We start from the raw sequence: 56,707 nt of genomic DNA, 5'->3' as shown, positions 1-56,707 counted from the left end.
GGCGGATCTTCCGCAGATCGCGATGTAGCCCCAACCGGATGACGTCAATCACCAAAGCCGTCCTCACCCTGGAGCGGCAACGCTGAAGAAGCTCAGTGATTCAACAGGGGGAGATCTTGCAGATCACCAGAATGACCACGCTGACCGCCGCCGTCGTCACGGCGGCCGTCCTCGGCACGGGACTTTCGCACGCCGCCACCGCGACCGAGCGCGACGGCGGTGCCCGCCCGGCGGCGGTGGTCGCGGCCGCCACCGCCGACGAGGCGTCCAAGACGGCCGCCGAGGAACTGGCGACCGCCGGCGGCCGCCAGATGATCGAGGTGTTCGGCGTGCTCGACGCCATGCCCGAGAGCGTGGTGGCGAAGGGCGACGCCGCGGTTCAGGCTTACCTCGACGAGCACCTGCCCCGAACGGGCGGAAAGGCGTCCGCCTTCGGCTGGTGGCAGACCGCGAAGTGCGTGGGGGCCATCACGGCGGCCGTCGCGGGCGGAGCGGTCCCCGTGGCGAAACTCCTCAAGCTCAGGGCGTTCATCAAGAAGGTCGGGTCGGTCAAGGAGTCCGCCTACCTGCTGATCCGCGTCGCCAAGGGCGAGGAGAAGCTCAGCGAACTCGGCGCGACCCTGGGCGGCCTGGCGTCCGTCGTGCTCGGCATCGACCAGATCAAGAAGCACTGCCGCTGACCGGGAGGCCGCACCCATGACGAGCACCAAAGCGCGCCTCACGGCCCGGATCACACCGGTCGGGCAGGCGGACCAGGACGAAGCCAGGTCGCTGGCGGAGGAGGGCAGGACGAGCAAGGCGATCCGCCGGCTGCGCAAGGACTCCGGTCTCGCCCTGCACACGGCACCGGCCGCCCTGGACCTGCTCACCGAGGGAACGGCGCTGCCCACCACCTACGGCCAGGCGCTGGAGGCGCTGCGTCGACTCGACGCTCCTCTGGTCGGGGAAATGACGGAGCTTCTCCGCAACGGCGATCGGGACTCCGCCATCAAGTTGCTCAGGGAGCGGACGGACATCGACCTGGCCGGTGGATATCACCTCGTCGTGAAATTGGGCGAAGAAATCGGAGCCCACTGAATCATGTGAGAGCGCCGGCCCGCTCTTTGACCGTTCAAAGAGTGGGCTGTGCTCATTGCGCACGGCCCGTCGGACGGGCGCTCGGATTTCCCGGCACGTCACGGCGCCCGCCGCGCGGCCGGATTTCCGCCCTTCGGTGTCGCCACGCCCATGAGCGCGGACTCGGCCGCGTCGGATCGTCACCGGTTCCCCCCGTCACCGCGGCGGACGTCCCCGCGGCTGCCCTCGCGGCCGTGGCCGCGGTGGCCGTGGACACCGGCCGGCCGTCAGCCGCTCCCTCGCCGTCACCAACAGCACGAACGCCACGTCCGCGGACCGGACGCCACAGCCGGTCGGCGCGTTCTCCCGAGCTCGGACTCGTCGCGCTGGAGGGGGACCCGGTCTCAGGGGACGCGAAAGGGCCCCGCACCCGCCTCGGCGGATGCGGGGCCCCGGTGGAACCTCGCGGGCTACTGCCCGAGTACCCCCAACTGCTGCATCAGACCCGCCCGGTCGTACTGCCACCACGCCTCGCAGATCAGCCCTCCCCGGAAGCGGTGCCAGGTCATGCCGGTCATGGTGACCTCCTGGCCGCGGGCCGGGATCCCCAGGAAGTCGCCCTTGTGGCGGCCCTGCCACGTCCAGCGCGTGCACACCATGTCGTCCTGGGCGAGCTGGTGGTCGACCCGGAACGAGAAGTCGAACGCCCGCCGCCAGCCCACGACCTCGTCGCGCGCCGCCCGCAGCCCGGTGTCCTGCGGATTGGCGGGGTCGTGGTCGACGTAGTCGTCGGAGACCCGCTCGAACAGCCGGTCGATGTCGGTCCGCCCGAGGTCCTCGAAGAACTCACGGGCCATCACGCGGTTGAGCTGCTCGTCCCGCAGGACGTCCAGATCGGTGAACGTGGGCGTCTCGTCGCACAGGGCCACCATCTCCCGGAAGATCCTGCCGGTCTCCGGGAGGTTCGAGTTCCGCATCGCCTCCTCGTACGACGGGAACTCCACGATCTCGATGAGGTGCGACGCGTCGGACCGGTCCTTGCCGACCCGGGCGTGCGTCGCGGTCCGCCTTCCCTTGGTCTGTTCGACCCATGAGTCCAGCAGCCGGTTCATCTCGTCGATCCGGCTCGTCCTGCAGTCGATGAGCTGTACGAAGGTCATGACGCCGCCTCCGGCCCCTGGGTGCGCGTGAGTCACGCCCATTTTCCCACCGGAGCGCCGACGTCACCCGCCCGAGCGCGGTGGCTACTGCGGCCCGTACTTCCGCCCCGTCCGGGAACTGAGGCCGCCGAGCAGCCCCCTCGGCACGACCTTCACCACGCCCATCAGCGCCTTGTACCGCGGATCCGGGATCGACACCGACTTGCCGCGCGCCAGGTCGTGCAGCGCCGCCGTCACCAGCTTGTCCGCGTCCAGCCACATCCACTTCGGGATGTTGTCCGTTCCCATCCCGGCCCGCTCGTGGAACTCCGTCCGCACGAACCCGGGGCACAGGGCCATCAGGCGCACCCCGCTGCCCGCCAGGTCCCGCGCGGCTCCCTGGGTGAACTGCACGACCCACGCCTTGGACGCCCCGTACGTCCCGCGCGGCACGAAGGCGGCCACCGAGGCGACGTTGACGACACCGCCGCGCTGCCGCTCGCGCATCGCCGCGGTCGCCGCCGACGTCAGCCGCAGCACCGCCTCGCAGTGCACCTTGATCATCCGCAGCTCGTCGGCCATCGACACGTCGAGGTAGCGGCCCTTGTTGCCGAAGCCCGCGTTGTTGACGAGCAGGTCGACGGGGTTCTTGCGGTCGCCGAGCCGGGCGGCCACCGCCTCGATGCCCCTGTCCTCGGCGAGGTCGGCCGTCAGCACCTCCGCCTCGATGCCGTGCCGGTCGTGCAACTCGGTCGCCTGCTCGCGCAGACGGCTGGTGTCCCGTGCCACGAGGACGAGGTCGTGCCCGTCCGCCGCGAGCCGCCGCGCGAACGCGGCGCCGATGCCCGCGGTCGAACCCGTAATCAGAGCCGTTGTCATGGCAGAAGATTAGTGACCCGGACCGACGGAGTCCGTTCCCGCACGGCGCCTTCGGGAAGGCGGGGACCTCGTGGCCCCCGGCTCCCGCGACCGCCGTTCAGCCGCCGTGCTCCGCCACGTACTTCCGGGCCTGCGCGAGCGTCTCCGCGTGCAGCGCCTCGCCCGCCGCGAGCAGCCGCGGCAGCAGCTCCCGGTGCGTGGTGACGGCCTGGAACTGCATGCGTGCCGTCACCTCGTGCGCCGGCAGGTGGACGATCTCCACCGGATCACCCGCGCGGATCTCGCCCGGGACGATCACCCGCAGGTACGCCCCCGTCGCGGCCTTCCGGGTGAACCGCCCGACCCAGCCCCTCTCTCCCATGTGGCCCTGGAAGGTGGCGCAGGGGATCCGCCCGGCGGTCACCTCCAGCACCAGCTCGGAGCCGATCCGCCAGCGCTCGCCGATCCGCGCGCCGGAGACGTCCAGGCCGGTGGTGGTGAGGTTCTCCCCGAACACGCCGTTGGCCAGGGTGCGCCCCAGCTCGCGCTCCCAGTCGTCGAGGTCCTCGCGGGCGACGGCGTACACCGCCTGGTCGTTCCCGCCGTGGTGGCGCAGGTTGCACACCGCGTCCCCGGCGAGGCCGCTGCCCGCCGTGCCCTTCGGTCCCGGCGCCGCGACCCGCACGGGCCCCTCGACCGGCCGCTTGTCGATGCCGGTCACGGCGCCGGGGCGCTTCGTGCCCGGCACGTTCTTCGGGCGGCCCACGTTCACAGACAGAAGCCTCATGGCCGCACCATAGGCGCGCGGTCGTCAAAGTGTCGACGCGTTATTCGCCGCCGCTCCCAAGGAACACTTATGCTCGGAGCGTGATCGAGGCCCGTCATCTCCGTGTCCTGCGCGCCGTGGCCACCGCGGGCTCCTTCTCCGCCGCCGGGCGCGAGCTGGGCTGCACCCAGCCGGCCGTCAGCCAGCAGATGAAGGCCCTGGAGGCCTCCGTCGGCACGCCCCTGCTGGTGCGCAGCGGCCGTGAGATGCGGCTGACCCAGGCGGGCGAGGCGCTCGTACGGCACGCGGCCGGGATCCTCGCCGGGCTGACCGCCGCCGAGGAGGAGGTCGCCGCCATCGCCGGACTGCGCGCCGGCCGGGTCCGCCTCGTCTCCTTCCCCAGCGGCAGCTCCACCCTCGTCCCGACCGCCCTGGCCGCCCTGCGCGCCGCCCACCCCGGCACCCGGGTCTCCCTGGAGGAGGCCGAGCCGCCCGAGTCGGTCGACAGGCTGCGGGCGGGCGACTGCGACGTCGCCCTCGCCTTCCGCTACGAGGGCGCGACGGGCGCGGAGGAGTGGGGCGACCTCGTCGTCCGCCCCCTGCTGGCGGACCGGCTGGTCGCCCTCGTGCCCGAGCGGCACCGCCTCGCGCGCGCGGAGTCCCTCGCCCTCGGCGACCTCGCCCAGGAGTCCTGGATCGCGGGCTGCCCGCGCTGCCGCGGCCATCTGGTGGAGGTGTGCGAGGGCGCGGGCTTCACGCCCCGCATCGACTTCGCGACCGACGACTACCCGGCGGTCGCCGGCCTGGTGGGCGCCGGCCTCGGCGTCGCCGTCCTGCCCCGGCTCGCGATCGAGTCCGTACGGCCCCGCGGGACGCGCGCGGTGACGCTGGAGCCCGCGGTGCGGCGGGAGGTCGTCGCGCTCACCCTGCCCGACCTGGCCCAGGTGCCGGCGGTCGCGGCGACGCTGGAGCAACTGGGACGGGCCGCCGCCCGGCAGGGACGATAGGGGGCGCGGGGGGCGTCCGACGGGTCGGTGCCTCGGCGGGCCGGTGCGTCGGTGCGTCGCGGAAGTGCCGCGCGGGTGGCTCCCCACATGCGGCAAGGGCACGCGCCTGCGTGCCCCGGGTCTGTGGAGAAACGTTACTTCAACTGTTCGGGGCGCTCTCTCCCCTGGTCGACGCCGACACCAGGCGGTGGCGTGCTCGGCCCATGAGCTCCTCGCGCTCGTCCTCGGTCAGTCCGCCCCACACGCCGTACGGCTCTCTCACCGTCAGGGCGTGCGCCGCGCACTGGGCGCGGACCGGACACCTCATGCAGACCTCTTTGGCCGAGTTCTCGCGAGCGCTCCGTGCCGCTCCGCGCTCACCCTCCGGGTGGAAGAAGAGGGAACTGTCCACCCCGCGGCAGGCAGCCAGCAGCTGCCAGTCCCACAGGTCCGCGTTCGGTCCGGGAAGGCGAGAGAAATCTGCCATTGCGTGACCCCTTGTAGCCGTGTTGAGCGGATACGGTGCCCACGACCGTACAACTACGATCTAAGGAGATGAAAATATGACTCATTGAGAATCTAGCCTCAGACACCAGTGAATGGGAAGAAATGGGGCTAAACGGGGCACAGGTTGTGATGAAAGCTTGAGAGTCCGTGTGGCTGGCTCTGCCGTGTCCGCCCCCTCACGTAGAGTGCCGAAGAGTGCACGCAGCCCCGTAACTCTTTCGAGTGACCATCGTTGAGAGTGCGGAGGCGGTTGAAAACACAAACGCTCGGGCAGGCGTCCGAGACGGTCGACCGCACAGGTGACGATTCGTACCAGCCTGGAGGCACAAGGTGACGCGCATCAGCTGCGGAGGGCGGCCATGACTTCCGTCCTCGTCTGCGACGACTCCCCGCTTGCCCGAGAGGCGCTCCGCCGCGCGGTCGCGACCGTGCCCGGCGTCGAGCGCGTGACGACGGCGGCCAACGGCGAGGAAGTCCTCCGCCGCTGGGGCGCCGACCGCTCGGACCTGATTCTCATGGACGTGCGCATGCCCGGGCTCGGGGGTGTCGAGACCGTCCGGCGGCTGCTGTCCGCCGACCCTGGCGCGCGCATCATCATGCTGACCGTCGCCGAGGACCTCGACGGCGTCGCCCTCGCGGTCGCCGCCGGCGCCCGCGGCTACCTGCACAAGGACGCCTCGCGCGCCGAGCTGCGCGCGACCGTCACCCAGGCGCTCGCCGACCCGACCTGGCGCCTCGCCCCGCGTCGGCTGCGCTCCGCCGAGATGGGCGCCGCGCCCACGCTCACCGCGCGTGAGATCCAGGTGCTGGAAGGCATGAGCCACGGCCGCTCCAACGCCGAGATCGGCCGCGAGCTGTTCCTCTCCGAGGACACCGTCAAGACCCACGCGCGCCGGCTGTTCAAGAAGCTCGGCGCCTCGGACCGCGCGCACGCGGTGGCGCTCGGCTTCCGCTGGGGACTGGTCCGCTAGGAGATCCGCTAGGACGTGTCTTTCGGATCAGCCCGACTCCTCCGGGTCGGTCCGACTGCTTCAGGCCGGCCCGACTGCTTCGGATCGGTCCGCCTGCTTCGGATCGGTCCGGTGTCGTCGGAACAGGCCGGCACCTCGGTTCGGTCCGGCGTTCCCGGACCGGTTCGATTCCCTCGGCTCGGCCCGGCTGCCCCGGCTCGGCCCGGCTTCCTCAGGCCGGCCGGAGCGGAGCCGTGCCGCCTCGTCGGCGTCGGCGGGCGGCAGGGTCCGGTCACGCGGATGCGCGTGCCCGGTCCCGGGCTTGCGGGGTGATGCGGAAGACACGCCCTGGGGCGCTCCCGGCGGCCCGGCCCCGGGCCGGACGAAGGGCACAACGGCATCCCGTCGGCACGGGTGCGGGCGAGGGCCGGCCCCCACCCCTCCGGCCCCCTCCCCGCCCCGGCCCGGTCCGCCGCACGGACCCCGGCACGGGCCTCCCCGGAGCACGCCGACGTCACTGAAGGGGGCGCATGGGTGAGGCTCCCTGTTCGTGCGGGGTCCGGAGGGCGCCGCACGCTCCCGTCCGCCGGACCGCGGACGGGAGCGGCACGAGGCCTCACCGGACGCCCGCTGCTCGTTTCGCCGCGGATGCCGCATGCTTGAGGTGTGGAGTTCCTCGGGGACGAGTCGGTCGAGCGGAAGGGGAGGGCGCAGGGGATGAGTTCCGGCGCACCTGCTCATAACGCTTCGGTGCACAACGACGGGCGCGGTGCCGCGGACCGGACGGCCGCAGGGCACGATGGACCGATGCGCGAAGACGAGGCGGGCCGTCCGCAGGGGGCGATCGGCCCACTCGTGCACCGTGCCGTCGACGGCGACGAGCAGGCCACCCACGACCTGCTGGCGCACGTCCATCCGCTCGCCCTGCGCTACTGCCGCACGCGGCTGTCCCGGCTTCCCGGCGACGCGCGCCACTTCGTGGAGGACCTGGCCCAGGAGGTCTGCGTGGCCGTCCTCCTCGCCCTCCCGCGCTACCGGGACACCGGCCGGCCCTTCGAGGCCTTCGTCTTCGCCATCGCCTCCCACAAGGTCGCCGACCTCCAGCGCGCGGCGATGCGCCACCCGGGCTCGACGGCCGTCCCGTCCGACGAGATGCCCGAGCGGCCGGACGACTCGCTCGGCCCGGAGGAGCGGGCGCTGCTGAGCAGCGACGCCGAATGGGCGAAGAAACTGCTGGCCAACCTCCCGGAGAACCAGCGGGAACTGCTCCTGCTGCGCATCGCGGTGGGCCTCACGGCAGAGGAGACCGGTCAGATGTTGGGAATGTCACCCGGGGCCGTCCGGGTCGCCCAGCACCGCGCCCTGAGCAGACTGCGGGCGCTCGCCGAGCAGTAACCTCCTGGGCCGGGGCGCCCCTTTTGAACAAGGGGCGCGATCGTGTCGTACGAACATACGAAGCCGTGCGGGGTCCAGGGCCGTGGAATCGTGGAATGTGGGAGGCGCGCTTCCCGTTAGCATGGACATCCGCACCGATCAAGGCCATTTGGGGAAGGTGTCATGACTGCCAACGTCGACGGAGTGCCCGACAAATTCGCGACCCTCGGGCTGACCTACGACGACGTGCTGCTGCTGCCGGGCCCGTCGGACATGGCTCCCGACGAGATCGACACCGCCTCGTACGTCTCCAAGAACGTGCGGGTCAACATCCCGCTCCTGTCCGCCGCCATGGACAAGGTCACCGAGTCGCGCATGGCGATCGCGATGGCCCGTCAGGGCGGCGTCGGCGTGCTGCACCGCAACCTGTCCATCGAGGACCAGGCCAACCAGGTCGACCTGGTCAAGCGCTCCGAGTCCGGCATGGTGACCGACCCGATCACCATCCACCCGGACGCCACGCTCGCCGAGGCCGACGCGATCTGCGCCAGGTTCCGCATCAGCGGCGTCCCGGTCACCGACGGCGAGAAGAAGCTGCTCGGCATCGTCACCAACCGCGACATGGCGTTCGAGACCGACCGCACCCGTCGGGTGCGCGAGGTCATGACGCCGATGCCGCTGGTCACCGGCAAGGTCGGCATCTCCGGCACCGACGCCATGGAGCTGCTGCGCAAGCACAAGATCGAGAAGCTTCCGCTGGTCGACGACGCGGGTGTCCTCAAGGGTCTGATCACGGTCAAGGACTTCGTCAAGGCGGAGCAGTACCCCCGCGCCGCGAAGGACGCCGAGGGCCGTCTGCTGGTCGGCGCCGCGGTCGGTGTGGCCGGTGACGCCTTCGAGCGCGCCCAGGCCCTGATCGAGGCGGGCGTCGACTTCATCGTCGTCGACACCGCGCACGGTCACTCCCGCCTCGTCGGCGACATGATCGCCAAGATCAAGTCGAACCACACGCGCGTGGACGTCATCGGCGGCAACGTCGCCACCCGCGACGGCGCCCAGGCCCTCGTCGACGCGGGCGCCGACGCCATCAAGGTCGGCGTCGGTCCCGGCTCCATCTGCACGACCCGTGTGGTCGCCGGCATCGGCGTCCCGCAGGTCACCGCCATCTACGAGGCCGCGCTGGCCGCCAAGGCGGCGGGCGTCCCGGTCATCGGCGACGGCGGCCTGCAGTACTCCGGCGACATCGCCAAGGCCCTCGTCGCGGGCGCCGACACCGTGATGCTGGGCTCGCTGCTCGCGGGCTGCGAGGAGTCCCCGGGCGAGCTGCTGTTCATCAACGGCAAGCAGTTCAAGTCGTACCGCGGCATGGGCTCCCTGGGCGCCATGCAGACCCGCGGCGACCGCAAGTCGTTCTCCAAGGACCGCTACTTCCAGGAGGGCGTCGCCTCCGACGAGCAGCTGATCCCCGAGGGCATCGAGGGCCAGGTGCCCTACCGCGGTCCGCTGTCCTCCGTGGTCCACCAGCTGGTCGGCGGTCTGCGCCAGTCGATGTTCTACGTGGGCGGCCGCACCGTGCCGGAGCTCCAGGACAACGGCAAGTTCGTCCGGATCACCTCGGCGGGCCTGAAGGAGAGCCACCCGCACGACATCCAGATGACGGTCGAGGCGCCGAACTACAGCACCAAGAAGTGACCCTCACGCGCGCGTGAGGACCGACGAAGGCGGCACCGGAACCTCCGGCGCCGCCTTCGTCGTACCGGTCGGCGATACTGGAAGACGCTGAACGCATCAGGGAAAGGCCACAGACGTGACTGAGATCGAGATCGGGCGCGGCAAGCGCGGCCGCCGGGCGTACGCCTTCGACGACATCGCCGTCGTCCCCAGCCGCCGTACGCGGGACCCGAAGGAGGTCTCGATCGCCTGGCAGATCGACGCCTACCGTTTCGAGCTGCCGTTCCTGGCCGCCCCCATGGACTCGGTCGTCTCCCCGGCCACCGCGATCCGCATCGGCGAGCTCGGCGGCCTGGGCGTGCTCAACCTCGAGGGTCTGTGGACGCGGTACGAGGACCCGCAGCCGCTGCTCGACGAGATCGCCAAGCTGCCCGCGGAGAAGGCGACCCGCCGCCTCCAGGAGATCTACTCCGCCCCGATCAAGGAGGAGCTGATCGGCCGGCGCATCAAGGAGGTGCGCGACGCCGGCGTGGTCACCGCGGCCGCGCTCTCCCCGCAGCGCACGGCCCAGTTCTCCAAGGCCGTCGTGGACGCGGGTGTGGACATCTTCGTCATCCGCGGTACGACGGTCTCGGCGGAGCACGTCTCCGGCGCGCACGAGCCGCTGAACCTGAAGCAGTTCATCTACGAGCTCGACGTCCCCGTGATCGTCGGCGGCTGCGCCACCTACACCGCGGCCCTGCACCTGATGCGCACCGGCGCGGCCGGCGTCCTGGTCGGCTTCGGCGGCGGCGCGGCGCACACCACGCGCAACGTGCTGGGCATCCAGGTGCCCATGGCGACGGCGGTCGCCGACGTGGCCGCGGCCCGCCGCGACTACATGGACGAGTCCGGCGGCCGGTACGTGCACGTGATCGCGGACGGCGGCGTCGGCTGGTCCGGCGACCTGCCCAAGGCGATCGCCTGCGGCGCCGACTCCGTGATGATGGGCTCCCCGCTCGCCCGCGCGACCGACGCGCCGGGCCGCGGTCACCACTGGGGCATGGAGGCGGTCAACGAGGAGCTGCCGCGCGGCAAGAAGGTCGACCTCGGCACGGTCGGCACCATCGAGGAGGTCCTCACCGGCCCGTCCCACAACCCGGACGGCTCGATGAACTTCTTCGGCGCCCTCCGCCGCGCGATGGCCACCACCGGCTACAGCGAGCTGAAGGAGTTCCAGCGCGTCGAGGTGACGGTGGCGGACTCGGTGCACCGGCGGTAGGCCGGCCACGGTCCCCCGGACCTGGACCTCGGAAGGGGCCGGTCACTCACCCGAGTGAGTGACCGGCCCCTTCCGCATGCGTCCAGAGGGTGGGGCGTGCGGGGTGGAGCGGGGGCGCGCGGTTGCGTTCGAGGCGCATGCGGGCCGGTCAGCGGGGTCGCAGGCGACAGCGCCCGGATCGGCGCCCCAGAGGTGTGGGGTGCCCCCTTCCCAGGACACGGTCCGGACCCCGCCCTCGGGGCCCGGCCCGACTCCGACGGGTCGTCCACCGGGCCACTGGGCGGCGTCGTGGAGGGGGCGCCCAGGGGACGCCACCGCAAGCCCACCCGCTGGGACCGACTCCGTCTTCGGATGGTGCAGTGCCGGAGGAGGTGGATCTTGCGGCTTTTCGGATGGTGAGCGGCCGCCCCCATGCACACTAGGGGCGGACACTCCGTGATCCATCCAGGAGCCTGCCGCAGTGGCCGCTGCGGTGGACTCCACCTGTTTCGTACGGCACCGGCGTGCCCCGGCCCGTGCCGCCGGCCCCGGGTTCCGTCGGCGCCCCGCACGCCCCCTTCACAACCGATGCGCCGCCCCCGTGGGCGTGGCCCCGCGCGTGTCCAGCAGCAGCTGGGCCTTCACCGACAGTCCCTGCAGGTCGTACGTCCGGTGCTGCTGGAGGAGGATCGTCAGGTCGGCGTCGGAGGCGGCCTCGTAGAGGGAGTCGGCGCGGGGGACCGGGCGGTCCAGGACGCTCCAGGACGGCACGTGGGGGTCGTGGTAACTGACGGCGGCGCCGAGTTCCATCAGGCGGACCGCGATCTCGTGGGCGGGGGTGTCCTGCTGGTCGGCGAGGTCGGCCTTGTAGGTGACGCCGAGGAGCAGGACGCGGGCGCCGCGGGCGGACTTGCCGTGCTCGTTGAGGAGGGCGGCGGCGCGCTGGACGACGTAGCGGGGCATGCGGTTGTTGACCTGCTGGGCCAGTTCCACCATGCGCAGGGGGCTGCCGGGCCGGCCCGTGCTGTCGAGGGGCACGGAGTGGCCGCCGACGCCGGGGCCGGGGCGGAAGGCCTGGAAGCCGAAGGGCTTGGTCTCGGCGCAGCGGATGACGTCCCACAGGTCGACGCCCAGGTCGTGGCAGAGGACGGCCATCTCGTTGACGAGGGCCATGTTGACGTGCCGGAAGTTGGTCTCCAGGAGCTGCACGGTCTCGGCTTCCCTGAGGCCACGCGCGCGTACCACCTTGTCGGTGAGGCGGCCGTAGAAGGCGGCGGCCGACTCGGTGCAGGCGGGGGTGAGGCCGCCGATGACCTTGGGAGTGTTGACGGGGGTGAAGTCGCGGCGGCCCGGATCGACGCGGCTGGGGGAGTAGGCGAGGTGGAAGTCGCGGCCCGCGCGCAGACCGGACGCCTCCTCCAGGAGGGGGCGCAGGAACTCCTCGGTCGTCCCGGGGTACACCGGCGACTCCAGGATCACGGTGGTGTGGGGACGCAGGTGTCCGGCGAGCGTGCGGGCGGCCGTCTCCACCTGGCTCAGGTCGAGCCCGCCGTCCGCGTCGCGCGGTGTGGGAGCGCAGATGACGGCGGTGCGCACCCGCCCCAGTTCCGCCGGGTTGGTGGCCGGCCGGAAGCCCCCCGAGAGCATCCGGCGTCGTTCGGCGGGACTGAGGGAGCCCGCTTCGGGGCCCGTGCGGTAGCCGAGCGTGGGGATGCCGGCGGCCACGGCGGCCTGGGCCAGAGGTACGCCGAGCGGGCCGAGTCCGATGACGGCGAGGTCTGCGGGCATGGCGTGTGGGCCGTCCTTCCCAGTAACCGAAGCGGGACAGGCGCGCAAGCCCAGTGGACAGGACGGGCGAGCGCAATGTCAGACTAGGAGTAAATATGACCGTTATGTGGGATTGATCGGCTGTGTTGGGCGGCTTGTTGATCGGCGTCGTCCCCCGGCATGCCCGCTCCGGTTCCGCGAGAGTTGTCCACAGGCTGGGGGTGAGTGGTGGCTGAAGTCGGGCAACCCGGTCAGAATCTGGGCATGGGGGGTACGGACCGGGCCTCGCCCCGAGCGGTGCGGCCGATGCGACCGACAGCGGGAGGCAGCAGTGAGGACAGCGACACTGGGCCCGGAACAGCGAGCCGAGTCACTGGCGGCGATGGCCGGGCGCGAACTGGACGTGCTGGTGGTCGGAGCCGGCGTGGTCGGCGCGGGCACCGCCCTCGACGCCGTCACCCGCGGCTTGTCGACGGGCCTCGTCGAGGCACGCGACTGGGCCTCGGGCACCTCGAGCCGGTCCAGCAAACTGATCCACGGCGGCCTGCGCTATCTGGAGATGCTCGACTTCGCCCTCGTCCGCGAGGCGCTCAAGGAGCGCGGACTGCTGCTGGAGCGGCTCGCACCGCACCTGGTCAAGCCGGTTCCGTTCCTGTACCCGCTCCAGCACAGGGGCTGGGAGCGGCTGTACGCCGGCTCGGGCGTCGCGCTCTACGACGCGATGTCCATGGCCCGCGGGCACGGACGCGGCCTGCCCCTGCACCGGCACCTGACCCGCCGTCACGCCCTGCGTGTCGCCCCCGCGCTGAGGAAGGACGCCCTGGTCGGCGCCCTCCAGTACTACGACGCCCAGATGGACGACGCGCGCTTCGTCACCACGCTGGTGCGCACCGCGGTGGCGTACGGGGCGAAGGCGGCCAACCGCGCGCGCGTGACGGGCTTCCTGCGCGAGGGCGAGCGGGTCGTGGGCGCCCGCGTGCAGGACGTCGAGGGCGGCCGGGAGTACGAGGTCCGCGCCAAGCAGGTCGTCAACGCCACCGGCGTGTGGACCGACGACACCCAGGGGATGGTGGGGGAGCGGGGACGGTTCCACGTCCGCGCCTCCAAGGGCATCCACCTCGTCGTGCCGAAGGACCGGATCCACTCCACGACCGGGCTGATCCTGCGCACCGAGAAGTCGGTGCTGTTCGTCATACCCTGGGGCCGGCACTGGATCGTCGGCACCACCGACACGGACTGGGACCTCGACAAGGCCCACCCGGCAGCCTCCAGCGCGGACATCGACTACCTGCTGGAACACGTGAACTCGGTCCTCGCGGTGCCGCTCACCCGGGACGACGTCGAGGGCGTCTACGCCGGCCTGCGGCCACTGCTCGCGGGCGAGTCCGACGCCACCAGCCAGCTGTCCCGCGAGCACACCGTCGCCCACCCCGTGCCCGGGCTCGTCGTCGTGGCGGGGGGCAAGTACACGACGTACCGGGTGATGGCCAAGGACGCCGTCGACGCGGCCGTGCACGGCCTCGACCTGCGCGTCGCCGAATGCGTCACGGAGGACGTGCCGCTGCTGGGCGCGGAGGGCTACCCGGCGCTGTGGAACGCGCGGGCGCGCATCGCCGCGCGGACGGGCCTGCACGTGGTGCGGGTCGAACACCTGCTGAACCGGTACGGCACGATGGCGGAGGAGATCCTCGACCTCATCGCCGGGGACGCGTCGCTGGGCGAGCCGCTCCAGGCGGCCGACGACTACCTGCGCGCCGAGATCGTCTACGCCGCTTCGCACGAGGGCGCGCGACACCTGGACGACGCGCTGACGCGGCGCACCCGCATCTCCATCGAGACCTTCGACCGGGGCACGCGCAGCGCCCGTGAGGCGGCCGGGCTGATGGCGCCGGTCCTCGGCTGGGACAAGGACCAGATCGAGCGCGAGGTGCAGCACTACGAGAAGCGGGTGGAGGCCGAGCGGGAGTCGCAGCGGCAGCCCGACGACCTGACGGCGGACGCGGCGCGGTTGGGGGCGCCGGACATCGCGCCGTTGTGACGGGCGGGTGTCGCGCGGGGCGGGGCGCGACCGGAGAGGGTGACCGGGCGGGGCGAGCTGCCGGGCCTCTTCCCTCCTGGGCGCCCTTCCCCCGGGCGTGTTCGCCCCGGTCTCGGTTCCCCCGGCAAGGGGTGACGAGATGACGGGGTGACGGGTTCACTCGAACGAGTGTCATGAAGCGGGATCTTCGCTCGGAACCGGCTCGTTTCAGGAAGTGCGAGGGCAGAACCCGGCGGCGAGCAGGGCCGGTTCGAGGCCGGGGTCCGCCATCGCCGTCGTGTTCACGCGGAAGGTGAGGACGCGACGGCCGTCGACGGTGGCCGCGCTGCGCACGTAGCTGCCGGAGATGCGGCCGTTGTGGCCCCACACGGTCACCCCGCAGGGAAGCGTCGCGGGAAACAGGCCCATGCCGTACGAGCCGTGTGCGGTACGGGTGTCGCGCATCTCCCGCAGCCAGCGGGGGGTGAGCAACTCGCCGCCCAGGAGGGCCGCGTAGAAGCGGTCCAGGTCGGCGAGGGTGGTCACCAGCTCGCCCGCGGCTCCGGCCGCCCGCGGGTCGAGTTCGGTGACGTCGGTCCCGTCCGTGTCGTAGGCGCGGCCGTGCGGGGAGGGCAGCGAGGTTCGGGAGCCGGGGAAGGAGGTGCCGGTCAGTCCCAGCGGGGAGATGACGCGCCGCTCGGCCTCCTGGGCGTACGAGCGGCCGGTGGCCTGTTCGACGACCAGACCGAGCAGGACGTAGTTGGTGTTCGAGTAGGCGAAGCGGCCGAGGCCGGCCGGAGGGTGGGTGAGGGCGATACGGACGGCTGCGGGAGCGGTGACGGGGAGGGTGCCCCCGGTGTCCCGGGTGTAGTCGTACAGGCCACTGGTGTGGGTGAGCAGGGAACGCAGGGTCAGCGCGCGCCCGTCGTTGCCGGCTCCGCGCACCAGGCCGGGCAGGTACCGCTCCACCGGGTCGGACAGGGACAGGCGGTGCTCGGCGGCCAGTTGGAGCACGACGGTGGCGAGGAAGGTCTTGGTGACGCTGCCGGCCCGGAAGTGATCGGAGCGGGCGATGCCCGGACCGGCCTCGGCGTAGCGGATGCCGGTCTCCTCACGGGCCAGCAGGGCCGCCGCGGGAGCCTTGCCCCGGGTGAGGAGCAGGGGGAGGAGGTCGTCCGTGGGCGGAGTCGGGGCCGTCCGGGTCCCGGCCGCGGTCAGGACGAGGACCGCCAGGACCGCACCGGCGGCCGGCAGCCTGCGCAGCGGTCGTGCCACGGCCCCTTCCCTCCCTGGGTCCCTTTCGCCCGCGCTCATCATGCAGGGCGGGGGAGGGGCACGGCACCGGGGACCACCCGTCGGACCAATGGGCTCACCCGTCCAGGCCGGGCGTCCGTCCGTCGGGAAGGCGCGCCCGCCCGTCGGGGGCGGGGTGTCCGCCCGCTGGGTCGAGGGCGTGCGCCGGTGGGGACGACCCGGTGGTGCCGGGTTCCGGCCGGCGGCGGTTCTCCGGGGCCGGCCGGGGGCGGCGGTTGTCGTCAGGGCCGACAGCGGTCGCGGTGATGGGCCGGCGGCGCTTCCCGGGGACGGGTGACGGCGGTTCCGCGGACTGGCCGAAGACTGTTCCGGGAGCCGTCCGGAGGCCGTTTCGCGTGCCGGGCGGAGGCGGTTCCGGGGCCTGGTAGGAGGCTATTTCGGGTTCTGGCCGGAGCGTGCTGCACCTTCTGGCCGGAATGCGACGGTCCTGTGGTGCGGCGAAGGGCACCCTGGGCGTCGGGCACTTGTCGGGTGAGGGACAATGGAGGCTCTGTCAGGGCGGGTTGCATGAGGGGACGCATGTCGGAGGCGGAGCGGGCGGGGGCATCCCGTCAGGACAAGAGCGCACGTCTCCTCGCCGGGCGGTACCGGCTGGGAGACGTACTCGGCCGCGGCGGCATGGGTACGGTGTGGCGCGCCGAGGACGAGACCCTCGGGCGGACGGTCGCCGTCAAGGAGCTGCGGTTCCCGTCGAACATCGACGAGGAGGAGAAGCGCCGGCTGATCACGCGGACGCTGCGCGAGGCCAAGGCCATCGCGCGGATCCGCAACAACAGCGCGGTGACGGTCTTCGACGTGGTCGACGAGGACGACCGGCCGTGGATCGTGATGGAGCTCGTCGAGGGCAAGTCGCTCGCCGAGGTCATCCGCGAGGACGGCGTGCTGGAGCCGAAGCGGGCGGCCGAGGTCGGGCTCGCGATCCTCGACGTGCTGCGGTCGGCCCACCGGGAGGGGATCCTGCACCGCGACGTGAAGCCGTCGAACGTGCTGATCGCCGAGGACGGCCGGGTCGTGCTCACCGACTTCGGCATCGCCCAGGTCGAGGGCGATCCGTCCATCACCTCCACCGGCATGCTCGTCGGCGCGCCCTCCTACATCTCCCCGGAGCGGGCCCGCGGTCACAAGCCGGGACCGGCGGCCGACCTGTGGTCGCTCGGCGGCCTGCTGTACGCGGCGGTCGAGGGCTCGCCCCCGTACGACAAGGGCTCCGCGATCGCGACGCTCACGGCGGTGATGACGGAGCCGTTGGAGGAGCCGAAGAACGCCGGTCCGCTCAGGGACGTCATCTACGGCCTGCTCACCAAGGACCCCGCGCTCCGGCTCGACGACGCCGGTGCGCGGAAGAAGCTCAACGCGGTGATCCACGCCCCCGGTCCCGGGGAGGCCGAGCCGGCCGACGCGACGAAGCTCGTGCCGCTGCCGGTCCCGCCGGAGGGCTCCGGGAGCTCCGTGGGCGGCGAGGCGGCCGAGAAGCTGCGCGGGGCCCTGCGGTCCGTGCGCAAGGCGGCCGTCGCGGCGGGGACGGCCACCTCGGCCGCGGCCCGCGCCAAGTCGGCCGACGGTGCCGCCCCCTCCGGGTCCCGGAAGTCGAACGACGCGGCGAAGCGCGGCCCGGCGGCCGCTGCCGCCGCGTCCCCCGCGCCCGCGGCACCGGCCAGGCCGAAGACGGCGGCCACGGCGGCCTCGGCGTCCGTCCCCGTGTCCGGCCCCGCGGCCGGGGCCGGCGGCAGCCGGACGACCGACCGTGGCGCGCGGGGCGCCCACGGCGTCCAGGGTTCCGGTACGGGCCGTGGCGGCGCGAGCGGCCGGAGCTCCGGGTGGCCCGTGATGACGCCGCCGGACCTGCCGCCGCGGCCCGTGCCCAGGGCGCCGATCACCGACGTGGTGCCGAAGCGGACTCTGGTGATCATCGCCGTGGTGGTGGTGCTCGCCGTCCTCGGCACGGTGCTGGCGCTCACGCTCGGCGGGGACGACGACAAGGCGAGCGGCTCGCCGGGCGGCTCGAAGGCCGTCGCCAGCGGGAGCGCGAGCACCGACACCAAGCAGGACGAGACGGGCGGGACCCGTACGGACGGGTCGGCGTCGCAGTCCGGGTCGGCCGACGACGACTCCGGCGGCAGCACGCCCGGCACCACTCCCTCCACGGCCCGGAGCACCGGGTCCGGCGTCTCCGCCACCGAGAACAGCACGGCGTCGACGACGTACTCGGGGAAGCAGGGGTACTCGATCGGGCTGCCCGCCGGGTGGAAGTACAGCTCCTCGGACGCGGCGGGCGACCGGTTCACCGGGCCCGACGGGCAGAAGCTGCTCGTCGCCTGGACGACCACGCCCAAGGACGATCCCGTCGCGGACTGGGAGAACCAGGAGCGCGGCATGAGGCGCTCGCAGTACCAGAAGATCCGGATAGAGAAGGTGGACTATCGCGGCTGGAACACGGCCGACTGGGAGTTCACCTACGCGGACGGCGGCACCGCCTACCGCACGATCGACCGCGGGTTCGTGGTGAACGACCACCAGGGGTACGCGCTGATGTACACGGCGAAGTCCGCCGCGTGGGACGGCGACCTGCGGCAGAGCACCTGGAAGACGCTGACGGAGACGTTCGCGCCGAAGAAGTAGGCGGGGTCGGTCCCCGACGGCGGACGGGGGCGCGGTGCGCGGACACCGCGTGTTCGAGGCGTCAGATCCGGCATCCCCTCTTTGCGAGTTGCCTCCGGCACGTATCGTGAGTGCCTGCGGACCGTACGCATCCGGCTGGGCGGCGGGATCCGGCCGGACACGGCTGGAACGGCTCGCTGAGCGAACGGAATTGACCGACCGGGTGGGCCCGGGGGAGGCAGACGTGGACGACTACGCGGGGCGCGTGCTCGCCGACCGCTACCGCCTGCCCCTGCCGCCCTCCGACGAGTACGAACTCACCGAGACCCGGGCCTTCGACACCTACAGCGGGCAGGAAGTCCTGGTCCGGCAGGTGCCGTTGCCGGAGGTCGTCGAGGCGGAGGTGCTCGACGCGGAGGGGCTGCCCGAGGGGTTCACGGCGCGGGAGCGCGGTGGCGGGCGTCCGGCCGGACGCCCGGGCACGCGTGCGCGCGGGCCCGCCGACCCCGCCGTGCGGCGGGCGGTGGAGGCGGCACAGGCCGCGGCGAGCATTCCCGACCACCCGCGACTGGACCAGGTGTTCGACGTGTTCGCCGAGGGCGGCTCGCTGTGGATCGTGAGCGAGTGGGTGGCCGCCCGGCCGCTGGCGGCGCTGCTCGCCGAGAAGCCGCTGACGCCGTACCGGGCGGCGGAGGTCGCCTCCGACGTGCTCATGGCCCTGCGGGTGCTGCACGCGCACGGCTGGGTGCACCGGAACATCACCGCGCGTACGGTCCTCGTCTGCGACGACGGCCGGGTCATGCTGACCGGGCTGGCCGTCGGGGCGGCGGAGGAAGCGCTGTGCGGGTACGACCCGGTGCCGGCCGACGAGAGCGAGGAGCGGCACGAGGGCGCGGCGGGCGGCCCGGCACAGGAGGCCGCGGGGCTGCGCGGACCGGTGGGCCCGGGCGCCGGGAGCACCGGGTTCGGCGGCGCCCCGGGACCCGGCGCCGGGGGCCGGCCGGGGCCGGGCGGGTTCACCGCCGGCGGCGGGGCCGCGGCGGATCCCGAGGCCGCGCGGCGGGCGGCGATCGAGGCACGGGCGGCCGGCGGGCTGCCGGCGGCGGCCGAGCCGGCGAACGGGGCCTCCGGCGCGGTGGCCCGCAGGACCCCGGAACCCGGCGGCGAGACCGGTGAGGACATCCGTGCGGCGCGGGCCGGCGCGATCGCCGCGTACCGCGCGGGGGCGCTGGCGGCGGCCCGGGTGCAGGAGGCCCAGCGCAGCGGGCGGGCGGCGCTGCCGGGCGCCCGCACCCCGGCCGAGGGCGACACCGGGGCGGGCCCCGCACCGGCGCCGTATGCGCTCGGGACGGGGCGGGAGACGGGACCCGGTGGTCCGTGGGGCACGCCTCCGGGGCAGATCGCCGACCCCTACGGGGTGCGCGGCGCGCCCGGCCCGAGTGGCGCGGCGCCCGGGACCACGGGTCCGGCCGGACAGGTCCCCGTCCCGCCGCACGGCGTGCAGACGGGGCGTGCCGTACCGGCGCAGGGCGTCGGTCCGGACGCTCCCGTGCCCGCGCGCGGCGCCGGGGCGGGCGCCGGGTGGGACGAGCCGGCGGCCGGGACCGGGGCACGGCGCGGACCCGCCACCGCGCTGGCCGCCGAGCGGGCGCGGCAGGCCCGGATGGCCGTCGTCGGACCCGTCACCGAGCGATGGGCGCCGGAGCAGGCCGGACCCGTGCACGAGAACTGGCAGCTGGCCGCGCCCATCGGCCCCGCGACCGACCTCTGGGCGCTCGGCGCGCTGCTCTTCCGCGCCGTGCAGGGACACGCGCCGTACCCGGAGGAGTCGACGGCGGACCTGGTGCAGATGGTGTGCGCCGAACCGCCGGCCTTCGCCGAGGAGTGCGGGCCGCTGAGGCCCGTCGTGGAGTCGCTGCTGCGCCAGGACCCCACCGAGCGTCTCGGCTTCGAGGAACTGCGCGGCTGGCTGCGCTCGTTGGTGCGTTCGGCGCCGGAACCGGAGGCGGGCACGCACGTCGTCGCCGCGCCGCCCGCCGACCCGCGCCGGCTGCCGATCGTGCGCCGCAAGGGCGAGTTGGTGCGCCGGCGGCGTGCCGGGCTGCCCGCGACCAGCGGGCGGCACAAACGGGACCGGCGCGAGACGACCCGTTCGCCCCGCAGCCTGGGCCGCACGCTGCTCCTGCTGGTCCTGCTCGCGCTGGCCGCGGTCATCGCGTACGCCGTGCTCTTCATGTCCAAGGCCGACGAGCAGGGCGCGGGCGGCACGACGGGAGCCGAGCGGACCGGGGCCGCCGGCCAGGCCGGACAGGCGCCCGAGGCGAGCAGTGAGCCCCGGCCCGACGACCAGGGCTCGCCGGCGCCGGACGGCAGCGCCTCCGCGTCCTCCGGCTCCTCGGGATCCGGCGCCACCGGGACGCAGTCCGGGGGCGACCTCCCCGACGGCTTCACCCTGCGCAAGGACGCCGAGGGCTTCCGGATCGCCGTCGCCAACGGCTGGGAGCGCTCCCCGAAGAACGGGCGCGGACAGGTGGTCTACGCGCACAGCGGCTTCGAGCTGATCATCGTGCCCGGGCGGGACGCCGCCTCCCGGTACGGCAGCGACCCGATGGCCTACCAGCGGGAGAAGGAGAGCGAGCTCCAGCCCTACCGCGACTCCAGTTGGGCCACCGCCTCCGGGCTGCGGACGATCCAGGTGGGCGGGCGGACGATGGCCGAGGGGCAGTTCACCTGGACCGCGGACGACGGGCGCGAACTGTTCGTGCGCAACCTCGCGATCCTCCTGGACGGGCGCTACCACGTCGTCCAGCTGCGCGGCCCGGAGGCCGAACGGGACGAGGTGACGCGGCTGTTCGAGCAGGCGACGGCCAGTTACCAGTACACCGGCTAGGCGCGGTCGCGCCGGGACGGGCCGGCGGACGTCCCGCCGGTGACCCGCCGGTAGCCCCAGCCGGCCTGCGGGGCAGCCCAGTTGGTTCCGCGTTCGCCGCGGAAGCGACAACCGTCACAGTGCGGTTTCCGTGGGGCCCCGCCGGTTCCCCGGACGCGGGCCGGTCTTTACGCTGATCCTGTCAAGAGCATTGCGGGGCAACGTGAATCAGATGCAGGGCTCGCTCGTCGCGGGCCGCTACCGGCTCGCCGACAGCATCGGCAACGGCGGCATGGGCCGGGTGTGGCGCGCACACGACGAGCTGCTGCACCGGGGCGTCGCCATCAAGGAGTTGACCGCTGCCCTCTACGTCTCCGAGAGCGACCAGGAGCGACTGCTCGCGCGCACCCGGGCGGAGGCCCGCGCGGCCGCGCGGATCAACCACTCCGCCGTCGTCACCGTGCACGACGTCCTCGAACACGACGGCCGCCCCTGGATCGTGATGGAGCTGGTCGAGGGCCGCTCGCTCGCCGACGCGGTCAAGGAGGACGGGCGCGTCGAGCCCACCGAGGCCGCCCGGATCGGACTGTGGGTGCTGCGCGCCCTGCGCGCCGCGCACGCGGCCGGCGTCCTGCACCGTGACGTGAAGCCCGGCAACGTGCTCCTCGCCCACGACGGCCGGGTCCTGCTCACCGACTTCGGCATCGCCCAGATCGAGGGCGACACCACGATCACCCGCACCGGTGAGGTCGTCGGCTCCGTCGACTACCTCGCCCCCGAGCGCGTGCGCGGTCAGGACCCCGGCCCGTCCTGCGACCTGTGGGCGCTCGGCGCGACGCTGTACACGGCGGTGGAGGGACGCTCGCCGTTCCGCCGCACCTCGCCGCTGAGCACCATGCAGGCGGTCGTCGAGGAGGAGGCCGCCGAACCCCGGTACGCCGGCCCCCTCGGGCCCGTGATCACCGCCCTGCTGCGCAAGGACCCGGCGGCCCGCCCCGACACGGCTCAGGCCGAGCACCTGCTGGCCGAGGCGGCGGAGGGCCGCCGGCCGGACGCGGCGCAGGAGTTCGTGCCTACCCGGTACACGGGAACCGGCCGGCCCGGCCGGGACGCGCACGGCAGCGGTGCGCACCACCCGTCCGCCGGGCGGTACGGCCGTGCGCCGGAGACGTCCGGCCCCCTCCCGCCGGGCGCCACCGCGCCCCAGCACCCCATGACCGTCCCGACCGCCGTCGGCGCCCCCGACCTCGGCCCGGCGCGGCCCCCGGCCCCGGCGCGGCCGTCGGCCCGCCGCCGTCACCTGCGCACGCTCGCGCTGGTGATCGCCGTCGCCGCGCTGGTCGGAGGCGGCACGGCGGTGGTGATGCAGCAGCGGGACGGGGACCGGGAGCCCGGCTCCCGGGCTTCCTCGTCGGCGTCGGAGCCCACACCCGGCGGCACCGGCCGGGCGACGCGGGAGATCACCGATCCCCTCGGCTTCGCCCTCTCCCTGCCCGAGGGCTGGGAGCGGCAGGTGTACCAGGACGACGGCGACCTGAAGCAGATCGACTACACGCCCGACGGCGGTGAGCACTTCGTCCGCATCGCCGTCGACGCGTCCCCGGACTACGACGACCCCTACGCCCACCAGGTCGACCTCGAGCAGCAGCTCCAGCGGCTGGTCGACTACCGGCGGGTGACCCTCGAGCGGAACGTCTACCGCGACCGCGAGGGCGCAGAGTGGGAGTACACCTGGACCGCCCTCGCCAAGGACACGGACTTCCCCGGCCCGCGGCGCGCGATCGAGGAGACGTACCTCTCCCGCGACGGCACGGAGTACGTGATCTACATGTCGTCGCCCGCGGAGGACTGGGACACCGCCCTCGAACAGTTCAGGGCCGTGCTGCAGAGCTGGCGGGAGCCGCGGAGCACCTCGTGACGCCGTCCGCGACTTGGCCGGTCGGCGCCCCGGAGGCCGGGCGTCCGGTGCGGCATGATGGGGCGCATGGGGACCGAGGGGGCCGGCGGGACCCGGGTCATCGCGGGCCGCTACCGGCTCGAGGAGAGACTCGGGCGCGGTGGCATGGGAGTCGTGTGGCGGGCCACCGACCGGCTGCTGGGGCGACAGGTGGCCGTCAAGGAGCTGGTCCCGGACGACTCCCTCTCCGCGGAGGAGGCGCGTGCCCGCCGTGACCGGACGCTGCGGGAGGCGCGGGCGGTCGCCCAGCTGCGGCATCCGCACGTCATCGTCGTGCACGACGTCGTCGAGGAGGACGAACGTCCCTGCATCGTGATGGAGCTGATCGACGGCGGCTCGCTCGCCGACCGGATCTCCGCACGCGGCCCCGTCGAGGCGCACGAGGCCGCCCGGATCGGCGCCGACCTGCTGGGCGCCCTGCGCGCCGCCCACGCGGCCGGGGTCCTGCACCGCGACATCAAGCCGGCGAACGTCCTCGTCGAGTCCGCCACCGGACGCGCCGTCCTCACCGACTTCGGCATCGCCCAGGTCACGGGCGCCACCACGCTCACCGAGACCGGTTCGTTCGTCGGCTCGCCCGAGTACACCGCGCCGGAGCGGATGTCCGGGGAGCGCACCGGTCCCGCCTCCGACCTGTGGTCGCTGGGCGCGCTGCTGTGCACGGCCCTGAGCGGCGAATCGCCCTTTCGCCGCGACTCGTTGGGCGGCATCCTGCACGCCGTGGTCTTCGCCGAGATCCGTACGCCCCCGCAGGCGGCGCCGCTGCTGCCCGTCGTCCGGGGACTGCTGGAGCGGGATCCGGAGCGGCGGCTGGGCGCGGCGGAGGCGGAACGGATGCTGCGCGCCTACCTGGAGACGGGGCGTACGCCCCCGGCGCCGGCGCGGACCGGGTACACGCCGACGCGGGCCGGCCCGTCCCGTCAGCGCCTCGCGCTCCTCTCCGCCCCCGCCGGTCCTTCCGGCCCTTCCGGTCCTTTCGGTCCGTCGGTCCCCGCCGGCGCTTCCGATCCGTCCACCGCGTCCGGCGCGCCCGGCCGGGAGCGGCCCACGCGCGGCGTGCTGGTGGCCGCGCTGCTGGTCGCCGCGATGGCCGGGGCGGGGGTCTCGGCGGCGGCGCTGCTGGTGGACCGGGGCGGTGCCGGGCCCGGTACGCCGACGCGGACGCCCGCGGTGAGCGGTTCCTCCTCGACCGCCACCCACCAGGACCGGCCCAGCGCTCCCTCCGGCTACCGCGTCGCCGAGGACCCGGCGGGGTTCGCGCTCGCGGTGCCGCAGGGGTTCACGCGGGTCCCGCAGGGGGAGCGGATCTTCTACATGTCGCCGGGACAGACCTTCCGGCTCGGCATCAAGGTCACCGGTCCCGGTCCCGGCGGTCCGCTCGGCGTGCTGGAGAGGTCGGCCGCCCAGGGCCCGCGGACCAACCCCGGTTACCGCGACGGCCGGGTCACCGAGACCACGCGCGACGGACGGCCCGCCGCGCTCTGGGAGTTCACCTGGAACGGCTTCTCCGCGGCGGAGGGCCCCCGGCACACCTTCGACCTGTGCTGGGAGGAGGGCGGGCGGCTGTACGACGTGTGGGTGTCGGCGCCCGTCGGGATGACGCGGGAGGCGCGGGAGTACTTCGACGTGGCGGTCGACACGCTCGTACCGGCATGAAGGGGAGATAAGGCGCGGTCCGCGTCACGGCTCTGTGACCGGTGCGCACGGCCGGTGGAAACGGGTCCGCGTGGCGCGATATGGATGGACGCATGAGTCACCACGGGGGAACCGGCCACGGGGCCGACGACACGACGAGTTTTGTTCTGCAACCTCCGCAGCCGCAGCAGTCGCCGCAGCCGCAGTCGCAACGGCCGCAGCAGTCGCCGCGACCGTCGCGCCCGGCGGCCGTCCCGGCGCAGTCCGCCGCCGCGTCCCCGCAGCCGGCCGGCAGGACCGCGCCGTCCTCCGCCGCGCCCACCCCTCGGGCCGCCTCCGCGCCCACCCCGCAGGTCGCCGCTGCCCCGCAGGCCGTCGGCGCCCCGCAGTCCGTCTCCGCCCCGCAGTCCGTCTCCGCCCCGCAGGAACCGGGCGCCGGGCGGCTCATCGCGGGCCGCTACCGGCTCGTCGCCAAGCTCGGGCACGGCGGCATGGGCACGGTATGGCGCGCCAAGGACGAGACGGTGGACCGCGAGGTCGCCGTCAAGGAACCCCGGGTCCCGGACCACCTTCCCGAACGCGAACGGGCCAACGCCTTCGAACGGATGCGGCGCGAGGCGCGGGCAGCGGCCCGGCTGGACCATCCGGCGGTCGTGAACGTCCACGACGTCGCCGTCGTCGACGGACAGCCGTGGATCGTGATGGAGCTGGTGCACGGGCGCTCGCTCGGCAGCGCCCTGCAGGAGGGCACGCTCGGGGTGCGCGAGGCGGCCCGGATCGGTCTGCAGGTGCTCGGCGCGCTGGAGGCCGCGCACGCGGCCGGCATCCTGCACCGGGACGTCAAGCCGGACAACGTCCTGCTCGGCCGGCACGACCGCGTCGTCCTCACCGACTTCGGCATCGCCCAGATCGAGGGCGAGACGAACCTGACCGACACCGGCGGCTTCGTCGGCTCCCCCGAGTACATCGCGCCCGAGCGGGTGCTGGGCCAGCGCCCGGGCCCGGCGTCCGACCTGTGGTCCCTGGGCGTCGTGCTGTACACGGCGACGGAGGGCGTCTCGCCGTTCCGCCGCAGCAACACCCCGGCCACGCTCCAGTCCGTGCTGAACGCCGCGCCCGCCCCGCCCGCCGCCGCGCGGGGCCCGCTCGCCGAGGCCGTCAACGGCCTGCTGGAGAAGGACCCGGCCCGCCGTCCGCAGGCCGCGCAGGTCCGCGCCCTGCTGGAGCGCGCCGCCGACCCGCCGGCGCCGACGCCCACCCAGGCCGTGCCGCGCACCGAAGCCCCCCGGGCGCGCCTCCGGTTCGGGCGGGCGGCGTGGGCCGGGCTCGGGGCCACGGTCGTGGCGGCGGCGGTGGCGGCGTACCTGGTGATCGCCGACCCGTTCGCGGGGCCGCTGCCGGACGGCTGGAAGACGGCCCACGTGAAGGACGTCACGGCCACGCTGGCGGTGCCCGACGGATACCGGCAGCGGGTCCCCGACCGGTCCTCCGACAGCAGCCACTGGGTGAGCTACACCGACCCGAGCGGCGCCGTCTCGATCGTGCTGTCGGTGGAGCGCAAGGCGGAGGACGCGGGCGGCGAGATCAAGGCGTCCGCGGCGGCCGAGATGTACGCCGACAACGACGAGTTCATGGACAACGGCAGCTACCGGCTCGACATGCCGAAGGGACCGCGGACCCGGCCCGACGACAAGGCGACCTTCCACGGCGGCAAGGCCGCGCAGAACACGATCGCGTACACCACCGACGACACCCAGGACCCCCGCCCCCGCGAGCTGAGCGTCTTCTACTACAAGTCCTCGGCCGGCGACATGTACCGCCTCACCGTCGGCTACCCCGGCAAGGGGGACTTCACGGAGCGCGGCCGCGAGGTCGCCCGGACGGCGATCGCCAACCTGGACCTGGACAAGCTCTGACGGCCGCCGCGCACCGGGTGCGCGGGGCGGTTCGGGCCGGGACGGTGGGTACGGGGGCCCGCTCGTGGTAGGCATGGGGCATGAGTGCTGGCGGGGACCCCGGAGACGGCAAGGGCCGTACGGTGGGCGGCCGTTACCGGCTGCTGGAACGTATCGGCTCCGGTGGCACGGGCACCGTCTGGCGGGCCCGCGACGAACTCGTGGAACGCGAAGTCGCGGTCAAACAGCCCCGGTTGCCCGGGGGCCCGGAGGACGAGTCGCACCGGCGGGCCGCCCACCGCCTCTACCGGGAGGCCCGGGCCGCCGCCCGTGTCGACCACCCCTGCGCGGTCTCCATCCACGACGTCGTCGTGGAGGAGGACGGGGCCGGACCGGACGGCCCGCCGTGGATCGTGATGGAGCTGGTCCGCGGCGAGTCCCTGGACGAGGTGCTGCGGCGCGGACCCCTGGCGCCCGCCGAGGCCGCCCGCATCGGCCTCGCCGTCCTCGGCGCCCTGCGCGCCGCCCACGCCGTCGGCATCGTCCACCGCGACGTGAAACCCGCCAACGTCCTGCTCGGCGCCCACGGCCGCGTCGTCCTCACCGACTTCGGCATCGCGCACGTCCAGGGGGAGGAGTCCCTCACCCGCGGCGGCGAGTCCGTCGGCTCCCTGGAGTTCGTCGCCCCGGAACGGATGTCCGGCCGCGGCGCCGGCCCCGCCTGCGACCTGTGGTCCCTGGGCGTCCTCCTCCACACCGCCGTCGAGGGCCGGTCCCCGTTCCGCCGTACGACCCCCAAGGCCACGCTCGCCGCGATCCTCGCCGCGGACCCGCCCGAGCCGGAACGGGCCGGCCCCCTGGGTCCGCTCCTGCGCCGGCTCCTGGTCCGGGACCCCGACCGGCGGCCGGACCCGGCGGAGGTCGCCGCGGCGCTGGAGGCCGTGACGGAGGGGCGACCGGAGCCGCCGTCCCCCGACGAGGCGGGGGAGGGGGCGGAGGAGGCCGGGCCGCAGCACGTGCGGCGACCGCGGCGGCCCGGGGACGACCCGGGGACGGCACGGCCGGGGCCGGAACGCGCCGACGGCGCCGTGGGGGAGAGCGGGCCGGGCCCCGCGACAGGCCCGGGAGACCGGCGCCCCCTCCTCCGGCGTCCCGCTCCCCTCGCCCTCCTCTCCGCCGTTCTCGCCGGTGGCGCCTGGCTCGGCACGTCCGTCCTCTGGGGGCCCGACAGCGGGGCGGCCACCGACCGGACCGCGTCGCACGGGCCGGTCGCGTCGGGCCCCGCCCCCGCGGCGAGCTCCTCCCCCGCCTCCTGGACGGCCCACCGGGAGCCCGGCATGGACGCCGTCCTCTCCCTCCCCGCCCGGTACCGGGAGTCCGCCCGCCGGGGAAGCGCGAGCGACCAGCCCCGGCTGGTGGTCTACTCGGCGGGCCCCGTGGACGTACGCCTCACCCAGTGGGACAGCGCACCCGCCTCACCGGCCGGCCGGGCCGCCGAGGCGCACGAGACCCGGGACGGCCACGACGGCGGTGCGCGGACGCGGACCACCCCCACCACCTTCCGGGGCCACGGGGCCGTCCTCGCCGACACCACCTACGGCCCGGCCGGCTCCCCGACCCGGGTGATGGAGCTGTTCGTCCTCACCGACGACGACCGGATGTACGAGCTGCGCGTCGACATGCCGAAGGGCACACCGGACGAGCAGCGGGGCACCGCGGTCTTCAGGGCGGCCCGCGACCGGCTGCGGATCGAGACGCCGTAGTTTCACCGGAGGTCGTGGAACAACGCCCTGATCAGCGCGTTCGTTGCCAGTGACCACTGGCGTCGTGTGTGTGGTCGGTGAATGCCCATTACCGACGGGTACCAAAAGCCCTCCCCGCGTCATACCCTGCGCCTCATGACGGACTCGCAGGCCCCGGACACGACCGGCGCGACGACCACGACCGACGTGACGACCACGGCCGGTACCAATCCCCTCGCCCCCGCCCCGACCGGCGTCCGCACCGCCGCCGACGTGGTCACCCCCCAGCTCGTCGCCCACCTGACCAAGGGCGTCGTCGGCTCCGGGCGCACCGCGAACCACACGCCGTTCACCGGCGAGAAGCTCGCCGACCTGCCCGAGTCCACCCCCGAGGACGTGGAGAAGGCGTTCGCCGCGGCCCGGGCCGCCCAGCAGGTGTGGGCGCGGGTGCCCGTGCGGGAGCGCGCCGCGGTCCTGCTCCGCTTCCACGACCTGGTGCTGGAGCGCCAGGCCGAGGTCCTCGACCTGATCCAGCTGGAGACCGGCAAGGCCCGGCTCCACGCCCACGAAGAGGTGCAGGCGGTCGCGGTCGCCGCCCGTCACTACGGCCGCAAGGCCCCCGCCTACCTGAGGCCCAAGCGGCACGCGGGGGCCGTGCCGACCCTGACGAAGGTCACCGAACTGCGCCACCCGCGCGGTGTCGTCGGCCAGATCGCGCCCTGGAACTACCCCCTGGAGCTGTCCGTCGGCGACGCCCTCCCCGCCTTCGTCGCGGGCAACGCGGTCGTGATGAAGCCCGACACCGAGACCTGCCTCACCGCCCTGTGGGCCCGCGACCTGCTCGTCGAGGCCGGCCTGCCCGCCGGGGTCTTCCAGGTCGTCCTCGGCGACGGTCCGGTCGTCGGCCCGGAGGTCGTCCGGCACGCCGACTACGTCTCCTTCACCGGCTCCACCCGCACCGGCCGCGAGGTCGCCCAGGGCGCCGCCGCCCGCCTGGTCGGGGTCTCCCTCGAACTCGGCGGCAAGAACGCCATGCTGGTCCTGCAGGACGCCGACGTGGAGAAGGCGGCGGCCGGCGCCGTCCGCGCCTGCTTCTCCTCCGCGGGCCAGCTCTGCATCTCCATCGAGCGGCTGTTCGTGCACGAGTCGGTCGCGGACGCCTTCCTGGAGCGCTTCGCCGCCCGCACCGGGGCCATGCGCCTGGGCACCTCCCTCGCCTACGGCGCCGACATGGGGTCCCTCGTCGGCGAACGCCAGCTGGAGACGGTGAAGCGGCACGTGGACGAGGCCGTGGCGAAGGGCGCGACGGTGGTGGCCGGCGGTGTCGCCCGCCCCGACGTCGGCCCGTACTTCTACGAGCCGACGATCCTCGACGGCGTGACGGAACCGATGTCCGTGTGCACGGAGGAGACCTTCGGCCCGGTCGTCTCGGTCTACCGCTTCACGACCGACGACGAGGCGATCGACCTCGCCAACTCCACGCCGTACGGCCTGAACGCCTCGGTGTGGACCAGGGACGGACGCCGCGGCCGCGAGGTCGCCGCCCGGCTGCGCACCGGCACGGTCAACGTCAACGAGGGCTACGCCCCCGCCTACGGCAGCGTCCAGTCGCCCATGGGCGGCATGAAGGACTCCGGCCTCGGCCGGCGCCACGGCTCCGAGGGCATCCTCAAGTACACCGAGGCCCAGACCGTCGCCCAGCAGCGGCTGCTGCCGATGGCGCCCGCGCTCGGCATGGACGACGAGCAGTACGCGCGGTTCATGAGCCGCAGCCTGCGGCTGATGAAGGCCTTCCGCTTCCGCTAGACAGCACCCGTTCTCAACGAGGAGAGCACGTGTCACAGGAGAACTCCGTCCGGCCCCGGGACGAGGCCGTGTACGACTACGACGTCATCGTCGTCGGCTCGGGCTTCGGCGGTTCCGTCACCGCGCTCCGCCTCACGGAGAAGGGGTACCGCGTCGGCGTGCTGGAAGCCGGCCGCCGCTTCACCCGCGCCACCCTCCCCAGGAACTCCTGGGACCTGAAGAACTACCTCTGGGCCCCGAAGCTCGGCCTGTACGGGATCCAGCGCATCCACCTGCTGGGCAACGTCATGGTCCTGGCCGGCGCGGGCGTCGGCGGCGGCTCCCTCAACTACGCCAACACCCTGTACGTACCGCCGAAGGCCTTCTTCGACGACCCGCAGTGGCGGGACATCACCGACTGGCAGGAGGAACTGAAGCCGTACTACGACCAGGCCCGGCGGATGCTCGGCGTCCGGCTCAACCCGACCACGACCCCCTCCGACGTGCACCTGAAGGCGGCGGCCGAACGGATGGGCGTCGGGGACACCTTCCACATGGCGCCGGTCGGCGTCTTCTTCGGGGACGGCCAGGACGCCGACGGAAAGGTCAGGGCACGGGCGGGCGAGGAGGTCCCGGACCCGTACTTCGGCGGCGCGGGCCCGTCCCGCCGGGCCTGCACCGAGTGCGGCGAGTGCATGACCGGCTGCCGCCACGGCGCGAAGAACACCCTGAACGAGAACTACCTCTACCTCGCCGAGAAGGCGGGAGCGGTCGTCCACCCCCTGACGACGGTCATGTCGGTCACGGACGACTCGCGGGGCGGCTACGCCGTGGCCACCCTCCCCACCGACCGGAGGAAGAAGGCGGCGGGCAGGACCTTCACGGCCCGCAGGGTCGTCCTCGCCGCCGGCACCTACGGCACCCAGACCCTGCTGCACCGGATGAAGGCGAACGGCCGGCTGCCGCACCTCTCCGACCGGTTGGGGGAGCTGACCCGCACCAACTCCGAGGCGCTGGTCGGCGCCCAGACCGACGACCGCCGCTACCGCAGGGCGACCGGCCACGCCAAGGCCGACTTCACCCGCGGTGTCGCCATCACCTCCTCCATCCACCCGGACGAGAACACCCACATCGAACCGGTCCGCTACGGCAAGGGCTCCAACTCGATGGGCAGCCTGTCGATCCTCCAGGTCCCGTACGCGGAGGGCTCGTCGCGGGTGGCCGGCTGGCTGGCGAACGCCGCCCGCCACCCCGTCCTCGTCCTGCGCTCCCTGTCCAACCGCCGCTGGTCGGAGCGGACCATCATCGGCCTGGTGATGCAGTCGCTGGACAACTCCCTGACGACGTACCTGAAGCGGACGGGCGTGGGCAAGGGCCTGCTGACGGCGCGCCAGGGCCACGGCAGCCCCAACCCCAAGCAGATCAAGGCGGCGTCCGAGGCCGCCTCCGCCCTCGCCGCCGACATCAACGGCTTCGCCGGCTCCAACGTCGGCGAACTGATGGGCACCCCGCTCACCGCCCACTTCCTCGGCGGCTGCCCGATCGGCTCGTCCCGCGAGACCGGCGTCATCGACCCGTACCACCGCCTGTACGGCCACCCCGGCATCTCCGTCGTGGACGGCGCGGCCGTCTCGGCGAACCTGGGCGTGAACCCGTCCCTGACGATCACCGCCCAGGCCGAGCGCGCGATGTCCTTCTGGCCCAACAAGGGCGAGGAGGACCCGCGTCCGGCGCAGGGCGCGGCGTACGAGCGCCTCGATCCGGTGGAGCCCACGTCGCCCGCGGTCCCGGCGGAGGCCTTCGCCGCGCTGCGGCTGCCGTTCCTGGGGGTGCCGGCGGTACCGCCGAAGCAGTAGGCGGAGCCGGTACACGAAAACGGAACCGGTACACGAAAGAAGGGACCTGCGCCCCCCTCCGAGCGCAGGTCCCTCTCTCTCATGACGGCCACGGGGGCCTGTTCAGGCTTACGCCTCCGCCTTGCGGCGGCGCACCGCGAAGACCGCGCCCGCGCCGGCCACGACGGCGACGCCGCCGACCAGGCCGATCATCGGCAGGGCGGAGCTGGAGCCGGTCTCGGCGAGGCTGCCGGTGACCTGCGGGGTGGTGCTGCTCGGCTTGGTGTCCGTGACCGGGGCCTTGCCGCCTTCCTGCGGCTTGGTGCCGTCGGTGTCGGTGCCGGCAGCGACGATCTTGAACTTGTACGAGACCTCACCGAAGCCGGTGCAGTTCGCGTCGCCGTCGCCGTAGATCGTCGCGCCCAGGGAGAAGCCGGAGCCGACCGGGGCGGACGCCTTGACGTTGACGCGCAGCGGGATGTTCACCTCGTACTCGGGCTTCAGCTCGTCGGTGTAGCCGACGAAACCGACCGCGTAGCCGAACTCGTCCACGTTCTCCCAGACCTTGTCGTCCGGGTTCCAGGCCTGCAGCTGGACCTGCTCGCTCTCGAAGAGGTCCTCGCCCAGCTCGTCGGAGGAGGCCCCGGCGAGGAAGCTCAGGTCCTGCAGGGCGGAGTCGGAGTCGTTGTACACGTCCAGCGAGAACTTGTGCCAGCCGCTGCCGGCGGCGATCTTGCCCGGCAGGCCGGTGATGCTGACGTCGACCTTGGTGTCCTCGCAGATCGACGGCTCAGGGTCCGGCTCCGACACGGAGGGGCTCGGCGAGGGGGAGGTTCCGGTCGACTCCGACGCGGAGGCGCTCGGGGAGCCGGAGGTGGACTCCGACGCGGAGGCGCTCGGCGAGCTGGAGGTTCCGGTCGTCTCGGATGCGGAGGCCGACGCGGAGGCCGAGGCGTCCGGGGACGTGCTGGCGGAGGCGGAGGCGCTTGCGGAGGGAGACGCGGAGTCGGTGTCCGATGCGAACGCGGCCGGGGCGGAGAGCAGCGCCAGCGGCACTATCGCGGCCGTCGCGGCAGCGGCTGCCATGGCACGGCGAAGCTTCATGAAGACCTCAAGGAGTCCAGTGTGGAGGGCTCCGCGTGGGGCGCGGGTGTGGCCCTGTGTCGAGAGGTTCGATCAGTGAAGCCTGTGAAAGGTTGTACGAGCTCTCACAGAATTTTTATGTGGTCTGTGTCACGCGCGGAGAGGTGAGCGCTGACGGCCGGGGGTGCCGGCGTGCCGGCGGGCAGGGAGCGCGAGGCGCCGCCGGTGTTCCGGCGGGCGAAGGGCCCCGCGGGGCGGATCCGCGGGGCCCTTCCCTCTCGTCGGCACCGGCGTCAGGGCGGCGCCGGTGCCCGGGGCGGCGCCGGGGGGTCGCGCCGCCGGTCCGTGTCGAGCGCCCCCGTCCGCTCCGGGTCGCCTCCGGGGCGTGCGCGGGGCGCGCGGCCGGTCCGGGCTTTGGTGGTGGAGCGGGGCAGGGCGCCCACCGCGGTTCCTGTGGGTGCGGCGGGGCGCGATGCGGTCGTCCGTGGCGGAACTCGGGGCTTTCTCCGCGTCGTGCCGGACGGACGCGGCGGCCGCAACCGTTCGCCCCGGCCCGGGCGCGTTGTCGCCGTTCCGCCGGCCGACCCCGGGCGTCCCCGGGGCCGACCGTTCTCTTGGGTGACCGGGCTGCTGTCCCCTGCCGTCCGGTCACATCCCTGGAGCGAGGTCCCACGGCGCACGGCACGATCCGTACGCCTCATCGCCCCAGCGAGCCACGCGTGGTTCTTCCGGGCCCGCCCCTGGCTGGAACGGACACCGGGACCAACGAAGCCGTCCGGGAGCCGGTCACGCGCCGTACGGGTGAGACGCGGCCCGAACTCAGATGCGACCCCGGCACAGTTCGAGGAGCGTCATCGCGAGGGCCGTGCCCGGCCTGCCGAGGGCCTCGCTGTAGTGGCCGAGGATCTCCATCTCGCGGGAGAGGTTGACCCGGCGGCCCCCGGAGGTGATCCGGGCCTCCTGGACGACGGCGGAGACGGCCATCCGTTCCTGGATCAGGCCGATGATCCGGTCGTCGAGCGCGTCGATGCGTTCACGGGCGCCGGTGATCACGTCGGCGGCCTCGGGGGTGCGGGCGCCGGTCACGTCGAGAACGGTCATGGGGGTGCTCCTGTGGTGGTGGGTGGAGCGCCCCGGAACGGCAGGGCCCGGGAGAACGACAGGCGCCCCGGGCCTTGTCGGCCCGGGGCGCCTGGGAAGTCGCTCGGCGGTTCGCTCAAGCAGGACGACCATGGCAGCCGGCGGGCCGGGTGCCATAGGTAAAGAAGCAGGTCGTGTGCGTGAGCATGGGTCCAGTATGCACCGGCCGGGACCGGCGGCCAACGGCGTTCGGATCCTGAGACGGTCTCCGCGGGCCGGTCCGGGCACGCGTCCGGGGCCGCGGCGGGGGGCCCGGAGGCGGCGGTCTCCGGCGACGGGACCGTTCCGACGCTCACCTCGGTAGAATTGGCCAGCACAGAGACCCCGCCCCACACCGCCGGAAGGCTCCCGTGTCATCAGCGACTCCCGCTGCCGCCGCCCCCGACACCGTCCTGGTCGTCGACTTCGGCGCGCAGTACGCCCAGCTCATCGCCCGTCGAGTCCGCGAGGCCCGGGTCTACAGCGAGATCGTCCCGAGCACCACGCCGGTGGCGGAGATCCTCGCCAGGAACCCGGCGGCCATCATCCTCTCCGGCGGCCCCTCGTCCGTGTACGAGGAGGGCGCCCCCCGCCTCGACCGCGCGATCTTCGAGGCCGGCGTCCCCGTCTTCGGCATGTGCTACGGCTTCCAGCTGATGGCGCAGACCCTCGGCGGCACCGTCGACAACACCGGCGCCCGTGAGTACGGCCGCACCGACCTGCAGGTCTCCAAGGCGTCCTCCACCCTCTTCGAGGGCACCCCGGCCGAGCAGCACGTCTGGATGTCGCACGGCGACGCCTGCTCCGCCGCCCCCGAGGGCTTCTCCGTCACGGCGTCCACCGACGTCGTCCCGGTCGCCGCCTTCGAGAACGACGAGAAGAAGCTGTACGGCGTGCAGTACCACCCCGAGGTGATGCACTCCACGCACGGTCAGCAGGTCCTGGAGCACTTCCTCTACCGCGGCGCGGGCCTCACCCCCGCCTGGACCACGGACAACGTGATCGAGGAGCAGGTCGCCGCCATCCGCGAGCTGGTCGGCGACAAGCGCGCGATCTGCGGTCTGTCCGGCGGCGTCGACTCCGCCGTGGCCGCCGCGCTCGTGCAGAAGGCCATCGGCTCCCAGCTGACCTGCGTCTACGTCGACCACGGCCTGATGCGCAAGGACGAGACCGAGCAGGTCGAGAAGGACTTCGTGGCGGCGACCGGCGTGCAGCTGAAGGTCGTGGACGCGCAGGAGCGGTTCCTCGAGGCGCTCGCCGGGGTCTCCGACCCCGAGGAGAAGCGGAAGATCATCGGCCGCGAGTTCATCCGGGTCTTCGAGCAGGCGCAGGCCGAGATCATCGCGGACGAGGGACCGGCGGTCGAGTTCCTCGTCCAGGGCACGCTCTACCCGGACGTGGTCGAGTCCGGCGGCGGCACCGGCACCGCCAACATCAAGTCGCACCACAACGTCGGCGGCCTGCCCGAGGACCTCGAGTTCAAGCTGATCGAGCCGCTGCGCAAGCTGTTCAAGGACGAGGTCCGCATGGTCGGCCAGGAACTGGGCCTGCCGGAGGAGATCGTCCAGCGCCAGCCGTTCCCGGGCCCGGGCCTCGGCATCCGGATCGTCGGCGAGGTGACGAAGGAGCGTCTGGACCTGCTGCGCGAGGCCGACGCCATCGCCCGCGAGGAGCTGACGGCGGCCGGCCTCGACCGCGACATCTGGCAGTGCCCGGTGGTCCTGCTCGCGGACGTCCGCAGCGTCGGCGTCCAGGGCGACGGCCGCACCTACGGCCACCCGATCGTGCTGCGCCCGGTCTCCTCCGAGGACGCGATGACGGCCGACTGGTCGCGCCTGCCCTACGACGTGCTCGCGAAGATCTCGACGCGGATCACCAACGAGGTGCGGGACGTCAACCGGGTCGTCCTCGACGTGACCTCGAAGCCGCCGGGCACCATCGAGTGGGAGTGATCCCTCCCGGGGTCAGGTCCGCCTGAGAGCCCGCACCGGCTCTCCGGGCTTCCAGACCTGGGCGACCAGATACGCGTCGTCCTCGACGTAGGTCCGTACGACCTCCGTCAGCTCGGTGCGGAAGAGGTGGAACGGCTGCGGCGGTTCCACCTCTTTCACGTATCCGGCCTTGGCCTCCCCCTCCCCGACCTCGACGGCCCGCCCGCAGATCCGGACGTCACCGCCGCCCATGCCGGTGCCCTCCCCGGGATTGGCCTGGAGCGCGAACCGGGGGTCGCGGCGCAGGTCGAGCGCCTTGAGCGAGCCGGGCATCATGCCGAGCCACAGCTCGCCGTCCAGGAAACGGACCTCCAGGCCGCTGGTCCGCGGAGAGCCGTCCTTGCGCAGGGTCGCGAGGACATGGTGGGTGAAGGCGGCGAACCGCTCCTCGACGGTCCGCGCGAGGTCGGGTTCGGCGCGCACGAAGGCTGCCCAGTTCACAGTCATACGGGGAGTGTGACGGCGATACCCGACAGCCTCCGTCCGGTATTCCCGCGGACGCGGCGGTCAGACGGCGGACGCGGCGGTCAGACGGCGTACGGCACCGGCCGCACGTACCGCTCCCGGCCGTGCCCGTCCCGTACGAGCGCGCAGCCCCCCGCCGTGAGCCGCGCGGCGAGCTTCGCGCGACGGGACGCGTTGAGCCGCAGGGCTCCCAGCACGCCGAGCGGCAGCGCGACGGCGAGCGGGAGCAGGACGGCGTACTTGCCGGTCAGGACGGCCAGCAGCAGGAACAGCACCGCGGAGCCCCCGGCGATGACGCGGAGCCGGACCGGGTCGCCGGCCACCTCCAGGGCCTCGTAGCGGATGAGGGTGGTGAGGAGGTCGACGTCCGCCTGGGCCTCCGGGACCGGGGTGAGCGAGCCCAGGTACATCCCGGGGACGGGGCGGCCGGGGCCGGGGTCGGGGAAGGCCGCCGAGTTGGCGGCGGCCCGCTGCCGGGCTGCCGGGCCGGGGTCGCGGACCAGCTGCACGTGCACCACCCGCTGCCTGCCGACCAGCCGGACGCTCTCGTAGCGGAAGCCGTAGCACTCGGCCACGTACGCCAGCGCGCCGAACGTCTGCCACTCCGTGAAGGGATGGATGAGCTCGACGGTGTCGCGCGAGGCGATCTGCCGCATGAGGGAGGTGAGGTGACGATCGGCGAGTGACAAGACATGCTCCACAGGTGACGGAAATCGACATCTTTGCATAACGGCTCTGCCCTTTTGAGCTGACCAGCGGTACCTTCCGCCCCGTGAAGCAACCCAGTGCCGGAGGACCGACGCACGGTCCCACGCCGCCTGCCCCGCTGCCCACCGACCGGCTCCAGTTCGCCATGCCCCCGATGCACGAGTCGGTCGAGGACGAGCGGCGGCACCGCAAGGAACGGCTGGCGGGCGCGGTGCGGATCTTCGGACGGCTCGGCTTCGAGGACGGGGTCTCCGGGCACATCACCGCACGCGACCCCGAGTACAGCGACTGCTTCTGGGTCAATCCGTTCGGGGTGCCCTTCAAGCACGTCACCGTGAGCGACCTCGTGCTGGCCAACCGGGACGGGCAGGTCGTCGAAGGCCGCTACCACGTCAACCAGGCCGCCTTCACCGTCCACGCCCAGGTCCACGCCGCCCGGCCCGACGTCGTCGCCGTCGCCCACTGCCACTCGGTGCACGGGCGCGCCCTCGCCGCCCTGGGCGAACTGCTGGACCCGATCACCCAGGAGAGCTGCGCCTTCTACGAGGACCACGCCCTCTACGACGCCTACACCGGTGTCGCCGTCGACGCCGAGGAGGGCCGGCGGGTCGCGTCCGCGCTCGGCACCCACAAGGCACTCGTGCTGCGCAACCACGGGCTGCTGACCGTCGGCGACTCGGTGGACGCGGCGGCCTGGTGGTTCCTGTCGATGGAACGCTCCAGCCAGGTCCAGCTGACCGCCCGCGCCGTCGGCCGCCCGGTGCTCATCGACCACCGTGCGGCGGTGGCCACCCGTGAACAGCTCGGCGGCGACCTCGTGGCCTGGATCAACTACCAGCCGCTCTGGCGGGACATCAGCCGGAGCGAGCCGGACCTGCTGAGCTAGCCGTACTGGCCGGGCCGGTCGGCCGGGTCCGCGCGAGGAGACGGTCCGAGCCCGTGAGACGGCGGAGGCCACCGGTCGTGGAGCGGGCGCCCGCCCGTCGCCTGCGGCAGCGGATCGGCCCCTTCCCGCCGTCACACCGCGCTCGCGGCGAGATCCTCGCGACCGGGTCAACACGGCGGGCTCCTCATCACCCGCGCTGACCAGACCTGCCTCAGGCGAAGGGTGTGCCGTAGGGCACAATTCGTCGTCGTCGCAGGGGAGTTGTCCACAGGGTCGCGGCCCGGTTCTTCGGGGGCCGCCGGCCGTGAAGGTCGCGGGGAAGGCAGGCGTCGGTCATGGCGGTGCAGGAAGCGAGACAGGGGCCGGGGACGGCCGCGCACGAGGGCGGCTGCACCTGCGGGGACTGTCCGCACGGGGCACGCGAGGGGCATCGGCGGGCGGTCGCCGAGTTCCTGCTGAAGCGCGACGAGTTCGCCGCCGGGCAGGGCCTGCCGGCCGCCGTCGCCCACTCGGCCTCGGCCTCCCGCCAGTGGGTCTCCGAGGAACTCACCCAGTCCGCCGAACTCGTCGCCGAACGCGGCCGGGCCGAGGGCGACGCCTGGCTCGCCCGCCTGTGGACGCGTACGGCGGTCACGGTGTGGGCGGCGGTCGTCCTCCTGCTGCTCGTGCAGTCCCTCACCGCGATCGGCGCGGGCTGGACGACGGCCCGCACCGCCGGACTGCTCGCCGCGTTCGTCACGGCCGGAGCGCTGACCGTCGCCTCCTGGTTCCACCGGGCGCGCGGCGGTGCGCTCGCCCCCGTCATCGGCGAGGACAACCGCCTGTCCACCTCCCGCGCGGTCGCCGCCGGCTGGGTGCTGCTCGTCGCCTACGCCGTGCTGGTCCTGGCCGGCCGGCTGGCCGCCGCCTCCGGCCCGGCCGAACGCGACGCGCTGATCTCCGGCCTCGACCTCGCCCGTGGCGCGGGCGTGGTGACCGTCCTCGCCGTGGTCTGCGCGATCGCCGTGCTGGTGCGCCGGGTGGTCGGGCTGCGCGTCCTGGGCCAGCGGCTGCAGAAGGTCCGGGCGCACCGGCCCCGGGCCGCCGACCTGCTGACCGACGACTCGGGCCGCGGCACCTTCGCCGACATCCAGTACGTCGTCATCAGCGCCGTCGCCCTGGCCTTCGCCGCCGTACGTCTCGCCCGCCGCCCCGACCAGCTGCCCGACCTGCCCTGGGGGCTCGCCGTGGTGGTGCTGGTCTCGGCCGCGACCTACCTCGCCGGCAAGTACGCGGAGGGCGGCCGCCCCGTGATCCTGTCCGTCGTCCGCTCCCGGGAGGCCGGTGACCTGGACGCCCCGATCCGCACCGGCGACGACATCGAGATCCGCGGCGCCGGCTTCGTCCCGCCCGGCGCGCAGGCGGCCGACCGCCTCTCCCGCATGGTCGTCCGCATCGGCACGGTCCACGTCCACGTCCCCCTCGTCCCCGTCACCGGTGGCTTCAGCAACCCCACCGACGGGGTCCTGACCGTCCCCGTCCCCGCGGAGGTCGAACCGGGCCGGGTGGAGGTCCAGGTCGTGACGGCGGCCGGTGTGGAGACGAACCGGTACGCGATCGACGTGACGGAGTGAACGGAACGCGCCGAACGCGCGGAGCGGGAGAGTGAGCGAGCGGAGCCGCCGGTGCAGCCGGAGCCGCCGGTGCGGACGGAACAACCGCGGTGCCCGGAGCTGAGGGAGCCGACCGGGGCGGGAGCACCCTTTGCAGGGACATCCCTGGGCCAGTCCGGTCAACCGCTGAGCGCGCCTCCCCTTTCGTACGTAAGGTCTGCTGAGGGGTCCCACCACGTCGGGCGAGAGGCGACCACGGGCGATGACTCACAGCATGCGAACGGACACCCGCACCTCCTACCTCAACGGCGACCGTGACTGGCGGGACACCGCCACCCGGTACGCCCTTCTTCCCCTGCGCGTCTTCCTCGGCGTCACCTTCGTCTACGCCGGCCTCGACAAACTCACCGACGGAGCCTTCCTCGAGGCGAGCGGCGCCGGCTCCATCGGCGACACCATGCGTGCCGTCCGTGACTCCTCGGCCGTCCCGGCCCTGGTCGACTTCGCCCTGAAGAGCCCCACCGGCTTCGGCTACGCCATGGCCTTCGGTGAACTCGCCGTCGGCATCGGCGCCCTCCTCGGCCTCCTGACCCGCCTCGCCGCCTTCGGCGGCGCACTGATCTCCCTCAGCCTCTGGCTGACCGTGAGCTGGGCCTCGGACCCCTACTACTACGGCAACGACCTGCCGTACATGTTCTGCTGGGTCCCTCTCGCCCTGGCCGGGGCGCCCGTCCTCTCCCTCGACGCGATGTGGCGGGACAGGAAGCGACAGCGGGCGGACGGCTTCTAGGCGTTCCGGAGGCCGCACCGGCCCCCGCCGCGCAGGCCGGCAGGCGGGGTGGTCCGTCCCGACCCCTCGGGCCCCCGGTCAGGTCGCCGTGTCCGCACCCGGTGCGGCGGGAGTGCCCCGGTGCGGCCGTCGCCGTCCGCGCACGAGCCGGGCCAGTGCTCCCGTCGCCCCCGCCAGGCAGAGGCCGCCCACGATCATCGGGATCAGGGCGAACCACGGCGTCTCCCAGAGGCCGCCCGCGGCACCGGCGTAGACGACGCCCGCGAGGGCGAAGGCCGCACCGGCCACCAGCCGGCCCGGACGGAACTCATGACGCAGCACGGGCCACCTCCACCTGTCCCGCCCCGACCTGGAGGTCGAGGTCGATCGTCCCGGTGTCCTCGCCGCCCGACACCGGCGGCAGGGTCACCTCCTTGTACTGGCCCGGCTGCACGTCGACGTCCTTCTGGTCCTCACCCGGCAACTGGATGTCGCCCAGGCCCACGTCGATGGTCACCTTCACCGTCACGTCCGGTGGCACGATCACCCGCAGTCGGCCGAGCCCCACCTCGGCGTCGGTGCTCACCGTCCGCCCCTCGGCCGGCCGCAGCCGGGAGAGGTCCAGGGTGCCCTCGCCGGTGCCGAGGTCGTAGCCCTCGCGGACGTCCGCCACCGTCGTGGGCCGCCAGGTGGTGGTGGCCCAGTGCGTGGTGAGGTTCTCGGGCAGCGCGGCCGAGCCGGCCAGCAGGCCTGCCGTGACGATCGCCAACAGCACCGAGCCCGCGCCCGTACGCCCCAGGAAGGAGCTCACCGCGATGCCCACGCCCAGCACGATCAGAGCGGCGGCCAGGCCGGCCTGGAGACTGGTGCCCAGCGGGTGTTCGTCCCAGGCGATCCGGGTGGCGCCGCCGCCCGCGAGCACCGCGAGCAGGAACAGCCAGCCGCCGATCCAGCGGGGGCCACGCGGCTCGGCGGCCGGCCCGTGGACGGCGCGTATGCCGTCGCGGGTGCTCCTGTGGCCGGTGAGGCGTACGTCGATGAGGGAGTTGATGTCGGGGCGGGAGTCCTGGGGGCCCCACAGATAGCCCGTCCCGCCGTGGTGCGTGCCGTCCTTGACGATGGGGTCGCGCCACCAGGAGGGGTAGGCGGCCGGGACCGGCGGCGCCTGGGCCTCGGGTGGTGCGTCGGCGACGGCCTGGGCGGCGAGCGGGTCGGCGTCGGAGGCGTCCCGGTGTCTGGACCAGTACCCGGCGCCGGCCAGGAGGAGGGAGAGGACGACGGCGAAGGTCAGCACACCGCCGTTGTTCAGCATCGACAGGAACACCCCGCAGCCGACCAGCGCGAACAGCACGGCGGCGAGGGCCTGTCCGTCGACGCGGCCGGTCAGCAGCCTGCGCACCTCGTTCTCCCCGTCGTCGGAGAACGGGACGAAGAGCCAGGCGAAGCCGTAGAAGATCAGACCGAGGCCGCCGGTCGCGGAGAGCACGGCCAGGGTGATCCGGAAGACGACCGGATCCATGTCGCACTGCCGCCCGAGCCCCGCGCACACGCCGGCCAGCATCTTGTGCTCGCGGTCGCGGCGGAACCTGTGCGGCGGGCCGACGTCGGCGCCGGTGTCCCCGGACGGGTCGGACCGGCCGGTGTCCGCATGGCTGCCGGTGCCGGCGCCGGCGCGGGAGCCGGTCCTGGGCGTGGGGCCGGGCATGGTGCCGGCGCCGGCAGTGGTTGGCTCCTCGGTCACGTCCGCCCCTCCGGCCTTGCCCTGTCCCTCGGGCGCGCCCTGTTCTCCGGGCGCACCCGGCTCGCCGTGTTCCCCGCGTTCCCCGTGTGCGTCCGCCCGCTCGTGCGCGCGCGGTTCCTCACCCGCGGCGCCGGGGGCGCCGGGGGACGGGGTGGCCGCGTCGGGCGCGGTGTCCCCGTCGGGCACGGCGTCCGCGGCGTGCTGGTGATCTGTCATGGGTCCATGGTGGCGGGCGAGCCGCTCCGACGGCAGTCGGAACGACCCTGGTCGGACCCTGATATCGGCCCTGAGCCGCCGCCCGGGAGACGTTCGCCGTGCGAGGACGTCGAAGATCAGGGGCGTCTCGGGGGCAAACCCTGATGTCCCGGCCCGGCGGCCGTGTGACCATCGATGACATGCCGGAAGCCGCAGCAGCGCCACTCGTCGAACCGCGGCCGCCGCGCAAGCTCTACCGCAGCAGCGACGGTCGCTGGCTGGGTGGTGTGGCGCGGGGGCTCGCCGGGCATCTCGGGCTGCCCGTCGTGTGGGTGCGGCTCGTCTTCGTCGGTCTGTTCATGGCGGACGGCCTCGGCGCCCTGCTCTACGCGGCCTTCTGGTTCTTCGTGCCGCTCGGTGTCGGCGGCCAGAAGCCCCCCTCTCCCGTCGCCACCGAGATCGCGCCCGACGGCCGGCGCAGACTCGTGCCCCGCAAGCCGGACAAGGGCCAGATCGTCGCCCTGCTCCTCATGGTCGTCGTGGCCACGGTCTTCGTGGGCAACGTGAATCTGGGCAGCGGCGCCAAGGCGTACCTGATCCCCGCCGTTCTCGTCGGCGCGGGCGTCGCCCTCGTCTGGCGCCAGGCGGACAACGCCCGCCGGGCCCGCTGGGTCGAGGTCGGCCGCAGACGCCGTACGCTCACGCTGCTGCGCGCGGGCGCCGGTGTCCTGCTGGTCACCGCCGGCGTCTCCGGCATCTTCGTCCTGCAGGGCTCCGCCGCCCACCTGGGCTCGGTGCTCCAGGCCGCCCTCGCCGTCCTCGTCGGCATCACGCTGCTCGCGGGACCGTATCTCGTCCGTATGACGCAGGACCTCTCCGAGGAACGGCTGATGCGCATCCGGGCCCAGGAGCGCGCGGAGGTCGCCGCCCACGTGCACGACTCGGTGCTGCACACCCTCACCTTGATCCAGCGCAACGCGGAGAACGCGAACGAGGTGCGCCGCCTCGCCCGCGCCCAGGAGCGCGACCTGCGCACCTGGCTGTACAAGCCGGAGGGCACCGGCAAGGACGAGGCCGACGAACCGGCCACCCTGGCCGACGCGGTCCGGCGCAACGCCGCGGAGGTCGAGGACAAGCACGGCGTCCCCATCGAGGTCGTGGTCGTCGGCGACTGCCCGCTCGACGAGCGGACGGCCGCGCAGATGCAGGCCGCACGCGAAGCGATGGTGAACGCCGCCAAGTACGGTGGCGAGGGCGGCGCCGTGCAGGTCTACGCCGAAGTGGAGGGAAGGACGGTCTTCGTGTCGGTCCGGGACCGCGGCCCCGGGTTCGACCTCGACTCGATACCGGCCGACCGCATGGGCGTCAGAGAATCGATCATCGGCCGCATGGAACGCAACGGCGGCACGGCGCGGCTGCGGGCCGTGCCGGACGGCGGCACGGAGGTCGAGCTGGAGATGGAGAGGGCGGAGAAGACGTCATGAGCGACCCGACCGAGGCGAACGGAACGGCGGGAGCGGCCGGAGCGGCCGAGCCGGCGAAGGCCCCCGGCGGCGGCACGGGCGGACGCCGTGTGCGCGTGGTCCTCGTCGACGACCACCGGATGTTCCGCACAGGTGTGCAGGCCGAGATCGGCCGGACCGAGGAGACCGGCGTCGAGGTGGTCGGCGAGGCCGCGGACGTCGACCAGGCGGTCACGGTCATCACCGCGACGCGGCCCGAGGTCGTCCTGCTCGATGTGCACCTGCCGGGTGGCGGCGGCGTCGAAGTGCTGCGCCGCTGCGCCGCGTTGATGGCCGACGCCGAGCAGCCCGTGCGCTTCCTCGCCCTGTCCGTGTCGGACGCGGCGGAGGACGTGATCGGGGTGATCCGCGGCGGTGCCCGGGGCTACGTCACCAAGACGATCACCGGCGCCGATCTGGTCGACTCCGTCTTCCGCGTGCAGGAGGGCGACGCCGTGTTCTCGCCCCGCCTCGCCGGCTTCGTCCTCGACGCGTTCGCCTCCACCGACGCCGCGCCGGTCGACGAGGACCTCGACCGGCTCACCCAGCGCGAGCGCGAGGTGCTGCGCCTCATCGCCCGCGGCTACGCCTACAAGGAGATCGCCAAGCAGCTCTTCATCTCCGTGAAGACGGTCGAGTCGCACGTCTCGGCGGTGCTGCGGAAGCTTCAGTTGTCCAACCGGCACGAGCTGACGCGGTGGGCGACGGCACGGCGGCTGGTGTGACTCCGGACGCGGGTCGCTGACGTCCGGCCGCGGGAGGCCGGCGGCTCACCCGCGGTCCGCCGCCGGCGATCCGCGTCCGGGCACCCGCAGGGCCCACCGGTAGTGCCGTACCGCCTTCACCACGCCGATCAGGCCGGTCAGCCACAGGATCGTGCCGGTCCCCATGCCGAGGGCGATGTCGGCGTACGTCGACCCGGCCGCGTGCGCGCCGGCGGCGGTCGCGAAGGACGCCCACAGGCCGATCGCGGCGACGCCGAGGGAGGACAGCAGCCAGAAGAGGCTGAGGCCGGGGGAGCGCAGGCGGGCGTCGTGGAGGGGGTCGCTGTCCAGGGCGAGCCAGTCGTCGAGCAGTTGCCCCATCTGGTGCTCGCGGCGGACGGCGAGGGCGACGGCGACGACGGACGGGGTGAGGGCGGCGAGGCCGAGGAGCGCGAAGACCGGGCCGAGGAGGAAGCCCGTGGGGTCCCTCTCCTCGAACTGCTGCACGGGCAGGACCAGCAGCGACCAGCCGATGATCGCCGCGAGCGCCAGCAGCCACAGCAGCAGCACCCGGTGCACGCCGAGGCTGCGCCGGCGGAGCTCCTCCAGCGCCCGCGCCCGGTCGGCCAGGAGCGCCGACCGGTCCGGCCAGGTGCGGATGTGCGGCGGGGGAGGGGGAGGGGGCAGCGTGGCGCCGGGCATCGGGGCTCTCTCGGGCAGGCGGGGTGCGTGCGTGACGACGGAGTGCGCGGCGGTCCGTTGCCGCGCGCGCCGAACCTACCGCGTCAACGGCCCCGTGCCCTGCTCCGGTTGCCCTGCCGGGGCTGCCGTCACACCACCCGTGTCGCTCCCGCGTACGGCATCTCGTCCAGTGGCGCCACGCGTACCGGGGCCGACGGGTTCGGGGCGTGGATCATCCTGCCCCCGCCGATGTAGAGGCCCACGTGGGTGATGCCGGAGTAGAAGAACACCAGGTCTCCCGGGAGGAGTTCGGAGCGGGACACCCGCCGGCCGGCGTCGATCTGCGAGTAGGTCGTGCGCGGCAGGGAGACGCCGGCGGAGCGGTAGGCGGCGAGGACCAGGCCCGAGCAGTCGAAGGCGTCCGGGCCGGTCGCGCCCCACACGTAGGGGCTGCCGAGCTTGGAGTAGGCGTAGGAGACGGCGGCCGCCGCACGCGCGTCGGAGGCGGCCGCGGAGCCGGGGACGGGGAGGTCGTCGCGGCCGCCCGCCGAGGCGCGCGAGGCGCGGGCGCCGTCTCCGCCGGTGTCCCCCTGGATCCGGGCGCGTTCCGCGGCCGTCAGCCGGGACAGCAGACGGCGTGCGGCGTCCAGCTTGCCGGTGATGGTCTCCTTGTGCCGCTTCAGCTCCGCCCGGCGTGCCGCGAGGGAGGTCAGTTCCAGGCGGGCGGCGCCCCGCAGCTGCTCGATCTCGCGGAGTTGCCTGCGGACGCGGGTGACGGCGGCGGACTGCCGGTCGCCGGCGCGTTCGGCGAAGGCGGCGCCGTCCAGGTACTGGTCGGGGTCGTCGGAGAGCGCCAACTGCATCGCGGGGGCGAGTCCGCCGCTGCGGTACTGCGCGGCCGCCATGGAACCCAGTTCCTCGCGGGCCGAGTTGAGCCGTGCCTCCTTGCGGGCGGCCTCGTCCCGCAGGGACTTCAGACGCTGTTCGGCGGCCGTCGCCTTCTCCTGGGCGCCGTTGTACTTCTCGGTGGCGGCCTCCGCCTCCTGGTACAGCTTGTCCACCTTGGCCTTCACCTGCGCCGGTGTGGGGTCGGGCGCGGCGTGGCCGGTTCCGTCGAAGCCCGCCGCGCCCGCCGCTCCGGCGAGGGCGATCGTGGCCGCCGTGCGGACGGTACGGCCGCCCAGCGAGCGCTGTCGGGGCTTGCGGTGCGCTGCCACGTGGACTGCACGTCCTTTCGTACGACCGCCTCGTCGGTACGGCCGTCGGAGGGCCGGGCCCGGGTGGGCCCGTGCCCGCCGGGGGAGCGGACGGACGTACGGCCGCGGGGCGCGGCTGACGCGTCCGGCGGCGGCCCGCACACGGGAGCGGGACGCCGCCGGACTTCTCGGCGGTGGTGGCCGACTGCCGCCCCTGGTCCGGGCGGCGGTGGGGAGCCGGTCACCTGGGGGAGGACGCTAGGCCCGTCGGTGTCGGGTCGGTAACGGAATGTGCGGAAGTGACCCGAGGGGGTTGCCGGGTGACCGGTTGTGTCCGGCGATCCGGTCCGCAGGCGTCGGCTTCGGACGGCGCGTTGACCGATGCGGTGGATTCGGGTCACATCCGGACGCCCGGGTGCTATGGGTCGCATATATGCACTGCCCCGAGGGGTGCACGCGCGCGCCGAGCCCCCTCCTGCCGCGATGCCCGCCGTACGCCCGTGCCCTCGATGCCCTCGGTGCCGTCACGGGGGTGGGCCGGTGTCGGGCGGGACCGGCCCGGCTGGCTAGCATCCGGCCTCATGGACGTACTCATCCATCTTTTCGTCGGCCTGCACATCATCGGCATCGCCGCGCTGCTGGGCGGCTTCCTCACGCAGATGAAGGCGATGGGCCGGGGCACGGCCCGCTTCGTCCCGGCGATGCTGCACGGCGCCCTGACCATGCTGGTCACCGGCGTGATCCTGGTGGGCCTCAACCAGGCGGACGACCAGCAGGTCGACAACATCAAGATCGGCGTGAAGCTGGCCCTGCTGATCGTGATCCTCGGACTCGTCTACGTGAAGCGGGACGACGAGAAGGTGGAGAAGCCCCTCTTCGGCCTGGTCGGCCTGTTGACCGTGGCCAACGTTTTCATCGCGGTGCTCTGGACCTGACGGACGCGCGAGCGGCCAGGAGCGCCCCCGCGGCGACGGCCAGCCAGGCGGCCACCGCGATCCACAGCAGCACCTCCCCGGGGCGGCTCAACCACGGGACGTCCACGGCGGTGGCGACGGACAGCATCGCCACCGCCGTCATGCCCATCGGGAACACGGTCGACCAGCGGCGCGCGTCATAGCGCGGCCGCGGCCACCGCGCCTCGGCGAACAGCAGGACGACGTAGCAGGTCAGGTCGAGGATCATCAGGCCGACGGTCATCGTGCGCAGCGCGTCGGTGTCGTCGTCGTTCCACAGGTACAGGCCGCCGCCCTCGGCCCCCAGGAGCATCGCGCCCGCCACGGCCGAGATGGCGAGCGCACCGCCCGCCACCCAGTGGTCCCCGGCGCCCCGGGCCACCTGCCGCGGGTCGAAACGGGCCAGCGCGACGACGTAGAGCACCAGGCCGAGCCAGAACAGCGCGAGTGCGGTGTGCGCGAGCCAGGCCGCCGCCTCGGCGCGGGCGAGGACGGCGCACAGCACGGAGAGTCCCTGGGTGGCCACACAGCACAGGAACACCGACCCGGGCATGCGCCGCTCCCAGTGCCGCAGCACGCTCGCCGTCGGCACCGGCCACAGCACGGCGGCCAGCGCCAGCAGCGCCTCGGCGAGCGGGTGCCGGCCGAGCGCGGAGACCCGCGTGCCGAGCACGGTGGTCGCCGCGACGGCCGTGAGCCCCACCGGCGTGGCCGCCTCGCCCCGCCATCGCGCGGGCTCCCACAGCAGGCGCAGGACGAAGCCCGCCGCCGGCGCCACCCAGGCGGCGGCCGTCAGCGCGAGGGCGATCCCGGAGAGCACCTCGTACCCCGTCAGGTGCAGGCCGAGAGACAGGACGCCGGTCGCCATCGCAGCGGCCCCGGCCGCCGGCGGACGCCGCGCCCACCGGGCGCGAAGGGAGGAAGAGCGGGGCATGCGGCCGATGCTAAGGAGCGCCGGGCGGCTCGCGCGGGGGCACGCGCGCGGGGACGAGGAAATACGCGCGGGCGCAGGACACGGAGCGGGGACGCGCGGCTGTGGCGCGAGCCCCCGTCTCCGCCTCCTCCGTGCCCCGGCCCTCGCCCGGGCGGGAAGGCCCGGCCGCGAAACGTGCCTCCACGCGCGCGTGCCCCGTGACGACCGGGGCCCCGCTCGGGCGGTCCCCGGCCCGCCGGGCGGCCGCTCAGGCCGGCCGCACCACGCTGTGGATCGACGACTCGCCGTCGTAGTACACCGACTCCTCGCGGACGTACGCCCCCGGCTTCGGGGCGTGGATCATCATGCCGTTGCCGATGTAGACGCCCACGTGGGTGACGTCGTCGTAGAAGAAGATCAGGTCGCCCGGCAGGGCGTCGGCGAGGGAGACGGTGGTGCCCGCGTCGACCTGGTCGTACGTGGTGCGCGGAAGGGTGACGCCGGCGGCCTTCCAGGCGGCCTGGGTGAGACCGGAGCAGTCGTACGACTCGGGGCCCGTGGCGCCCCAGACGTAGGGCTTGCCGATCTGGGCGCGCGCGAAGGCGAGCGCCTTCTCGGCCTTGGTGGCGTACGAGGCGTCGGAGGACGAGGGCGACGAGGGCGACGACGAGGACGTGTCCGTGCCCGGCGAACCGCCCGTGGCCGACGAGCCGTCGCTCCCCTGCTGGGCGGCCGCCGCCTCGGCTGCCTGCTGCTGTGCCAGTTCCGCCGCCTTGCGGGCGGCCTCCTGCTGCTTCCGCTTCTCGATCGCGGCGAGCCGCGCCTTCTCCTCCGCCGTCAGCTGGGACAGCAGCGCGCGTGCGGTGCTGAGCTTCTTCTGGACGGTGGCCTTGGCGGTCCTGAGGTCGTTCTGCGAGTCGGTGAGCGTCTCGAGGCTCTGCGAGGCCTCCTGACGCTTCTTCATGGTCTGCGACTGCTGGGTGACGTAGTCGTCGACCGCGCTCTTCTGGCGTTCGGTCAGCCGGCCCATCAGCTGCGTCTGGTCGAAGTAGTCCTGCGGGGTGTCCGCGAGCAGGAAGGTCGCTGTCTCGGGGGCGGAGGCGCCGGTGCGGTACTGCGCGGCGGCGAAGGAACCCAGCTGCTCCCGTGCTTCGTTGAGCTCCTGGGCGCGCTGGGCCACGTCGTCGAGGAGGGAGTCGACGCGCTTGCGCTGCTTGGTCGTCTTCTCCTTGGCGGCGTTGTACTTCTCGGTCGCCGACTCCGCCTGGCGGTAGAGGTCGTCGACCTTCTTCTCGACCTCCTCCAGGCTGGGCTTGTCGTCGGTCGAGGGCGCGGCGTTGGCCGTCTGGGAGAGCAGGGCCACCGAGGTGAGGGCGGCGGTGGCGAGGGCGGGTCTGCGTATGCCTGCCACGCGCGTGCCCGCGGGGCGCGGCTTGCGGTGCTGCGACGCCAAGGGAGGCGACTCCTTCCATCGTCCGCCTACCGGGTTAGCTGTCGGGTTCGGGCGGGTGGTTCGGAAGGGTTGCCCTACGGCCTCTCCCCGGGAGGGGAGTCGGGCCGATTCACCCCGGGTTCTCGGTGGGTCCCCGGCTCCGGCTGCCGCGAGGGGGCGCGCCGGACTCGGCGGAGGCCGCGCGGCCCGGCGAGGTTCGCCGGTGGGGGTCGTACGGCCTGCCCGGCACGGTAGCCAACTCGTGTGGTCCCTGTGAAGGTTGATGGGTGATATGCCCGATACATTTTCGTGACCTTCGGTCAGGGGTTCGCGCCCGCTCAACGCTCTGTGGCGTTGGGCGGGGATATGTCCGTATGTGTTCCCGGGTGGTGACGCCCGCCGCTTCGGGCCCGGGCCCCCTTTCGGCTGTGGTCGGCGCCCGCGCGTGCCGGACCTTCGGTCACGCATCGTGACGGCTCGTACCGGGGGCGGGAAACCGCCCGGGGCGCCCGGAGGGCCCCGGAGCCTCCGGAGGACCCCGAAGGCTCCTGGAGGGCCGCAGAGGCCGCACAGGCTCCGGGAGAGGCCCCGAGGGCGCCTCCGGGCCCCGGAGGCGCCCTCGGGGGCCTCTCCGGCCGTCCGCCCGCTCCCGGACCGCTTCCGGAGACCGGGATGTTTTCGGGACCGCCGCGGGTTGTCGGTGGGGCACCCTAGACTCGGAGAGCGATGAGCAGCCTCTTTGACGACAGCTTCCTGGCGGACCTCCAGGCCCCTCGCGGCCACGAGGAGGAACCGCCGCCGCCCGACGACGATCACGCTCCGGAGCCGCTTCCGGACGATCTGTTCGGCGGGAAGTTCGACGTGCCGCCGGACAGGGACGCGTACTACCGCGACGGCGCCCCGCGCCCGGTGATCGACGCGGCCGCGCTCCTGGAAGGGCTCAACGACAACCAGCGCGCCGCCGTCGTCCACTCCGGCACCCCGCTGCTCATCGTCGCCGGCGCCGGCTCCGGCAAGACGCGCGTGCTCACCCACCGCATCGCCCACCTGCTCGCCGAGCGCCACGTCCACCCGGGCCAGATCCTCGCGATCACCTTCACCAACAAGGCCGCGGGCGAGATGAAGGAGCGCGTCGAGCAGCTCGTCGGCCCGCGGGCGAACGCGATGTGGGTGATGACCTTCCACAGCGCGTGCGTGCGGATCCTGCGCCGCGAGTCCAAGAGGCTCGGCTTCACCTCGTCCTTCTCGATCTACGACGCCGCCGACTCCAAGCGCCTGATGGCCCTGGTCTGCCGCGACCTGGACCTCGACCCGAAGCGCTTCCCGCCGAAGTCCTTCAGCGCCAAGATCAGCAACCTGAAGAACGAGCTGATCGACGAGGAGGACTTCGCCGCCCGGGCCGCCGACGGCTTCGAGAAGACCCTCGCCCAGGCCTACGCGATGTACCAGTCCCGGCTGCGCGAGGCGAACGCGCTGGACTTCGACGACCTGATCATGACGACGGTCAACCTGCTCCGGGCGTTCCCCGACGTCGCCGAGCACTACCGCCGCCGCTTCCGGCACGTCCTGGTCGACGAGTACCAGGACACCAACCACGCCCAGTACGCCCTCGTCCGCGAGCTCGTCGGCACCTTCGAGCGTCCCGCCGACGCACCGCCCGGCGCCGACGACGTCCCGCCGGCCGAGCTCTGCGTCGTGGGTGACGCCGACCAGTCGATCTACGCCTTCCGCGGCGCGACCATCCGCAACATCCTCCAGTTCGAGGAGGACTACCCGGACGCGACGACGATCCTGCTGGAGCAGAACTACCGCTCGACGCAGACGATCCTCTCCGCGGCCAACGCGGTCATCGAGCGCAACGAGTCCCGCCGTCCCAAGAACCTGTGGACCAACGCGGGCGCGGGCGCCCGCATCACCGGCTACGTCGCCGACACCGAGCACGACGAGGCCCAGTTCGTCGCCGACGAGATAGACCGCCTCACCGACGCGGGCGAGGCCAAGGCCGGCGACGTCGCCGTCTTCTACCGGACCAACGCCCAGTCCCGTGTCTTCGAAGAGGTCTTCATCCGCGTCGGCCTGCCCTACAAGGTCGTCGGCGGCGTCCGCTTCTACGAGCGCAAGGAGGTCCGGGACGTCCTGGCCTACCTGCGGGTCCTGGCCAACCCGGAGGACTCGGTCCCGCTGCGCCGCATCCTCAACGTCCCCAAGCGCGGCATCGGCGAGCGCGCCGAGGCGATGATCGACGCCCTGTCCCAGCGGGAGAAGATCAGCTTCCCGCAGGCGCTCAAGCGCGTCGACGAGGCGTACGGCATGGCGGCGCGCTCCACGAACGCCGTGAAGCGGTTCAACGCGCTGATGGAGGAACTGCGCACGATCGTCGAGTCGGGCGCGGGACCGGCCACGGTCCTGGAAGCGGTGCTCGAGCGCACCGGCTACCTCGCCGAGTTGCAGGCCTCCACCGACCCGCAGGACGAGACCCGGATCGAGAACCTCCAGGAACTCGCCGCCGTCGCCCTGGAGTTCGAGCAGGAGCGCGGTGAGGGCGAGTCGGTCGGGCTGGCCGAATTCCTCGAGCAGGTGGCCCTGGTCGCCGACTCCGACCAGATCCCCGACGAGGACGAGGACGGATCCGGCGTCATCACCCTGATGACCCTGCACACCGCCAAGGGCCTCGAGTTCCCCGTCGTGTTCCTGACCGGCATGGAGGACGGCGTCTTCCCGCACATGCGCGCCCTCGGCCAGACCAAGGAGCTGGAGGAGGAACGCCGCCTGGCCTACGTCGGCATCACGCGCGCGCGGGAGCGGCTGTACCTGACGCGGTCCGCGATGCGCAGCGCGTGGGGGCAGCCGTCGTACAACCCGCCCTCCCGGTTCCTGGAGGAGATCCCGGCGACGCATGTGGACTGGAAGCGGACGGGGGCGACCGCGCCCGTCTCCTCGGGTCCGGTCTCGGGGGTGGCGGCGTCGCTGTCCTCGTCCCGCTCCCGGTCCTCGGCCGCCGGCGCCTCCGGCTTCGCGACGCGCCGGGGCGGCGCGGCCGAGAAGCCGGCCGTCTCGCTGGCCGTCGGCGACCGCGTCACGCACGACCAGTTCGGGCTGGGCACGGTCGTGGCGGTGAAGGGCACCGGCGCCAACGCCGAGGCGACGATCGACTTCGGCGACACCAAGCCCAAGCGGCTGCTGCTGCGGTACGCGCCGGTGGAGAAGCTCTAGCCCCGCGTTCCCGGCCGGTCACGCGCCGGGCCCCCGCCCGAACGGCGGGGGCCCGGCGCGTGGATCAGGACGCGGAAAGGGGGTACACGGAATCCGGTGGATCAGGTCGGGTCGATGCCGTGGCTGCGCAGCCAGGACAGCGGGTCGATCGACGAGCCCCCGCCCGGACGGACCTCGAAGTGCAGGTGCGGGCCGGTCGAGTTGCCGGAGTTCCCGGAGTACGCGATCGGGTCGCCGGCCTTCACCGTCGTCCCCGAGGAGACCCGGTAGCTGGAGAGGTGGCAGTACCAGGTCTCCGTGCCGTCCTTCGCCGTCACGATCATCATGTTGCCGTAGGCGCTGTTCCACTGGGTGCGGACGGTGCCGTCGGTGGCGGCCATGACCGTGGCGCCGTAGGAGACCGGGAAGTCGATGCCGGTGTGCTGGGACATCCAGTTGATGCCGGACTGGCCGTAGTAGGCGCTGAGTCCGTGCTGGGCGACCGGGAGGGCGTACTTGGGGCGCAGCCGCTCCTTGCGGGCCGCCTCCGCCGCCGCCTTCTTCTTCTCGGCTTCCTGCTGCGCCTTGAGGTCGATGCGTTCCTGCGTCCGGCTGGCGCGGTCGGCGAAGTCGTCGGCCTCGGCGGTGAGGGTCTGCAGCTGGGCGTCCAGCTTGTTGTTGGCGGCCGAGGGCTTCACCGCCTGCGCGTCCGAGGCGGTCGCCGTCGTGTCCTTGTCGTCGCCGCCGGCCAGGGGTCCGACGGAGGCGGCGGCGATGCCGGCGACGCCCATCACGCAGGCCGAGGGCACGGCCACCGTCAGCAGCGCGGAGCGCTTCGGGGGCGTACGGCGCCGGGACCGGCCGGCGTTGCGGGCCGCGGCACGGGAGACCGGGGCCGGAGCGGACTCCTCCTGGTCGTCGAGGAGGGGGAGCGCGGAGACGGCGGGCAGTTCGCCGGTGGCGGCCGACTCGCCCTCGCCCTCGGGGTGGTCCTCGTGGGCGGCGGACTCGTCGTGGGCGGCCAGGTCGAAGGCGCCCGGCTCGAAGGTGGCGGTGGGCTGCTGGTCGAAGGGCACCTCGGCCGGCTGCTCGTACTCGTCGGGGCCGGGGGCGCCGTCGGTGTTCCACTGCGTGGCGTCGTAGGCGCCGGTGTCGAAGGCCTGTGCTCCCCAGTCCCACTGCTGGGTCTGGTCGGCGGGCCCGCCGGACGGGTCGGGCTGGAGCCAGGCTCCGGCGTCCCACTGCCCGCTGGCGTCGACCGCGGGCGCCTGGTGCGGGATGGACGCCAGGTGCTGCTGACCCGTGGTCCACGCGGTCGCGTCGTAGGCGCCCGTGTCGTAAGCGGCGTGGTGCTGGGCCGCGTACGGGTCGTAGGCGAGGGTCTGGTGGCTGCCCGTGGACCACTGTCCGGAGTCGTACGAGCCCGTGGAGGCGCCGTCGTCCGGGAGGCCGCCGAACAGGGGGTCGGCCGCGAAGTGGCCGGTGGCGTGGGCGCCGTCGCCGTAGGCGTCGTAGCCGGTGAAGTCGCCGTACTGGGCTTCCTGGGAGTCGTGCGACGCGTAGTGCGCCGGGTCGGCGTCGGAAGCCGGGGCCGGGGTGGTCATGGTCCCCGACGGGTGACGATCGTTCACCAACTTCTCTCTCGCCTCGACAACAGGGGCTGCCAGAGCAGTGCGGCGACTGTACCCGGCGGTATGCGGGCGCGACAATCTTCGGCAGGTTTCACGCTCGCGTGAAAGGGGCAATCGGCCCTGTTTCGGGGGAGGGTGGACGCGACCTTGGCCCTATGTTCGAAGAGTGTTCGATATGGGAGCGGTTGTCAGGGGCGTTCGGAGCGTCGCGGGGACGTCTCAGGCCACCGTCAGGTCGTCGTTCTGCGCGGCGGACCGGGCGGCTTGCGTCCAGTCGGTGTCGAGCGCCTGCCGTATGCCGGTCGCGACGGCCGGGTGCACGGGCAGGGCGAGATGACCGATGCCGCTCACCTGGACGTTCTCGGCGAGCAGGTCCGGGTGATCGATGCGGGCCGCCTCCAGCGGCACCATCAGGTGGTCGAGGTCGCTCCAGAAGCTGACGAAGCGCGTGCGGCAGCCGGCCGCGGGCCGGGACAGTTCCTCGATGACCTGCGAGCCGGGGCGCATCTGCCGCACGATCGGGTGCGCGTTCGCCAGCGGAGCCACCCGGGTGCCCCCGTGCGGGGTGCCGAGGGTGACCAGCGTCCGCACGCGGGCGTCGCCGCCCAGCCGCTGCACGTAATAACGGGCGATCAGTCCGCCGAGGCTGTGCCCGACGACGTCGACCCGGCTGCTGCCGGTGCGCTCGCAGATCTCCTCGATGTGCCGGCCCAGCAGCTCGGCCGCTATGCGGATGTCGCAGGTGAGCGGTGAGTAGTTGAGCGACTCCACCCGGTGCCTGCCGTGCTGGGCGAGGCTGCGGCGCAGCAGGACGAAGACCGAGCGGTTGTCGATGAAGCCGTGCAACAGGACCACCGGCGGCGTGGCCCGGGTGGGCAGCCGTGCCGGATCCTCGGCGCCGCCCTCGTCGGGCAGCGCGGGAACGGCCGGTCCGCGCCGCTCCTGGATGATGCCGGAGGGGTACAGCAGCAGGTGGCCGGCGAGGATCGCCAGGTCGAGCGCCGTGGCCTTCAGGAGGGTGACGGAGAGCCCCGCCAGGCTGGTCGGCCACAGGCGCCGGCAGTACGGAAGAAGCGGCTCCACCATCCGTGTGACCTGCATGGCCGACCTCCTGTCGGCACCCCGGGGACGCCTCTGTCCCCCGTGCCCTCGTGGCAGTCGCGGCAGAGGCCGGCGCTCTGTGCCGATGCGCCGTACCGCCGCGGCGCGCGGCCTGCGGCGCGGTGGTACGGCGACCTCGTTGCGGCTCCCGTGTGCGCGTGTTCCCCCCGAGTTCCCCCTGAGGGGAGAAGGAACCGCACGCGGTGAACGTGTCCCACTGTGTGATTTCCCCCTCGGTCCGCACCGCAAAACCGCCGGTTGCGGGATGCTGGCGATAACGTTCGTTCACTTCCCCGGCCGGTGTGGTGGTACCTCTCGGTACGCAGGGAATCGGTACGGATGGATGTAGTCGCTTCATGGAGGCAGTGATGGGTGTGGCAGCCGGTCCGATCCGCGTAGTGGTGGCCAAGCCGGGGCTCGACGGCCACGATCGCGGCGCCAAGGTGATCGCGCGGGCGTTGCGCGACGCCGGTATGGAGGTCATCTACACCGGGCTTCACCAGACCCCCGAGCAGATCGTCGACACGGCGATCCAGGAGGACGCCGACGCGATCGGCCTGTCCATCCTCTCCGGGGCGCACAACACGCTCTTCGCCGCCGTGATCGACCTCCTCGAGGAGCGGGACGCGGCGGACATCCTCGTCTTCGGCGGGGGGATCATCCCCGAGGCGGACATCGCGCCGCTGAAGGAGAAGGGCGTCGCGGAGATCTTCACGCCCGGCGCGACGACGGCTTCCATCGTCGACTGGGTGCGGGCGAACGTACGGCAGCCCGCCGGGGCGTAGGCGCGGTCGGTCGCGCGGGTGGTCCGGGGCGGGCGGCCCGCGGGGCCGGCCCCCCCCCCCCCCCCCGCCCACCCCCGCCGGGGCCCCCCCCCCCCCCCGCGGGCCCG

Annotated in this window: 44 protein-coding genes, 1 pseudogene and 1 riboswitch; of the genes and pseudogenes, 27 read left to right on the top strand and 18 right to left on the bottom strand. The window is 73.4% G+C overall.

The genetic code is table 11. The features are described from left to right. From ACH4F6_RS33810 to ACH4F6_RS33800, 3 genes and pseudogenes are all read left to right on the top strand, one after another. A pseudogene (locus ACH4F6_RS33810) lies at nucleotides 1–86 on the top strand (IS5/IS1182 family transposase); the annotation flags it as partial. A 30-nt stretch (nucleotides 87–116) separates the two neighbouring features. Beyond that, nucleotides 117–680, top strand: coding sequence for a hypothetical protein (locus ACH4F6_RS33805; RefSeq protein WP_397964189.1), 564 nt, complete (start codon nucleotides 117–119; stop codon nucleotides 678–680). Nucleotides 681–696: 16 nt separating this feature from the next. Further along, entirely contained in the window at nucleotides 697–1,077 is a 381-nt protein-coding gene (locus ACH4F6_RS33800) for a hypothetical protein (RefSeq protein WP_397964188.1), read from the top strand. 449 nt (nucleotides 1,078–1,526) lie between these two features. On the opposite strand, the gene ACH4F6_RS33795 is transcribed toward ACH4F6_RS33800, so the two are convergent. From ACH4F6_RS33795 to ACH4F6_RS33785, 3 genes are all read right to left on the bottom strand, one after another. Beyond that, entirely contained in the window at nucleotides 1,527–2,216 is a 690-nt protein-coding gene (locus ACH4F6_RS33795) for an ester cyclase (protein WP_397964187.1), read from the bottom strand. An 84-nt stretch (nucleotides 2,217–2,300) separates the two neighbouring features. After that, on the bottom strand, nucleotides 2,301–3,074 hold the full coding sequence (locus ACH4F6_RS33790) for an SDR family NAD(P)-dependent oxidoreductase (protein ID WP_397964186.1): 774 nt from the start codon (nucleotides 3,072–3,074) through the stop codon (nucleotides 2,301–2,303). 97 nt (nucleotides 3,075–3,171) lie between these two features. Next, nucleotides 3,172–3,840, bottom strand: a complete 669-nt coding sequence (locus ACH4F6_RS33785) for an MOSC domain-containing protein (protein WP_397964185.1) — start codon at nucleotides 3,838–3,840, stop codon at nucleotides 3,172–3,174. A gap of 80 nt (nucleotides 3,841–3,920) precedes the next feature. Between ACH4F6_RS33785 and ACH4F6_RS33780 the strand changes: the two genes are divergently transcribed. Then, nucleotides 3,921–4,826, top strand: coding sequence for a LysR family transcriptional regulator (locus tag ACH4F6_RS33780; RefSeq protein WP_397964184.1), 906 nt, complete (start codon nucleotides 3,921–3,923; stop codon nucleotides 4,824–4,826). Between the two features lie 139 nt (nucleotides 4,827–4,965). On the opposite strand, the gene ACH4F6_RS33775 is transcribed toward ACH4F6_RS33780, so the two are convergent. Beyond that, nucleotides 4,966–5,292 (bottom strand): WhiB family transcriptional regulator, encoded by a 327-nt coding sequence (locus ACH4F6_RS33775; RefSeq protein WP_397964183.1) that lies wholly within the window; start codon nucleotides 5,290–5,292, stop codon nucleotides 4,966–4,968. Nucleotides 5,293–5,671: 379 nt separating this feature from the next. On the opposite strand from ACH4F6_RS33775, the gene ACH4F6_RS33770 reads away from it, so the two are divergent. From ACH4F6_RS33770 to ACH4F6_RS33755, 4 genes are all read left to right on the top strand, one after another. Continuing rightward, nucleotides 5,672–6,283 carry a response regulator transcription factor gene (locus ACH4F6_RS33770; RefSeq protein ID WP_003948568.1) on the top strand — a complete coding sequence of 204 codons (612 nt, stop codon included), beginning with the start codon at nucleotides 5,672–5,674 and terminating at the stop codon, nucleotides 6,281–6,283. Between the two features lie 786 nt (nucleotides 6,284–7,069). Then, complete coding sequence (locus tag ACH4F6_RS33765; RefSeq protein WP_397964182.1) at nucleotides 7,070–7,657, top strand: sigma-70 family RNA polymerase sigma factor; 588 nt, start codon at nucleotides 7,070–7,072, stop codon at nucleotides 7,655–7,657. Between the two features lie 162 nt (nucleotides 7,658–7,819). Continuing rightward, nucleotides 7,820–9,328 carry an IMP dehydrogenase gene (gene guaB / locus ACH4F6_RS33760; RefSeq protein WP_397964181.1) on the top strand — a complete coding sequence of 503 codons (1,509 nt, stop codon included), beginning with the start codon at nucleotides 7,820–7,822 and terminating at the stop codon, nucleotides 9,326–9,328. Nucleotides 9,329–9,443: 115 nt separating this feature from the next. Beyond that, entirely contained in the window at nucleotides 9,444–10,568 is a 1,125-nt protein-coding gene (locus tag ACH4F6_RS33755) for a GuaB3 family IMP dehydrogenase-related protein (RefSeq protein ID WP_397964180.1), read from the top strand. 558 nt (nucleotides 10,569–11,126) lie between these two features. Here ACH4F6_RS33755 and ACH4F6_RS33750 read toward each other — a convergent pair. After that, the gene (locus ACH4F6_RS33750; protein WP_397964179.1) at nucleotides 11,127–12,335 is read right to left on the bottom strand and encodes a nucleotide sugar dehydrogenase; all 1,209 of its coding nucleotides are present in this window, start codon (nucleotides 12,333–12,335) and stop codon (nucleotides 11,127–11,129) included. A gap of 310 nt (nucleotides 12,336–12,645) precedes the next feature. On the opposite strand from ACH4F6_RS33750, the gene ACH4F6_RS33745 reads away from it, so the two are divergent. Further along, nucleotides 12,646–14,352 (top strand): glycerol-3-phosphate dehydrogenase/oxidase, encoded by a 1,707-nt coding sequence (locus tag ACH4F6_RS33745; RefSeq protein WP_397964178.1) that lies wholly within the window; start codon nucleotides 12,646–12,648, stop codon nucleotides 14,350–14,352. Nucleotides 14,353–14,559: 207 nt separating this feature from the next. Here ACH4F6_RS33745 and ACH4F6_RS33740 read toward each other — a convergent pair whose 3' ends face one another. Then, nucleotides 14,560–15,645, bottom strand: a complete 1,086-nt coding sequence (locus ACH4F6_RS33740; RefSeq protein ID WP_397964202.1) for a serine hydrolase domain-containing protein — start codon at nucleotides 15,643–15,645, stop codon at nucleotides 14,560–14,562. A gap of 519 nt (nucleotides 15,646–16,164) precedes the next feature. Between ACH4F6_RS33740 and ACH4F6_RS33735 the strand changes: the two genes are divergently transcribed. From ACH4F6_RS33735 to ACH4F6_RS33700, 8 genes are all read left to right on the top strand, one after another. Continuing rightward, entirely contained in the window at nucleotides 16,165–18,264 is a 2,100-nt protein-coding gene (locus tag ACH4F6_RS33735; protein WP_397964177.1) for a protein kinase, read from the top strand. A gap of 223 nt (nucleotides 18,265–18,487) precedes the next feature. Then, complete coding sequence (locus ACH4F6_RS33730) at nucleotides 18,488–21,133, top strand: protein kinase (RefSeq protein WP_397964176.1); 2,646 nt, start codon at nucleotides 18,488–18,490, stop codon at nucleotides 21,131–21,133. Nucleotides 21,134–21,344: 211 nt separating this feature from the next. Further along, nucleotides 21,345–23,030, top strand: a complete 1,686-nt coding sequence (locus ACH4F6_RS33725; protein ID WP_397964201.1) for a serine/threonine-protein kinase — start codon at nucleotides 21,345–21,347, stop codon at nucleotides 23,028–23,030. A 66-nt stretch (nucleotides 23,031–23,096) separates the two neighbouring features. Beyond that, nucleotides 23,097–24,725: a protein kinase gene (locus ACH4F6_RS33720; protein WP_397964175.1), complete on the top strand. Its 1,629-nt coding sequence runs from the start codon at nucleotides 23,097–23,099 to the stop codon at nucleotides 24,723–24,725. Nucleotides 24,726–24,817: 92 nt separating this feature from the next. After that, entirely contained in the window at nucleotides 24,818–26,620 is a 1,803-nt protein-coding gene (locus tag ACH4F6_RS33715) for a protein kinase (protein WP_397964174.1), read from the top strand. 80 nt (nucleotides 26,621–26,700) lie between these two features. Next, a complete protein-coding gene (locus ACH4F6_RS33710; protein ID WP_397964173.1) occupies nucleotides 26,701–28,362 on the top strand; it encodes a protein kinase in 1,662 nt (553 codons plus the stop codon). Between the two features lie 135 nt (nucleotides 28,363–28,497). After that, entirely contained in the window at nucleotides 28,498–30,147 is a 1,650-nt protein-coding gene (locus ACH4F6_RS33705) for a succinic semialdehyde dehydrogenase (RefSeq protein WP_397964172.1), read from the top strand. Between the two features lie 29 nt (nucleotides 30,148–30,176). Beyond that, nucleotides 30,177–31,982 carry a GMC family oxidoreductase N-terminal domain-containing protein gene (locus ACH4F6_RS33700; protein WP_397964171.1) on the top strand — a complete coding sequence of 602 codons (1,806 nt, stop codon included), beginning with the start codon at nucleotides 30,177–30,179 and terminating at the stop codon, nucleotides 31,980–31,982. Nucleotides 31,983–32,090: 108 nt separating this feature from the next. Here the strand turns inward: ACH4F6_RS33700 and ACH4F6_RS33695 are convergent, their stop codons facing one another. Next, nucleotides 32,091–32,771, bottom strand: a complete 681-nt coding sequence (locus ACH4F6_RS33695; protein ID WP_397964170.1) for an LAETG motif-containing sortase-dependent surface protein — start codon at nucleotides 32,769–32,771, stop codon at nucleotides 32,091–32,093. On the opposite strand from ACH4F6_RS33695, the gene ACH4F6_RS33690 reads away from it, so the two are divergent. After that, nucleotides 32,731–33,144 (top strand): hypothetical protein, encoded by a 414-nt coding sequence (locus ACH4F6_RS33690; protein ID WP_397964169.1) that lies wholly within the window; start codon nucleotides 32,731–32,733, stop codon nucleotides 33,142–33,144. The genes ACH4F6_RS33695 and ACH4F6_RS33690 overlap by 41 nt on opposite strands. A gap of 719 nt (nucleotides 33,145–33,863) precedes the next feature. Here ACH4F6_RS33690 and ACH4F6_RS33685 read toward each other — a convergent pair. Next, nucleotides 33,864–34,277, bottom strand: a complete 414-nt coding sequence (locus ACH4F6_RS33685) for a chorismate mutase (RefSeq protein WP_397964168.1) — start codon at nucleotides 34,275–34,277, stop codon at nucleotides 33,864–33,866. 257 nt (nucleotides 34,278–34,534) lie between these two features. Here ACH4F6_RS33685 and guaA point away from each other — a divergent pair, with 257 nt between their 5' ends. After that, nucleotides 34,535–36,115 carry a glutamine-hydrolyzing GMP synthase gene (guaA, locus tag ACH4F6_RS33680; RefSeq protein ID WP_397964167.1) on the top strand — a complete coding sequence of 527 codons (1,581 nt, stop codon included), beginning with the start codon at nucleotides 34,535–34,537 and terminating at the stop codon, nucleotides 36,113–36,115. 12 nt (nucleotides 36,116–36,127) lie between these two features. Here the strand turns inward: guaA and ACH4F6_RS33675 are convergent, their stop codons facing one another. Together ACH4F6_RS33675 and ACH4F6_RS33670 are read right to left on the bottom strand one after the other, a co-directional pair. After that, entirely contained in the window at nucleotides 36,128–36,601 is a 474-nt protein-coding gene (locus ACH4F6_RS33675; protein WP_397964166.1) for a pyridoxamine 5'-phosphate oxidase family protein, read from the bottom strand. An 80-nt stretch (nucleotides 36,602–36,681) separates the two neighbouring features. Next, the gene (locus tag ACH4F6_RS33670) at nucleotides 36,682–37,308 is read right to left on the bottom strand and encodes a hypothetical protein (RefSeq protein WP_397964165.1); all 627 of its coding nucleotides are present in this window, start codon (nucleotides 37,306–37,308) and stop codon (nucleotides 36,682–36,684) included. A gap of 83 nt (nucleotides 37,309–37,391) precedes the next feature. Here ACH4F6_RS33670 and ACH4F6_RS33665 point away from each other — a divergent pair, with 83 nt between their 5' ends. The 3 genes from ACH4F6_RS33665 to ACH4F6_RS33655 all read left to right on the top strand — a co-directional run bounded on the left by ACH4F6_RS33665 (nucleotide 37,392) and on the right by ACH4F6_RS33655 (nucleotide 40,595). Then, complete coding sequence (locus ACH4F6_RS33665) at nucleotides 37,392–38,213, top strand: class II aldolase/adducin family protein (protein ID WP_397964164.1); 822 nt, start codon at nucleotides 37,392–37,394, stop codon at nucleotides 38,211–38,213. Nucleotides 38,214–38,548: 335 nt separating this feature from the next. After that, the gene (locus ACH4F6_RS33660) at nucleotides 38,549–39,826 is read left to right on the top strand and encodes a hypothetical protein (RefSeq protein ID WP_397964163.1); all 1,278 of its coding nucleotides are present in this window, start codon (nucleotides 38,549–38,551) and stop codon (nucleotides 39,824–39,826) included. Nucleotides 39,827–40,067: 241 nt separating this feature from the next. After that, nucleotides 40,068–40,595, top strand: a complete 528-nt coding sequence (locus ACH4F6_RS33655; protein ID WP_397964162.1) for a DoxX family protein — start codon at nucleotides 40,068–40,070, stop codon at nucleotides 40,593–40,595. A 78-nt stretch (nucleotides 40,596–40,673) separates the two neighbouring features. On the opposite strand, the gene ACH4F6_RS33650 is transcribed toward ACH4F6_RS33655, so the two are convergent. Beyond that, nucleotides 40,674–40,916, bottom strand: a complete 243-nt coding sequence (locus ACH4F6_RS33650; RefSeq protein WP_397964161.1) for a hypothetical protein — start codon at nucleotides 40,914–40,916, stop codon at nucleotides 40,674–40,676. Beyond that, nucleotides 40,903–42,531, bottom strand: coding sequence for a PspC domain-containing protein (locus ACH4F6_RS33645; protein ID WP_397964160.1), 1,629 nt, complete (start codon nucleotides 42,529–42,531; stop codon nucleotides 40,903–40,905). Before ACH4F6_RS33645 ends, ACH4F6_RS33650 begins: the two co-directional genes overlap by 14 nt. 179 nt (nucleotides 42,532–42,710) lie before the next feature. Between ACH4F6_RS33645 and ACH4F6_RS33640 the strand changes: the two genes are divergently transcribed. Together ACH4F6_RS33640 and ACH4F6_RS33635 are read left to right on the top strand one after the other, a co-directional pair. Continuing rightward, on the top strand, nucleotides 42,711–43,994 hold the full coding sequence (locus ACH4F6_RS33640) for a PspC domain-containing protein (RefSeq protein ID WP_397964159.1): 1,284 nt from the start codon (nucleotides 42,711–42,713) through the stop codon (nucleotides 43,992–43,994). Continuing rightward, entirely contained in the window at nucleotides 43,991–44,737 is a 747-nt protein-coding gene (locus ACH4F6_RS33635; protein ID WP_397964158.1) for a LuxR C-terminal-related transcriptional regulator, read from the top strand. The genes ACH4F6_RS33640 and ACH4F6_RS33635 overlap by 4 nt, the downstream gene beginning before the upstream one ends. Nucleotides 44,738–44,782: 45 nt before the next feature. Here ACH4F6_RS33635 and ACH4F6_RS33630 read toward each other — a convergent pair whose 3' ends face one another. Next, on the bottom strand, nucleotides 44,783–45,418 hold the full coding sequence (locus ACH4F6_RS33630; RefSeq protein WP_397964157.1) for a hypothetical protein: 636 nt from the start codon (nucleotides 45,416–45,418) through the stop codon (nucleotides 44,783–44,785). A 128-nt stretch (nucleotides 45,419–45,546) separates the two neighbouring features. Beyond that, entirely contained in the window at nucleotides 45,547–46,614 is a 1,068-nt protein-coding gene (locus tag ACH4F6_RS33625; protein ID WP_397964156.1) for an NlpC/P60 family protein, read from the bottom strand. 560 nt (nucleotides 46,615–47,174) lie between these two features. On the opposite strand from ACH4F6_RS33625, the gene ACH4F6_RS33620 reads away from it, so the two are divergent. After that, a complete protein-coding gene (locus ACH4F6_RS33620; protein ID WP_397964155.1) occupies nucleotides 47,175–47,528 on the top strand; it encodes a hypothetical protein in 354 nt (117 codons plus the stop codon). Here ACH4F6_RS33620 and ACH4F6_RS33615 read toward each other — a convergent pair. Together ACH4F6_RS33615 and ACH4F6_RS33610 are read right to left on the bottom strand one after the other, a co-directional pair. After that, nucleotides 47,506–48,480, bottom strand: coding sequence for a tellurite resistance/C4-dicarboxylate transporter family protein (locus tag ACH4F6_RS33615; RefSeq protein ID WP_397964154.1), 975 nt, complete (start codon nucleotides 48,478–48,480; stop codon nucleotides 47,506–47,508). The two genes, ACH4F6_RS33620 and ACH4F6_RS33615, sit on opposite strands and share 23 nt — an antisense overlap. Before the next feature lie 247 nt (nucleotides 48,481–48,727). Then, entirely contained in the window at nucleotides 48,728–49,912 is a 1,185-nt protein-coding gene (locus ACH4F6_RS33610) for an NlpC/P60 family protein (RefSeq protein ID WP_397964153.1), read from the bottom strand. A 7-nt stretch (nucleotides 49,913–49,919) separates the two neighbouring features. Beyond that, a riboswitch (cyclic di-AMP (ydaO/yuaA leader) is annotated at nucleotides 49,920–50,081 on the bottom strand. Nucleotides 50,082–50,617: 536 nt separating this feature from the next. Between ACH4F6_RS33610 and pcrA the strand changes: the two genes are divergently transcribed. Continuing rightward, nucleotides 50,618–53,104 carry a DNA helicase PcrA gene (gene pcrA, locus ACH4F6_RS33605; protein ID WP_397964152.1) on the top strand — a complete coding sequence of 829 codons (2,487 nt, stop codon included), beginning with the start codon at nucleotides 50,618–50,620 and terminating at the stop codon, nucleotides 53,102–53,104. Between the two features lie 101 nt (nucleotides 53,105–53,205). Here pcrA and ACH4F6_RS33600 read toward each other — a convergent pair whose 3' ends face one another. Together ACH4F6_RS33600 and ACH4F6_RS33595 are read right to left on the bottom strand one after the other, a co-directional pair. After that, nucleotides 53,206–54,714: a peptidoglycan DD-metalloendopeptidase family protein gene (locus ACH4F6_RS33600; RefSeq protein ID WP_397964151.1), complete on the bottom strand. Its 1,509-nt coding sequence runs from the start codon at nucleotides 54,712–54,714 to the stop codon at nucleotides 53,206–53,208. Nucleotides 54,715–54,933: 219 nt separating this feature from the next. Then, the gene (locus tag ACH4F6_RS33595; RefSeq protein ID WP_397964150.1) at nucleotides 54,934–55,815 is read right to left on the bottom strand and encodes an esterase/lipase family protein; all 882 of its coding nucleotides are present in this window, start codon (nucleotides 55,813–55,815) and stop codon (nucleotides 54,934–54,936) included. A gap of 368 nt (nucleotides 55,816–56,183) precedes the next feature. On the opposite strand from ACH4F6_RS33595, the gene ACH4F6_RS33590 reads away from it, so the two are divergent. Continuing rightward, the gene (locus ACH4F6_RS33590) at nucleotides 56,184–56,600 is read left to right on the top strand and encodes a cobalamin B12-binding domain-containing protein (RefSeq protein WP_397964149.1); all 417 of its coding nucleotides are present in this window, start codon (nucleotides 56,184–56,186) and stop codon (nucleotides 56,598–56,600) included. Nucleotides 56,601–56,707: the final 107 nt, after the last annotated feature.

The organism is Streptomyces sp. NPDC017936 (genome assembly GCF_044328485.1).
Lineage (GTDB): Bacteria > Actinomycetota > Actinomycetes > Streptomycetales > Streptomycetaceae > Streptomyces.
This window is presented reverse-complemented; position numbering and strand designations above follow the sequence as displayed.

What these genes read in the sequence shown, in the direction of transcription:
- ACH4F6_RS33800 (WP_397964188.1), top strand. Translation starts at nt 697, where the DNA reads ATGACGAGCACCAAAGCGCGCCTCACGGCCCGGATCACACCGGTCGGG.
- ACH4F6_RS33795 (WP_397964187.1), bottom strand. Translation starts at nt 2,216, where the DNA reads ATGACCTTCGTACAGCTCATCGACTGCAGGACGAGCCGGATCGACGAG.
- ACH4F6_RS33790 (WP_397964186.1), bottom strand. Translation starts at nt 3,074, where the DNA reads ATGACAACGGCTCTGATTACGGGTTCGACCGCGGGCATCGGCGCCGCG.
- ACH4F6_RS33785 (WP_397964185.1), bottom strand. Translation starts at nt 3,840, where the DNA reads ATGAGGCTTCTGTCTGTGAACGTGGGCCGCCCGAAGAACGTGCCGGGC.
- ACH4F6_RS33775 (WP_397964183.1), bottom strand. Translation starts at nt 5,292, where the DNA reads ATGGCAGATTTCTCTCGCCTTCCCGGACCGAACGCGGACCTGTGGGAC.
- ACH4F6_RS33770 (WP_003948568.1), top strand. Translation starts at nt 5,672, where the DNA reads ATGACTTCCGTCCTCGTCTGCGACGACTCCCCGCTTGCCCGAGAGGCG.
- ACH4F6_RS33765 (WP_397964182.1), top strand. Translation starts at nt 7,070, where the DNA reads ATGCGCGAAGACGAGGCGGGCCGTCCGCAGGGGGCGATCGGCCCACTC.
- guaB (WP_397964181.1), top strand. Translation starts at nt 7,820, where the DNA reads ATGACTGCCAACGTCGACGGAGTGCCCGACAAATTCGCGACCCTCGGG.
- ACH4F6_RS33750 (WP_397964179.1), bottom strand. Translation starts at nt 12,335, where the DNA reads ATGCCCGCAGACCTCGCCGTCATCGGACTCGGCCCGCTCGGCGTACCT.
- ACH4F6_RS33740 (WP_397964202.1), bottom strand. Translation starts at nt 15,645, where the DNA reads ATGAGCGCGGGCGAAAGGGACCCAGGGAGGGAAGGGGCCGTGGCACGA.
- ACH4F6_RS33735 (WP_397964177.1), top strand. Translation starts at nt 16,165, where the DNA reads ATGTCGGAGGCGGAGCGGGCGGGGGCATCCCGTCAGGACAAGAGCGCA.
- ACH4F6_RS33725 (WP_397964201.1), top strand. Translation starts at nt 21,345, where the DNA reads ATGCAGGGCTCGCTCGTCGCGGGCCGCTACCGGCTCGCCGACAGCATC.
- ACH4F6_RS33720 (WP_397964175.1), top strand. Translation starts at nt 23,097, where the DNA reads ATGGGGACCGAGGGGGCCGGCGGGACCCGGGTCATCGCGGGCCGCTAC.
- ACH4F6_RS33715 (WP_397964174.1), top strand. Translation starts at nt 24,818, where the DNA reads ATGAGTCACCACGGGGGAACCGGCCACGGGGCCGACGACACGACGAGT.
- ACH4F6_RS33710 (WP_397964173.1), top strand. Translation starts at nt 26,701, where the DNA reads ATGAGTGCTGGCGGGGACCCCGGAGACGGCAAGGGCCGTACGGTGGGC.
- ACH4F6_RS33705 (WP_397964172.1), top strand. Translation starts at nt 28,498, where the DNA reads ATGACGGACTCGCAGGCCCCGGACACGACCGGCGCGACGACCACGACC.
- ACH4F6_RS33685 (WP_397964168.1), bottom strand. Translation starts at nt 34,277, where the DNA reads ATGGTCGTCCTGCTTGAGCGAACCGCCGAGCGACTTCCCAGGCGCCCC.
- ACH4F6_RS33675 (WP_397964166.1), bottom strand. Translation starts at nt 36,601, where the DNA reads ATGACTGTGAACTGGGCAGCCTTCGTGCGCGCCGAACCCGACCTCGCG.
- ACH4F6_RS33660 (WP_397964163.1), top strand. Translation starts at nt 38,549, where the DNA reads ATGGCGGTGCAGGAAGCGAGACAGGGGCCGGGGACGGCCGCGCACGAG.
- ACH4F6_RS33655 (WP_397964162.1), top strand. Translation starts at nt 40,068, where the DNA reads ATGACTCACAGCATGCGAACGGACACCCGCACCTCCTACCTCAACGGC.
- ACH4F6_RS33645 (WP_397964160.1), bottom strand. Translation starts at nt 42,531, where the DNA reads ATGACAGATCACCAGCACGCCGCGGACGCCGTGCCCGACGGGGACACC.
- ACH4F6_RS33640 (WP_397964159.1), top strand. Translation starts at nt 42,711, where the DNA reads ATGCCGGAAGCCGCAGCAGCGCCACTCGTCGAACCGCGGCCGCCGCGC.
- ACH4F6_RS33635 (WP_397964158.1), top strand. Translation starts at nt 43,991, where the DNA reads ATGAGCGACCCGACCGAGGCGAACGGAACGGCGGGAGCGGCCGGAGCG.
- ACH4F6_RS33630 (WP_397964157.1), bottom strand. Translation starts at nt 45,418, where the DNA reads ATGCCCGGCGCCACGCTGCCCCCTCCCCCTCCCCCGCCGCACATCCGC.
- ACH4F6_RS33620 (WP_397964155.1), top strand. Translation starts at nt 47,175, where the DNA reads ATGGACGTACTCATCCATCTTTTCGTCGGCCTGCACATCATCGGCATC.
- ACH4F6_RS33615 (WP_397964154.1), bottom strand. Translation starts at nt 48,480, where the DNA reads ATGCCCCGCTCTTCCTCCCTTCGCGCCCGGTGGGCGCGGCGTCCGCCG.
- pcrA (WP_397964152.1), top strand. Translation starts at nt 50,618, where the DNA reads ATGAGCAGCCTCTTTGACGACAGCTTCCTGGCGGACCTCCAGGCCCCT.
- ACH4F6_RS33595 (WP_397964150.1), bottom strand. Translation starts at nt 55,815, where the DNA reads ATGCAGGTCACACGGATGGTGGAGCCGCTTCTTCCGTACTGCCGGCGC.
- ACH4F6_RS33590 (WP_397964149.1), top strand. Translation starts at nt 56,184, where the DNA reads ATGGGTGTGGCAGCCGGTCCGATCCGCGTAGTGGTGGCCAAGCCGGGG.